General features: G+C 33.5%; 61 protein-coding genes (1 of these 61 only partly in view). 41 read left to right on the top strand and 20 right to left on the bottom strand.

What is annotated here, in order from left to right; translation table 11 throughout:
* The 3 genes from K5R64_RS06355 to K5R64_RS06345 all read left to right on the top strand — a co-directional run.
* Positions 1-499, top strand: partial view of a hypothetical protein gene (locus K5R64_RS06355; protein WP_220761928.1) — the end only. 539 nt of this gene lie to the left of the window's left edge; the window shows 499 of its 1038 coding nt (coding positions 540-1038); its start codon lies beyond the left edge, outside the window; the stop codon is at positions 497-499.
* Positions 500-669: 170 nt separating this feature from the next.
* Positions 670-1443, top strand: a complete 774-nt coding sequence (locus tag K5R64_RS06350; RefSeq protein ID WP_220761926.1) for a membrane metalloprotease — start codon at positions 670-672, stop codon at positions 1441-1443.
* 34 nt (positions 1444-1477) lie between these two features.
* Positions 1478-2062, top strand: a complete 585-nt coding sequence (locus K5R64_RS06345) for a porin family protein (protein WP_220761924.1) — start codon at positions 1478-1480, stop codon at positions 2060-2062.
* Between the two features lie 123 nt (positions 2063-2185).
* Here the strand turns inward: K5R64_RS06345 and K5R64_RS06340 are convergent, their stop codons facing one another.
* Together K5R64_RS06340 and K5R64_RS06335 are read right to left on the bottom strand one after the other, a co-directional pair.
* Positions 2186-3148 carry a sodium-dependent bicarbonate transport family permease gene (locus K5R64_RS06340; protein ID WP_220761922.1) on the bottom strand — a complete coding sequence of 321 codons (963 nt, stop codon included), beginning with the start codon at positions 3146-3148 and terminating at the stop codon, positions 2186-2188.
* 53 nt (positions 3149-3201) lie between these two features.
* Complete coding sequence (locus tag K5R64_RS06335; protein ID WP_220761920.1) at positions 3202-3480, bottom strand: hypothetical protein; 279 nt, start codon at positions 3478-3480, stop codon at positions 3202-3204.
* 100 nt (positions 3481-3580) lie between these two features.
* Between K5R64_RS06335 and K5R64_RS06330 the strand changes: the two genes are divergently transcribed.
* From K5R64_RS06330 to K5R64_RS06305, 6 genes are all read left to right on the top strand, one after another.
* A complete protein-coding gene (locus tag K5R64_RS06330; protein WP_220761918.1) occupies positions 3581-4504 on the top strand; it encodes a LysR family transcriptional regulator in 924 nt (307 codons plus the stop codon).
* 190 nt (positions 4505-4694) lie between these two features.
* Positions 4695-5297 carry a SatD family protein gene (locus tag K5R64_RS06325; protein ID WP_220761916.1) on the top strand — a complete coding sequence of 201 codons (603 nt, stop codon included), beginning with the start codon at positions 4695-4697 and terminating at the stop codon, positions 5295-5297.
* Positions 5291-5995: a DUF3307 domain-containing protein gene (locus tag K5R64_RS06320; protein ID WP_220761914.1), complete on the top strand. Its 705-nt coding sequence runs from the start codon at positions 5291-5293 to the stop codon at positions 5993-5995. Before K5R64_RS06325 ends, K5R64_RS06320 begins: the two co-directional genes overlap by 7 nt.
* A gap of 9 nt (positions 5996-6004) precedes the next feature.
* Positions 6005-6952 (top strand): peptidoglycan DD-metalloendopeptidase family protein, encoded by a 948-nt coding sequence (locus tag K5R64_RS06315; protein ID WP_220761912.1) that lies wholly within the window; start codon positions 6005-6007, stop codon positions 6950-6952.
* 194 nt (positions 6953-7146) lie between these two features.
* A complete protein-coding gene (locus K5R64_RS06310; RefSeq protein WP_220761910.1) occupies positions 7147-7584 on the top strand; it encodes a CBS domain-containing protein in 438 nt (145 codons plus the stop codon).
* An 18-nt stretch (positions 7585-7602) separates the two neighbouring features.
* Positions 7603-7791, top strand: coding sequence for a membrane or secreted protein (locus K5R64_RS06305; protein WP_220761908.1), 189 nt, complete (start codon positions 7603-7605; stop codon positions 7789-7791).
* On the opposite strand, the gene K5R64_RS06300 is transcribed toward K5R64_RS06305, so the two are convergent.
* The 11 genes from K5R64_RS06300 to K5R64_RS06250 form a co-directional block, all read right to left on the bottom strand.
* Positions 7788-8795: an FAD:protein FMN transferase gene (locus K5R64_RS06300; RefSeq protein ID WP_220761905.1), complete on the bottom strand. Its 1008-nt coding sequence runs from the start codon at positions 8793-8795 to the stop codon at positions 7788-7790. The two genes, K5R64_RS06305 and K5R64_RS06300, sit on opposite strands and share 4 nt — an antisense overlap.
* Positions 8796-8852: 57 nt before the next feature.
* A complete protein-coding gene (gene nqrF / locus K5R64_RS06295; RefSeq protein ID WP_220761903.1) occupies positions 8853-10118 on the bottom strand; it encodes an NADH:ubiquinone reductase (Na(+)-transporting) subunit F in 1266 nt (421 codons plus the stop codon).
* 19 nt (positions 10119-10137) lie between these two features.
* Positions 10138-10752 carry an NADH:ubiquinone reductase (Na(+)-transporting) subunit E gene (gene nqrE / locus K5R64_RS06290; RefSeq protein WP_220761901.1) on the bottom strand — a complete coding sequence of 205 codons (615 nt, stop codon included), beginning with the start codon at positions 10750-10752 and terminating at the stop codon, positions 10138-10140.
* A 52-nt stretch (positions 10753-10804) separates the two neighbouring features.
* Positions 10805-11485: an NADH:ubiquinone reductase (Na(+)-transporting) subunit D gene (locus K5R64_RS06285; protein WP_220761899.1), complete on the bottom strand. Its 681-nt coding sequence runs from the start codon at positions 11483-11485 to the stop codon at positions 10805-10807.
* 11 nt (positions 11486-11496) lie between these two features.
* Positions 11497-12228, bottom strand: coding sequence for an NADH:ubiquinone reductase (Na(+)-transporting) subunit C (nqrC, locus tag K5R64_RS06280; RefSeq protein WP_220761897.1), 732 nt, complete (start codon positions 12226-12228; stop codon positions 11497-11499).
* Entirely contained in the window at positions 12221-13402 is a 1182-nt protein-coding gene (locus K5R64_RS06275) for an NADH:ubiquinone reductase (Na(+)-transporting) subunit B (protein ID WP_220761895.1), read from the bottom strand. The genes nqrC and K5R64_RS06275 overlap by 8 nt, the downstream gene beginning before the upstream one ends.
* 94 nt (positions 13403-13496) lie before the next feature.
* Positions 13497-14852: a Na(+)-translocating NADH-quinone reductase subunit A gene (locus tag K5R64_RS06270; protein ID WP_220761893.1), complete on the bottom strand. Its 1356-nt coding sequence runs from the start codon at positions 14850-14852 to the stop codon at positions 13497-13499.
* Between the two features lie 330 nt (positions 14853-15182).
* Positions 15183-16583, bottom strand: coding sequence for an efflux transporter outer membrane subunit (locus K5R64_RS06265; protein WP_220761891.1), 1401 nt, complete (start codon positions 16581-16583; stop codon positions 15183-15185).
* Positions 16573-19737 carry an efflux RND transporter permease subunit gene (locus K5R64_RS06260; RefSeq protein WP_220761889.1) on the bottom strand — a complete coding sequence of 1055 codons (3165 nt, stop codon included), beginning with the start codon at positions 19735-19737 and terminating at the stop codon, positions 16573-16575. The genes K5R64_RS06265 and K5R64_RS06260 overlap by 11 nt, the downstream gene beginning before the upstream one ends.
* An 18-nt stretch (positions 19738-19755) precedes the next feature.
* Positions 19756-20865, bottom strand: coding sequence for an efflux RND transporter periplasmic adaptor subunit (locus K5R64_RS06255; RefSeq protein WP_220761887.1), 1110 nt, complete (start codon positions 20863-20865; stop codon positions 19756-19758).
* Between the two features lie 8 nt (positions 20866-20873).
* Positions 20874-21365, bottom strand: a complete 492-nt coding sequence (locus K5R64_RS06250) for a GbsR/MarR family transcriptional regulator (protein WP_220761885.1) — start codon at positions 21363-21365, stop codon at positions 20874-20876.
* Between the two features lie 187 nt (positions 21366-21552).
* Between K5R64_RS06250 and K5R64_RS06245 the strand changes: the two genes are divergently transcribed.
* The 12 genes from K5R64_RS06245 (at position 21553) to K5R64_RS06190 (ending at position 33803) form a co-directional block, all read left to right on the top strand.
* Positions 21553-22794, top strand: coding sequence for an HD domain-containing protein (locus K5R64_RS06245; RefSeq protein ID WP_220761883.1), 1242 nt, complete (start codon positions 21553-21555; stop codon positions 22792-22794).
* Positions 22795-22902: 108 nt separating this feature from the next.
* On the top strand, positions 22903-23946 hold the full coding sequence (lpxD, locus tag K5R64_RS06240; RefSeq protein ID WP_220761881.1) for a UDP-3-O-(3-hydroxymyristoyl)glucosamine N-acyltransferase: 1044 nt from the start codon (positions 22903-22905) through the stop codon (positions 23944-23946).
* Positions 23939-25327 carry a bifunctional UDP-3-O-[3-hydroxymyristoyl] N-acetylglucosamine deacetylase/3-hydroxyacyl-ACP dehydratase gene (locus tag K5R64_RS06235; protein WP_220761879.1) on the top strand — a complete coding sequence of 463 codons (1389 nt, stop codon included), beginning with the start codon at positions 23939-23941 and terminating at the stop codon, positions 25325-25327. The genes lpxD and K5R64_RS06235 overlap by 8 nt, the downstream gene beginning before the upstream one ends.
* 86 nt (positions 25328-25413) lie before the next feature.
* Positions 25414-26199, top strand: a complete 786-nt coding sequence (lpxA, locus tag K5R64_RS06230) for an acyl-ACP--UDP-N-acetylglucosamine O-acyltransferase (RefSeq protein ID WP_220761877.1) — start codon at positions 25414-25416, stop codon at positions 26197-26199.
* Positions 26200-26288: 89 nt separating this feature from the next.
* Positions 26289-26855 (top strand): elongation factor P, encoded by a 567-nt coding sequence (gene efp / locus K5R64_RS06225; RefSeq protein WP_220761875.1) that lies wholly within the window; start codon positions 26289-26291, stop codon positions 26853-26855.
* 87 nt (positions 26856-26942) lie between these two features.
* The gene (locus K5R64_RS06220) at positions 26943-27872 is read left to right on the top strand and encodes a UDP-3-O-(3-hydroxymyristoyl)glucosamine N-acyltransferase (RefSeq protein WP_220761874.1); all 930 of its coding nucleotides are present in this window, start codon (positions 26943-26945) and stop codon (positions 27870-27872) included.
* Positions 27873-27875: 3 nt separating this feature from the next.
* On the top strand, positions 27876-28238 hold the full coding sequence (locus K5R64_RS06215) for a nuclear transport factor 2 family protein (protein ID WP_220761871.1): 363 nt from the start codon (positions 27876-27878) through the stop codon (positions 28236-28238).
* A gap of 96 nt (positions 28239-28334) precedes the next feature.
* On the top strand, positions 28335-29207 hold the full coding sequence (gene sucD / locus K5R64_RS06210; RefSeq protein WP_220761869.1) for a succinate--CoA ligase subunit alpha: 873 nt from the start codon (positions 28335-28337) through the stop codon (positions 29205-29207).
* Positions 29208-29412: 205 nt separating this feature from the next.
* A complete protein-coding gene (locus tag K5R64_RS06205; RefSeq protein ID WP_220761867.1) occupies positions 29413-29835 on the top strand; it encodes a hypothetical protein in 423 nt (140 codons plus the stop codon).
* Positions 29836-29955: 120 nt separating this feature from the next.
* Positions 29956-30702: a 3-oxoacyl-[acyl-carrier-protein] reductase gene (fabG, locus tag K5R64_RS06200; protein ID WP_220761865.1), complete on the top strand. Its 747-nt coding sequence runs from the start codon at positions 29956-29958 to the stop codon at positions 30700-30702.
* Between the two features lie 71 nt (positions 30703-30773).
* Complete coding sequence (locus tag K5R64_RS06195; protein WP_220761863.1) at positions 30774-32801, top strand: hypothetical protein; 2028 nt, start codon at positions 30774-30776, stop codon at positions 32799-32801.
* 108 nt (positions 32802-32909) lie between these two features.
* Complete coding sequence (locus K5R64_RS06190) at positions 32910-33803, top strand: YeiH family protein (protein ID WP_308443154.1); 894 nt, start codon at positions 32910-32912, stop codon at positions 33801-33803.
* Here K5R64_RS06190 and K5R64_RS06185 read toward each other — a convergent pair.
* Together K5R64_RS06185 and K5R64_RS06180 are read right to left on the bottom strand one after the other, a co-directional pair.
* Positions 33796-34392, bottom strand: coding sequence for an exonuclease domain-containing protein (locus tag K5R64_RS06185; RefSeq protein ID WP_220761859.1), 597 nt, complete (start codon positions 34390-34392; stop codon positions 33796-33798). The two genes, K5R64_RS06190 and K5R64_RS06185, sit on opposite strands and share 8 nt — an antisense overlap.
* A gap of 2 nt (positions 34393-34394) precedes the next feature.
* Positions 34395-36311: a DUF294 nucleotidyltransferase-like domain-containing protein gene (locus tag K5R64_RS06180; protein WP_220761857.1), complete on the bottom strand. Its 1917-nt coding sequence runs from the start codon at positions 36309-36311 to the stop codon at positions 34395-34397.
* A gap of 279 nt (positions 36312-36590) precedes the next feature.
* Here K5R64_RS06180 and K5R64_RS06175 point away from each other — a divergent pair, with 279 nt between their 5' ends.
* The 17 genes from K5R64_RS06175 to K5R64_RS06100 all read left to right on the top strand — a co-directional run bounded on the left by K5R64_RS06175 (position 36591) and on the right by K5R64_RS06100 (position 48189).
* Positions 36591-37718: a hypothetical protein gene (locus K5R64_RS06175; protein WP_220761855.1), complete on the top strand. Its 1128-nt coding sequence runs from the start codon at positions 36591-36593 to the stop codon at positions 37716-37718.
* A 4-nt stretch (positions 37719-37722) separates the two neighbouring features.
* Complete coding sequence (locus K5R64_RS06170; RefSeq protein WP_220761853.1) at positions 37723-37968, top strand: hypothetical protein; 246 nt, start codon at positions 37723-37725, stop codon at positions 37966-37968.
* Positions 37969-38033: 65 nt separating this feature from the next.
* Complete coding sequence (locus K5R64_RS06165) at positions 38034-38210, top strand: hypothetical protein (RefSeq protein ID WP_220761851.1); 177 nt, start codon at positions 38034-38036, stop codon at positions 38208-38210.
* Between the two features lie 64 nt (positions 38211-38274).
* A complete protein-coding gene (locus tag K5R64_RS06160; protein ID WP_220761849.1) occupies positions 38275-38511 on the top strand; it encodes a hypothetical protein in 237 nt (78 codons plus the stop codon).
* Positions 38512-38932: 421 nt separating this feature from the next.
* A complete protein-coding gene (locus tag K5R64_RS06155; RefSeq protein ID WP_220761847.1) occupies positions 38933-39679 on the top strand; it encodes a hypothetical protein in 747 nt (248 codons plus the stop codon).
* A gap of 24 nt (positions 39680-39703) precedes the next feature.
* Positions 39704-40252 (top strand): hypothetical protein, encoded by a 549-nt coding sequence (locus tag K5R64_RS06150; RefSeq protein WP_220761845.1) that lies wholly within the window; start codon positions 39704-39706, stop codon positions 40250-40252.
* 109 nt (positions 40253-40361) lie between these two features.
* Complete coding sequence (locus K5R64_RS06145) at positions 40362-40592, top strand: hypothetical protein (RefSeq protein WP_220761843.1); 231 nt, start codon at positions 40362-40364, stop codon at positions 40590-40592.
* Positions 40593-40721: 129 nt separating this feature from the next.
* A complete protein-coding gene (locus K5R64_RS06140) occupies positions 40722-40868 on the top strand; it encodes a hypothetical protein (RefSeq protein WP_220761841.1) in 147 nt (48 codons plus the stop codon).
* Positions 40861-41490, top strand: a complete 630-nt coding sequence (locus K5R64_RS06135) for a lytic transglycosylase domain-containing protein (RefSeq protein ID WP_220761839.1) — start codon at positions 40861-40863, stop codon at positions 41488-41490. Before K5R64_RS06140 ends, K5R64_RS06135 begins: the two co-directional genes overlap by 8 nt.
* 36 nt (positions 41491-41526) lie before the next feature.
* Entirely contained in the window at positions 41527-41649 is a 123-nt protein-coding gene (locus K5R64_RS17155) for a hypothetical protein (protein ID WP_255580312.1), read from the top strand.
* A 25-nt stretch (positions 41650-41674) separates the two neighbouring features.
* A complete protein-coding gene (locus K5R64_RS06130; RefSeq protein ID WP_220761838.1) occupies positions 41675-42166 on the top strand; it encodes a hypothetical protein in 492 nt (163 codons plus the stop codon).
* On the top strand, positions 42160-42501 hold the full coding sequence (locus K5R64_RS06125) for a hypothetical protein (RefSeq protein ID WP_220761837.1): 342 nt from the start codon (positions 42160-42162) through the stop codon (positions 42499-42501). Before K5R64_RS06130 ends, K5R64_RS06125 begins: the two co-directional genes overlap by 7 nt.
* 6 nt (positions 42502-42507) lie before the next feature.
* On the top strand, positions 42508-42960 hold the full coding sequence (locus K5R64_RS06120; RefSeq protein ID WP_220761836.1) for a hypothetical protein: 453 nt from the start codon (positions 42508-42510) through the stop codon (positions 42958-42960).
* 686 nt (positions 42961-43646) lie between these two features.
* Complete coding sequence (gene hxpB / locus K5R64_RS06115) at positions 43647-44297, top strand: hexitol phosphatase HxpB (RefSeq protein WP_220761835.1); 651 nt, start codon at positions 43647-43649, stop codon at positions 44295-44297.
* A 95-nt stretch (positions 44298-44392) separates the two neighbouring features.
* Positions 44393-44893: a nuclear transport factor 2 family protein gene (locus K5R64_RS06110; RefSeq protein ID WP_220761834.1), complete on the top strand. Its 501-nt coding sequence runs from the start codon at positions 44393-44395 to the stop codon at positions 44891-44893.
* A 115-nt stretch (positions 44894-45008) separates the two neighbouring features.
* A complete protein-coding gene (locus tag K5R64_RS06105; RefSeq protein ID WP_220761833.1) occupies positions 45009-46751 on the top strand; it encodes an APC family permease in 1743 nt (580 codons plus the stop codon).
* A gap of 280 nt (positions 46752-47031) precedes the next feature.
* On the top strand, positions 47032-48189 hold the full coding sequence (locus K5R64_RS06100; protein WP_220761832.1) for an MFS transporter: 1158 nt from the start codon (positions 47032-47034) through the stop codon (positions 48187-48189).
* A 29-nt stretch (positions 48190-48218) separates the two neighbouring features.
* On the opposite strand, the gene K5R64_RS06095 is transcribed toward K5R64_RS06100, so the two are convergent.
* On the bottom strand, positions 48219-48989 hold the full coding sequence (locus K5R64_RS06095; protein ID WP_220761831.1) for a TSUP family transporter: 771 nt from the start codon (positions 48987-48989) through the stop codon (positions 48219-48221).
* A 110-nt stretch (positions 48990-49099) separates the two neighbouring features.
* On the opposite strand from K5R64_RS06095, the gene K5R64_RS06090 reads away from it, so the two are divergent.
* Positions 49100-49621, top strand: a complete 522-nt coding sequence (locus K5R64_RS06090) for a hypothetical protein (RefSeq protein WP_220761830.1) — start codon at positions 49100-49102, stop codon at positions 49619-49621.
* Here K5R64_RS06090 and K5R64_RS06085 read toward each other — a convergent pair.
* Positions 49618-51705 carry a M1 family metallopeptidase gene (locus K5R64_RS06085; RefSeq protein ID WP_220761829.1) on the bottom strand — a complete coding sequence of 696 codons (2088 nt, stop codon included), beginning with the start codon at positions 51703-51705 and terminating at the stop codon, positions 49618-49620. The two genes, K5R64_RS06090 and K5R64_RS06085, sit on opposite strands and share 4 nt — an antisense overlap.
* A gap of 101 nt (positions 51706-51806) precedes the next feature.
* Here K5R64_RS06085 and K5R64_RS06080 point away from each other — a divergent pair, with 101 nt between their 5' ends.
* A complete protein-coding gene (locus K5R64_RS06080; protein ID WP_220761828.1) occupies positions 51807-52541 on the top strand; it encodes a diphthine--ammonia ligase in 735 nt (244 codons plus the stop codon).
* Between the two features lies 1 nt (position 52542).
* On the opposite strand, the gene K5R64_RS06075 is transcribed toward K5R64_RS06080, so the two are convergent.
* Together K5R64_RS06075 and K5R64_RS06070 are read right to left on the bottom strand one after the other, a co-directional pair.
* On the bottom strand, positions 52543-53091 hold the full coding sequence (locus tag K5R64_RS06075; RefSeq protein WP_220761827.1) for a DUF1697 domain-containing protein: 549 nt from the start codon (positions 53089-53091) through the stop codon (positions 52543-52545).
* A 68-nt stretch (positions 53092-53159) separates the two neighbouring features.
* Positions 53160-53609, bottom strand: coding sequence for a DUF2059 domain-containing protein (locus tag K5R64_RS06070; protein ID WP_220761826.1), 450 nt, complete (start codon positions 53607-53609; stop codon positions 53160-53162).
* A 233-nt stretch (positions 53610-53842) separates the two neighbouring features.
* Here K5R64_RS06070 and recG point away from each other — a divergent pair, with 233 nt between their 5' ends.
* The gene (gene recG / locus K5R64_RS06065; protein ID WP_220761825.1) at positions 53843-55948 is read left to right on the top strand and encodes an ATP-dependent DNA helicase RecG; all 2106 of its coding nucleotides are present in this window, start codon (positions 53843-53845) and stop codon (positions 55946-55948) included.
* Between the two features lie 137 nt (positions 55949-56085).
* Here recG and K5R64_RS06060 read toward each other — a convergent pair whose 3' ends face one another.
* On the bottom strand, positions 56086-57621 hold the full coding sequence (locus K5R64_RS06060) for a YifB family Mg chelatase-like AAA ATPase (RefSeq protein WP_220761823.1): 1536 nt from the start codon (positions 57619-57621) through the stop codon (positions 56086-56088).
* Positions 57622-57671: the final 50 nt, after the last annotated feature.

Below are 57671 nucleotides of genomic sequence, written 5' to 3'. Positions count from 1 at the left end.
GTATATGAGTAATGCAAATAACGATGAATTATTTGCAATAAAATACCCTATTTCAATCACTTTCAGTGACAACACCACGATTTCAATTAATAGTGATGCTGAATTGCAATCCAGTATCAACGAATGTAGAGCTACTGAAAACGTTATGGATGAAGCTGAGGCTAATGCTGTTAAATTGCAAAAGATTATGGTTGATGGGGCTTTTAAAGTGCAGTCGTTTATTAGTTTAGGGGTGGATAAAGCCAATGATTATAAAGATTATACAGTTGATTTTACTAATGACTTTAAAATTAAAGCTACCAATGCATTGATTTCAACAGTAAATGGTACGTATGCTGTAACAACAACTACTGATGTGTATTTGGAAATGAATTTTTCTGGAAATGCTAACTTTAATTTATTCAACAATAAATGGAAAGTGACCAGTATGACAACCTCAGCAATTACTTTACAAAGTACTACAAATGCTGCAGTGACGTTGGTTTTGAAACAAATTTAATCTAATGTAAAAAAGAGGACTGAAAATAACCATTCTGTTTTTTTTACTAACTTAACTAGGTATTAGTATTTCAAATAATAGAGTATTTATCCTAATAGTTAGAAATGAAAATTAAATAATTGGTATTCGCTTTTCAGTCCTTTTTTATTAATTGATATCAAATCATCATCATGAAAAAAGAAATTATAGTTGCCTTCTTGTTTTTATTTCTGTTTTTCTCTTGTTCTCAAGATGATACAGGCGGAGAAATGGTAAATGGATATCCAGTTGCTAATAATAGAAAAAGCACGGGTAGTTCTTCCAAAGACTTACTGTCGGATGCTGTTTTTAAAAGTATGGTTTTGGAGGTGGTTTATGTCTCAGGAAATGAACCCTCGGCTACAGCAATAGCAAATCTAGTCGCTTTCTTAAACGAAAGAACCTATAAACCAGGTGGTATTCGAGTTGTAAAAAGAAGCATTGCTTCTCCTCAAAAAACGACTTTTACCAATCAAGAAGTAATTGCCTTTGAAAATGCTAATAGAACCTTGTACAATACAGATAGTGAAATAGCAGTCTGGGCTTTTTTTGCAGATGGTGAATCAGCCAATAACACCTCAGATCGTGTAGTAATGGGAACTGCATATCGCAATACTTCATTTGTGATTTATCAAAAAACCATTCAACGACTATCAGGAGGAGCTTTTCAGCCCAATCGAAGCCTACTGGAAACGACGGTAATCGAACATGAATTTGGACATTTGTTAGGATTGACTAATTTTGGCGCCCCACTTCAAAGCAATCACGAAGATACTGAGCATGAAAAACATTGTAATGTAGAAAGTTGTTTGATGTATTGGGCAACTGAAACTGGTGGAGGTGTGGGGTCAATGATTTCGGGTGGTTCTGTTCCTAAATTGGATTCTCAATGTCTAGCTGATTTAAAAGCGAATGGAGGAAAATAACTATTGTAAAAACGTTTAATTAAAAATAATAATTATGAAAACAACACATTTCATTTTAGCCTTATGTTTTGTAAATTTTAGTGCCCTTTTTGCCCAAGAAAACACTTCAGATAAATCACGTGTAGGAATTAAAGGAGGATATAATTTGGCTGCTGTAAGCTTTGATGGTGATGGTGAAACTGATCAACGTCATGGGTTTCATATTGGATTGTACGGAGAATCATTTGTGAGTGATAACTTTGCGATTCAGCCTGAGATTATGTTTTCTCAACAAGGATACGTGATTAACAATGGAAATTCTAAATTCACTCAAAAATTAAATTATATCAATATTCCCTTAATGTTCAAAGCGTATCCTGCAGATAATTTTTTCTTTGAAATAGGCCCGCAAGCTGGTTTTGCCGTAACACATAAAGAAGAATACAGTGGGACTTTTTTCAATAGTTCAGAAGAATATGATCCGAAAAAATTTGATTGGGGAATGAACTTTGGAGCAGGGTTAAAATCTAATTCAGGTATCAGTATCGGAGTGCGTTACCATTTAGGTTTAGGTGATTTGTATGAAGAAAATAAAACCTTTAACAGAGTATGGCAATTTTCTCTAGGGATTGATTTCTAGTAATTTTTGTTGTAAAATTCCTGATGTAAGGATGTTTAAAAAGTTCGCACTTTTGCCCTAATTAGAGGACAATTCAAGCAGCTTTTTAAACATCCTTTTTTAGTAACTAGTGTGGTATTGTTTCTAAAAAGATTGTATTATCAAGAAATAGATTGGCATTCCTATAGTGATATTGATTGGAAAGGTTATTGCGAGCGCCATGGGTAAAAACAATCCTGGATTTGCTTTTGGAACAGTAATTTTCATCGCGGCAGGAACTGCTATGTATGAAGCACTGGCTGCTAGGATGGCAAAGATAAATCGATTAGCAACGTCATCGGTCACAAGTGAACTAGCTATTGCAAATATACCCCCATTAACCAAGGGAATTACTAGTGCAAATAGGAATGGAAACCAACCAAAGGAGAAAAAAGATTTTAATTTTTTACCGCTGGTAATTCCCATATCCAAAAGGAAAATGGCCAGAAAACCTTTGAATAAATCATTCGTAAAAGGTTTTATGCCTTCAGCTTGATGCGCATTTGCCATATAACCTATTAATAAGCTTCCTAGAATCAATAAGACACTTCCATTGGTTAGTGAATGTTTGAGTACCATACGCTTTTTAACAGTATTAGATTCTTTTTTATTGAAAAGTGTAATTAATACTAAACCGATAATGATGGCAGGGCTCTCCATTAATGCCATTATGGCAACCATGTGACCATGAAGAACTAAGTTTTGTGCTTCCAGATAAGAAACCGCTGTTACAAAGGTTACGGCACTCACCGAACCATAGGCGGCTGCAATGGCACCTGAGTCAAACACGTTTAGTTTTCTTTTTAAAATAAAAAATGTATAAAGTGGTATGCTCAGTGAAATAACTATTCCAAATAAAATTGACAGCGCAATTTCACTAGTAAAGGCTTCGTGGGATAATTCTTGTCCACCTTTGAAACCTATGGCAAATAGTAAGTATAAGGAAATGAATTTTGAAGAATTTTGTGGTATTTCTAAATCACTTTTTAAATAAGCTGCAATAATTCCTAGAACAAAAAAGAGTAAAGCAGGATTTGTCAAATTTTCAGTAAGAAGATTAAAATTCATTGATTATGTTTTTTCTTTGTATGGTGATTTTTATTTTTTAAAAAGTCTTTTGCTTAAGAACTAAGTTCAATTTGAAGTACTGATTTTACAGTTAGTTTTTGATTGTATTTTTTTGCTTCTGCAATGATTCCCTTAATTGTTTTTATATCAGCCTGTAGTTCTGGGATTCGTTCCACTGAATTCAAATCTGATTTTCCCTTGCATATTTGCGTGCTGAATTCCTGTAAAACATGAAAGCTTATTTTTTTATCATATAAGTTCAGTAAAATAGCTGTTGCCTCTTCAGGTAAGTAAGTTCCATTGATTAATTTTAAGTCGTGTGTTTTTTGCATGTTCAATTTTTTTTAAAGTTGTTTTTTTACACAGCAAAATTGAAGAAAGTAATTCATAAATTTTTATTTATATTCGTAATCAAAAACATAAATATATTTTATGAATTATACTCTTAATCAATTACAGATATTTTTAAAAATTGTACAAACCAAAAGTGTCACCAAAGCAGCTGATGAATTGCATTTGACTCAACCTGCGGTTTCTATTCAGCTTAGAAATTTTCAGGACCAGTTTGAAATTCCGCTTACAGAAGTCATTGGAAGAAAAATTTACATTACGGATTTTGGTCACGAAATTGCCGAAGCAGCCGAGAATATCATCAATCAGGTACAGGCAATTGATTATAAAACGATGGCTTATAAAGGACATTTGGCAGGTAAATTAAAACTCTCTATTGTTTCTACAGGAAAATATGTGATGCCTTATTTTTTGGCTGATTTTATGAAAAAACACTCTGGAATCGAGCTTCAGATGGATGTGACAAATAAAAGTAAAGTCATTGATAGTTTGAAGAATAACGATGTTGACTTTGCTTTGGTTTCCATTATTCCTACTAATCTAGAAATTGAACAACTGGATTTATTACAAAATAAATTGTACTTAGTAGGCAATACCGAAACGAGTTATAATGGTGAGAAAAACATTAAGAAGATTTTTGAAAACCTACCTTTAATCTTTAGAGAAGAAGGTTCGGGGACACGACAAACTATGGAAAAGTTTATTGCACGACATGACATTTCGGTCCTTAAAAAAATGGAATTAACCTCTAATGAAGCAGTCAAACAAGCACTTATTGCGGGTCTTGGTTATTCTATTATGCCTTTAATTGGTATCAAAAATGAACTCTATAGGAAGGAATTGCAAATTATTCCTGTAAAAGGACTTCCTATTAAAACAAATTGGAGTTTGATATGGCTTAAAGGAAAAAAACATTCCCTGATTTCGAATGCATTGCTTGATTACATCAAGTTAGAAAAGCAAACCATTGTAGAACAAAAGTTTCATTGGTACGAAGAACATTAATTTTTAATAAATCGAAAGTCAATTATTATTTGCTTTAAAAATTTACTTACTTTTATTCTAATTTGAATTATCTGTAAATCTTTATAGGATTAAAATATCTGTTAATTGAAAGATAATTTAAAATATATGCTTTTTTGTAGATATTTTATAATATCTTCTTTTAAATAGATATCTTTACAAGAAAAAAGTTATGGTAGCAGTAATCACTGGAGATATCATCCAGTCACGACAAAAAGAGGCATCGTTATGGCTAACGGCTTTAAAAGAGGTCCTAAATCAATACGGAACCAATCCTAAGGAATGGGAAATTTTTAGAGGAGATAGTTTTCAATTGATTGTAACTCCAGAACAAGCCTTGCACATAAGTTTTGTTATCAAATCTTTTTTAAAAAGCAAAGATATCAATGTACGAATGGCAATAGGAATAGGCGAGGTAGAATACCAAACAGATAAAGTAACAGAATCAAATGGAACAGCCTTTTTAAATTCAGGGACTTGTTTCGATGGACTGAGCAAACAAACTTTGGCATTACAATCACCTTGGCAAGATTGGGATATAACCTTAAACACCATGTTGCAATTGGCCTCTTTGACAATGGATAAATGGACTCCAAAAACAGCCGAAGTAGTCTTATGGAAACTTCAAAATCCTTTGATGAGTCAAAAAGAAATTGCAGAAAGTCTTCCTAAAAAAAGACAAGGAAATATTAGTGAGGCTTTGAAACGAGGGGGATATGATGAACTCCATCAATTACTGGTTTATTATCAAAAAACGATTGTAGCATTATGTTAACATTACTGATTCCTTTTTTATTAGCACATATTATAGGAGATTTTTTATTGCAACCTGACAAATGGGTACAGGCCAGACTAACGCATAAACAGCATACAAAATACCTTAGTTATCATATTGGTGTTCATGGCGTGGTACTATTGATAGCGTTACAATTTCAATTTAGATACTGGTTAGGCATTTTAACGGTACTCGTAACGCATTATATCATTGATAGATGTAAAGCTATTTACCAAAATAAAAAGAATACAATTTCTTTATTTTTTTTAGACCAATTGGCACATTTACTAGTTATCGTATTGGTTGTTTACCAATATGAACCTTATTATTTTAAAGCAGAACCACTTTTGGTTTCGAAAATGTTACTACTCTTAATGGCGTTCATCATGCAAACTCAGGTTGCCGCCGTGGTGATTAAAATTTTGCTCTCCAAATGGAAAATGAAAGAACAAAACCCTAATCAAGCGGGTAAATTCATCGGTATGCTGGAACGACTTTTTATTTTTTTATTTATAACAATGAATTATTGGGAAGGAGTGGGGTTCTTACTAGGAGCTAAATCTATTTTTCGTTTTGGAGATTTGAATAATGCCAATGATAGAAATCTCACTGAATATGTATTAGTAGGGACGTTACTTAGTTTTGGACTCGCTATATCAATCTCTCTAACCTATCAATTTATCAATCAACTATTATAAAACTACTTTATGAAATTAAAATTACCCTTTATCATTGGGATAACTTTGGTTTGTCTTGGTACAAGCATCAAAACATTAGCGCAACAAAATGTGATTGAAGTAACTTCTGTGCGAAATAACGACAACACCGTGGATATTAAGTATATTAAAAAAATGCCTGGGAGTTATGTTGTAAAATTAAAATTCACGAATTTTAATAACACTTATGTTAGTGATTTTGAAAAAGTATTAAAATACGATCAAGGGGATTTGATTAGACTTAACCCAGAAAATAAAGAGGCGCCGATTAATTTTGCTTATTCCGTTTCGTATTCTCTAGGAAATAACGAACCTAAAGTGGATAGCCTTTTTCAATATATACTCCCATTTAAGAAAAGGAAAAAAATTACAGTTCAAGAAAGCAACAATGTAAACGAAAAATACTATGGAGCAGAAAAAATTGAGTCATGGAAATCCTATAGTGTGAGTAGTAAAACTCCAGATAGTGTTTATGCAATGAGAAAAGGAATTGTTGTTCAAATTAAAAATGAATACCAAATGGATACTTTATCACGTGTCATTTTTACAAGTAAAACCAATTCAGTTTTAATTGAGCATGAAGATGGAACCTATGCCATTTACAAAGGTTTTAAAAAAGACAGTTTTAAAGTAAAATTAGGCGATGTAGTTTATCCAGAGACCATGTTGGGGGTATTGAGTAAATTTGATAACAGCCGCCATGTTTTGCATTTTAATATTTATTATTACGATCAAAATAGAAAAGTTGATAATACCAATGCGACATTTAAAACAGCAAAAAGTCCGTATGCCTATCTAACGCCTTATTTTTATACAAAAGAAGGGGTAATCAAGATTGTACCCAAAGACAGTTACACAGCTGAATCCAATGCTACTTTAATCACCAAAGAAATGTCCAAACGGGAAATGAAACAGCATTTGAAAAGCAAATCCATTTGATAAATAGGCTAAAAGTGAATCAAAAGCTTTTTAAAAAAAATTTGAAAAACTCAAGAAAGAAAATTGGTTCTACTTGAGTTTTTTTATGTCATAATATTGGTATTCAGAATAATATAAAGAAATAATTAACTATTTTTTACGAGTTTGAACTGTATTTTTTATTAAATTTAAGGATAACATAAAAACCATCAATTATGACTGTAAATCAAATACTCACCGAAAAAGGATACGATATCCATTCCATCCCATCCAACATTACCGTTTATGAAGCATTAAGAATCATGGGAGAAAGAAATATAGGAGCTGTTTTAGTCATCGAAGATAATCTTTTGAAAGGGATTTTATCGGAGAGAGATTATGCCCGAAAAGTAGTTCTGAAAAATAAAGCTTCCAAAGAAACTTTTGTTCATGAAATTATGGATGAGGAAATCATCAGCGTACATCCCAATGATGACATTTATTATTGCATGGATTTGATCACAAATAAAAGAGTAAGACATTTACCTGTTGTGGAGGATAGCAACGTAGTAGGTATTGTCTCTATTGGAGATGTTGTAAAATCAATTATTGAATTACAAAAAAACACCATTGATCATTTGGATTCGTATATTCACGGAACAAAAGCCAAATAATTATTCAAAAACAATACTATGATTACTATTATTCTTGCTGTTTTGTTTTTAGGTCTGGCGATAATGGGACTTGCCATCAAACTTTTAATTAAAAAAAACGGACGCTTTTCAGGTACATGTAGCAGTAACAATCCGTTAGTGCAAAGTGAAGAAGGGGAGGTGTGTAGTATCTGTGGGGCTAAACCACAAGAAAAATGTAAATCTTAATCGGCTTTTTGAATACGTGTTTTAAGACTTTCAGAAGCATACGTTTTCCAGTTGCCCTTTTCGTCATAAATAAAATAAGCTTCAAGATGTAAGTGTTTGTTTTTTTCAATAAAAGCAATCGACTTAGAGAGTCCCATCACCATAAAGGCAGTGGCATAAGCATCAGCGGTAGTGGCGTCATCAGCGATTACGGTAGTGCTTAATAAATTATGTTTGGCTGGATATCCTGTTTTCGGATTAATGATGTGTGAAAATTTTTGATTGCCCTCAACATAGAATTTTCGATAATTTCCTGAAGTAGCCAACGCTTTGTTTTCTAAAGTTATTATGGCCTCTAAATTTCTTTGTGAATCAGGATTGTCAATGGGCTGTTCTATGCCTACTTTCCAATTATTTTTTCCTTTTTTTCCTTTGGTTTTGATTTCGCCGCCTATTTCAATCAAATAATTTTTTATTCCTTGACGCTCTAAAAAATCAGCTAAAATATCTACCGAAAAGCCTTGGGCAATAGCATTAAAATCGATTTTAATTTCGGGTTTTTCTTTGATTATTTTATTGTTTCTGAGCGTTATTTTTCGATAATTAACAAGCTGTAATAAACTATCTACCTTTGTTTTATCAAGCGTTTTTTTTGTAGTAGAACCAAAGCCATAAGCATTAACTAAAGGACCAATAGTACAATCAAAGGCACCTTCTGTGGCTTCTGAAATAACAACAGATTGGGTGTAAACCCTTCTAAAATAATCATCAATTACCACAGTGGTATCATTGTCATTTATTCTAGAAATAATTGAATTGGGTTCCCAAGTGGACATCGAAGCATCAATATTCTTAAGTATAGCGTCTATTTCTTTTTGAAATGCTTTTCCATTTGGAGACAAATAAGTGATATGGTAAGTGGTTCCTTGTGTTTTGCCACTCAGAAAAATGGTTGTATCGTTTGGAGAAGTACAACTACCCAAAAGACAGGTGCAACAAATAATACCCCATAACGTTTTTATCATCTGATTGTTTTGAAACAGGTTTAATTAAGAAATATTTTTATTTGGTTATCTAAATGATTATCCTCCAAAATCATCAAAAGCAATATTTTCAGGAGGAACTCCTAGTTCGTCTAACATTTTAAAGACGGCTGCATTCATCAAGGGAGGCCCACAAATATAATATTCGATATCTTCTGGTGACTCATGATTTTTTAAATAATTCTCAAATAATACATTGTGGATAAAACCCGTAAAACCTGTCCAATTGTCTTCAGGTAAGGGTTCGGATAAGGCTATATTGTATTCGAAATTAGGAAATTCAGCTTCAATTTTTCTAAAATCATCAGTATAAAACACTTCTTTAGAGGATCTTCCGCCATACCAAAAACTTATTTTTCGATTTTTTTCTTTTAATGTATGAAACAAATGAAATAGGTGCGAACGCAACGGGGCCATTCCTGCACCACCACCTATATAAACCATTTCTCTTTGTGTAGGTTTGATATGAAAATCACCAAACGGACCTGCGATAGCCACTTTATCACCTGGTTTTAACGAAAAAACATAAGAAGACGAAACACCAGGATTGACCTTCATAAATCCACCCGCTTTACGGTCAAATGGAGGAGTAGCAAGACGGATATTGAGCATGATAATATTTCCTTCGGCAGGATGATTTGCCATAGAATAAGCTCTAAAAATAGGCTCTGGATTTTTCATGATTAAATCCCAAATCCCGAATTTATCATAATCAGATTTGAAACGATCGTCAATTTTATAAAGATCAGTTTTGAAATCTATTTCACATTCAGGAACATCTAATTGAATATAAGAACCGGGTTGAAAATCTAAAAATTCACCTTTAGGCAATTGCACTACGAGTTCTTTTATATAGGTTGCAACATTGTTATTTGAAACCACTTCGCATTCCCATTTTTTAATTCCCATGACACTTGTAGGAACTACAATTTCCATGTTTTGTTTAACCTTAACTTGACAACCCAATCGCCAGTTGTCTTGTTGTTCTTTTCTAGAAAAATAAGGCGTTTCTGTTGGTAATATAGCACCACCTCCTGATAATACTTGGCATCTACACATGCCACAAGTGCCACCACCGCCGCAAGCTGAAGGTAAAAATATTTTTTTATTCGAAAGTGTGGCAAGTAGTGAAGCTCCTGCTTCTGTTTCCAATTCGTCTTCTTTGTTTATCACAATTTTCACAAGACCAGATGGCGTCAATTTGGATTTAGCATACAAAATGATATATACCAAAAGCGAATTGAATAATAAAAAAACAATTATGCTAGAAATGATTGTGGTTGTATCAATACTAAATAGAATCATTTTCAATTGGATTAAAGATTTATAATGATATGCCCATAAAGCTCATAAAGGCAATAGCCATTAAGCCTGTTAAAATAAATGTTATACCTAAACCTCTTAAAGGGGCAGGAACATTGGAATAGCGTAATTTTTCTCGTATAGCTGCTAAAGCAATAATAGCCAATAACCATCCTATACCCGAACCTAAAGCAAATGCAGTTGCTTCGCCTAAGGAGGCATATTCTCTTTCTTGCATAAACAAAGCTCCTCCTAAAATGGAGCAATTCACGGCAATTAAGGGTAAAAATATCCCCAAGGAACTATACAATGCAGGCGCAAATTTTTCAATAATCATTTCGACTAATTGTACAATTGAAGCTATGGTTGCAATAAACATGATAAAACTTAAAAAACTAAGATCAACGGTTTCATATTCGGTTGAAATCCATCGCAAAGCTCCTGCCTTTAAAATGTATTTTTCCAAAAGATAACAGACAGGCACCGAAATAAATAAGACAAAAGTTACCGCTAATCCTAATCCCAAAGCACTTTTGACGGTTTTGGAAATAGCTAAGTAGGAACACATGCCCAAAAAATAAGCAAATATCATGTTCTCAATAAAAATGGCTTTTATAAAAATATTGATATGCTCCATGATGAAAAGTTTAATTTATTTTTGTGAATTACTAAGCATTAAAATAGCTTGATTATTTAGATTCGATGAGTTTTTGATTGCGACTTCTTTGTATCCAAATAAGAATGCCAACTATAATTAACGCCATAGGAGGCATAATTGCCAAGCTATTATTAAAATATCCCATTTCGTAAATAACATCAGGAACTACACGATACCCTAACAATTCGCCTGAACCAAACAATTCTCGAATCATCGAAACGATAATTAAAATTGCTCCATATCCAAAACCGTTTCCAATACCATCTAGTAACGAAGGCCAAGGTTTATTGGACATAGCAAAGGCTTCTAATCGTCCCATAATAATGCAATTTGTAATTATTAAGCCCACAAAAACAGAAAGTTGCTTGCTTACATCAAACAAAAAAGCTTTTAAAAATTGATCTACTAGAATGACCATCGTAGCAACTACTGTTAGCTGTACTATAATGCGAATGCGATTTGGAATTATATTTCGAATTAATGAAATAATAAAATTAGAACACATACATACGACTATCACTGCAAGTGCCATTACGATTGAAGGCTTCATCTTCACCGTAACAGCAAGCGCTGAACAGATGCCTAAAACCTGAACTGTAATCGGATTATTATCATTCAGAGGGTCGTACAAAAGCCTTTTGTTTTTGGGAGACAACAAAGGCTCTTTTGTCTTTTTTACTTTTGCAGGAACTGCTACATTTTCTTTGCTCATATCCTGTTATTTTAATTGTTATTTGCTACTTCTTGTTCTTTATCAAAATACAGAATGTAATTTTGAAGCGTATTTCGTATCATATCACTAACACCGATACTTGTTATAGTCGCTCCTGAAATTGCATCTACACCGTGATGGTTAGTGACACCCGCTCCTCCTTTGATTACACTGACTGAGATAAATTCACCTGAATCATTTCGTATTTTTTTTCCTTTAAATTGCTCTTGAAAAGAAACAGTCTCAATTTCGGCTCCTAAACCGGGTGTTTCACTTTTATGACCAAAACTCACCCCATAAACGGTGTTTTTGTCGCTTTCAAGTGCAATGTAGCCCCATATAGGTCCCCACAAACCTTTGCCTCGGATAGGTATGATGTAGAATTTTTCATTGTTTTTTGTACAAATGAAAAGAGGATACAATCGCTCATCCGACTTTCCTGATTTAATTTTGTCCATTTCTTTTTTTAAATCTACATCAAAGGCAGCTGTACTTCCACTTAGTGCCTCGCCCTTGTTATTCAATACAATTTGTTGTGTAATGTATTGTTTAAAAGTAGTTTCTATCTGACTATCTTTAGGAGTAATTGAAACACTGTTGAGAATGTTTTTCATTTTTTCAATGTTACTATTCCTTTCTTGATAAGGTGCCAAACTGATAGCTGTTACTGAAAGTAGTATAGCAATTACCACTACCATAACAGAGGAAAAAATAAAAGTTGTTTTGTTACTGTCTTTATCCATTTTGTTTCTGTATTGACTTTACTCGCTTTAATCTTCTTTTAATATTGGCTTCTAATACATAATGATCAATCAATGGAGCCATCACATTCATAAATAGTATAGCTAACATCATTCCTTCGGGATAGGCAGGGTTAAATACTCTAAAAAGAATGGCTAATACTCCTATCAAAAAACCATAGATGTATTTTCCTGTATTGGTTTGTGTGGCGCTTACGGGGTCAGTTGCCATAAAAATAGCACCAAAAGCAAAACCACCTAAAACTAAATGATGCAACGGTGAAAGCTGCATTAAAGTATTACTACCAAAAGCATTAAAGAGCCAAGCCATTAAAAAACCTCCTATAAAAACCGAAGTCATAATGCGCCAGCTTCCAATTCCGGTATAGAGTAATATGGCAGCACCTAACAAGCAGGCAAGGGTAGAGGTTTCTCCAACAGAACCAGGAATAATTCCAATGAAAGCATCCATAATACTCGGAATTTTATCGACATAACCTGCTGCGGCATCACCCAAAGCTGTTGCGCCTGTGTAAGCATCAACTAGAGATTGTCCGTTTGTTGTGGTGGTATCAATCCAAATTTCGTTCCCAGACATTTTACTAGGATACGCAAAAAAAAGAAAAGCTCTAGCGGTAAGTGCTGGATTTAAGATGTTCATACCTGTTCCGCCAAACACTTCTTTTCCTATAATAACTGAAAATATAGTAGCAACAGCCAACATCCATAGCGGAATATCAATAGGCATAATCAACGGAATTAACATTCCTGAAACTAAAAAACCTTCATTAATTGTATGTTTTCTGATGATGGCAAAAACAAATTCAGTAGTAAGTCCTGCTCCATAAGAAACTAAGATTAAAGGTAGTACTTTGATGCCACCATATATAAAATTGTCTAGTAATGGAACCTGATGGATTCCTATCGCTTTGTGGTGTTGGTATCCGATATTCCAGATACCAAATAACAAACAAGGAAGCAATGACAATACCACTAAAATCATAGTGCGCTTTAAATCTATTGCGTCCCGCACGTGCGTTCCCTTACTTTGTGTTGTATGGTTAGGAACAAATAAAAAAGTTTCAAATGCGTCAAAGGCAGGATAAAACGTTTCTAATTTTCCTCCTTTTTCAAAATTAGGCTTGAGTTTATTCAATAATTTTCTAAGTGATTCCAAATCATTCTGTTTTTAATAGTAAATCAAAAGGCCAACTAGTGAAAAATTTTGTAGCCACTCCTAACTCGGTTATTCTGTTTCAATAGAGATAGTGTTAACTAAACTCTTTTCTTATGATATCTAGTCCTCGACGGATGATATCTTGAGATTTAATTTTAGAGGTACAAACTAACTCACAAAGCGCAAAATCTTCTTCTGCTACTTCATAAATACCCAATTTTTCCATCATATCGATATCTTCTATTAGTATTGATTTTAATAATTGAACGGGATAAATATCCATTGGAAAAACTTTTTCATATTGTCCCGTCATAACAAATGGACGTTCTTCACCATGTAAATTAGTATTCAAATCATGCTTCTTATTGGGTGTTAACCAAGAGAAAAAGGTACGTGACATACTGAATTTTCCAAAACCTGGAGCCAACCAACCCATAAATTCATGTTCGTTTCCTTCTGGGATTACAGTAATTTGAGAATCATAAAACCCCAAAAAACCATCGGCAGCAATTTGACTTCCTGATAAAACAGAGCCACTGATGATTCGGGTATCTCCTTTTTTGACTCCTGCGTGAGCAAGAATGGTTTTTATGGAAGTACCCATCATGGTTTTGTAATACTGAGGCGTTTGGACTTGAGATCCTGTAACAGCGATAATTTTTGAAGCATCAAATAATCCCTTATCAAATAGTTTTCCAATTACCACCACATCCTGTGGAGAAACAAACCAAATTATTTCTCCTTTATTCAAAGGGTCAATATGATGAATTTGCACCCCAATATTTCCTGCGGGATGTGGTCCGCTAATGGTGTTAATTTGAACATTTTTAGCCTGAGAAAAGACATTAGCTGTAGGACTATTTGCAGCAATGTTTAAGTGAATTGCTCCTGTTGTTAGTTTTTTTAAAACATTAAGTCCTGTTTGAAAATGCGCTTCATTTTTTGAGAAAATAAAATTGTAATCAGGAGCCAACGGATTGGTGTCAAATGCTGAAATAAAAATCGCTTTTGGTGTGTCTTGTGGATTAGCAATAATTCCGTAAGGTCGTTGCCGAATAAAAGGCCAAACACCACTTTGTAAAAGTTGTGTTATAATTTTATTTTTTGAAAGTTCCTCGGGTGAAGCCACAGGAAAGGAAACATAATTGGTTTCTCTATCAGGAAGGATTTTTATTTCTAGTAGTGCTCTTTTGGCCCCTCGTACAATTTCAATAATTTCACCACTTACCGGAGAGCAAAAGAGAATTTCTTCGCTATTTTTATCATAGAAAAGAGGTGTTCCTGCAGCAACATTTGTACCTACTTTTACCAATAGTTTGGCGGTGACTCCTATAAAATCAGTGGGTTTAATAGCAACAATTTCGGGTACAGGCATATCTAAGACTGTTTTAGCAGCTTCTCCAATCAATTTGAGATTCAATCCCCGTTTAATTTTAATATATTCACTCATACATTAATTGATTTTTTATTGGGTATTTCTTTTGATTTTTTAGATTCTATGGACCTTAAATAGTTAGGCTATAAATTTAGAGTATTCGTTATTTTTGTTAAAAATGAAAAAGTGTAATGCACTAATTTAGTGATTTTGTGTGAAATAACAAATAGAAAAAAAATAAAAATGTAAAGAGTGGTACTTCTTTTTGAGAAAAATATAATATTAAATAAAAAACAATACTCTTTTTTAAGGTTTGGTATGAGGTATAAAAAAACCACTAAGTATAAAACTTAGTGGCTTCTAACATAACCAACCAATTATAATTCCTAACCAAGAAACTATTTTTTATTGCCATCCACCTCCCAAGGCTCTATACAATTGTATGATGGCTTTATGTTGTTGAAATTTATTATCTACAAGTCCTAATTGCGCATTAAGAGCGTCGTTTTTAGCCGTTAACACTTCAAGATAGTTTGCTAAACCATAGGTCAATAATTCGTCTGAATAATTTGAAGCTTTTGTAAGTGCTTGTACCTGCTTTTCTCTAACGGAAATTTTGTATGATTCATTTTTGTATTGTGCCAAAGCATCAGAGACTTCTTTTCCTGCTGTCAATAAGGATTGTTCAAATTGTAAATAAGCTTTTTCTTGATTAGCTTTTGCAATTTCAAATCTTGTTTTTATTTGTCTTTGATTGAAAATAGGTTGAGTAAGTCCTGTAATAACACTAGCAAAAATTGAATTGGCACTCAGCCATTGTTTAATATCAATACTCTGAAGTCCAGCTGTAGCAGTTACTTTTAAGCTAGGATAAAAACTGCTTTTAGCTACATTTGTCATTTCAAAATTGGTAATCAAGTTGTACTCTGCCGCTATTACATCTGGTCGGTTTCGTAATAGGCTTGCGGGTACACCAAGAGTAATCTCAGGAAATTGTTGAGCCGTTGTAAAGCTAGCGCGTGCTATTGCACCAGGTGCTTGACCTAATAAGACACTTAAAGTGTTCTCAAGTAAAACCGTACTGTTTTTTAAATCGGCTAAGATTAATTCAGTAGCATATTTTTGAGCTTCGGTTTGTTTAACGCCCACTTCGGTTACTAATCCTGCTTTTTTTAATTCCAAAATAGTTTCGATACTTTTATCTCTATTGACTAAAGTATTTTCGGTAATTTTGATTTGCTCATCGATGGTAATTAATTGATAATAAGTAGCAGCTATAGTTGCAATAAGTTGTGTTTTTATTGCTTGATTGGCAGCTTGCGTTTGTAAGAAAGCAGCCTGAACTCCTCTTTTATTACTTCTTATTTTACCCCAAATATCAGCTTCCCAACTCATGCTTCCTGAGAGTTGAAATTGGTCCACACTACGATCTCTTACAATTGCTCCAAACTGGCTGTTTCTTGACAACTCTTGATGGGTCCAATCACTGGAAATGCTCAGTGTAGGCAGATAACCTGCTTTTCCTTGTTTCATGGTTGCCTCAGCAGCTACTAAATTTTGCATTGCAATACGAATATCCAGATTATTTTCTAATCCTTTTTGAATATAACCTTGTAAAATGGGATCTGTAAAGATTTTGTCCCAGCTCATACTAGCTAAAGATAAAGAGTCTGTGGAGGTTTTTTCTGAACGATACAGTTTTTCCGTTTTCACATCTGGTCGTTGATAATCTTTGGCAACAAAACAAGATTGGAATAGGGAAGTAGCAACCAAAACAATAGCTAGTTTATATATTTTATTTTTCATTTTCTTCGGCTAATGATTGAACATCTGTTTCTTGTGTTATAGGTAACGGTTTAATCGAAATTTTTTCTTGTAACGTTTGAAAAACGATAAACAAAATAGGAATTACAAATACTCCTAAAACAGTACCTATAAGCATTCCGCCTATGGCACCCGTACCAATAGCTTTGTTTCCAACAGCTCCTGCACCTTGCGCTAACATCAATGGTAATAATCCTAAAATAAAGGCAAACGATGTCATAAGGATAGGGCGTAATCGCGCTACTGAACCAGTAATGGCCGCCTGTGTAATACTTAACCCTTTTCTACGGGCATCAGCAGCAAATTCGACAATCAAAATGGCGTTTTTAGCTAATAACCCAATGAGCATAATCAAAGTAATCTGTAGGTAAATATTATTACTTAAATTGAAAAAATAAGCAAAAATATATGTACCCGCTAAACCTATTGGAAGCGAAATTAATACTGCAAATGGCAATATGTAACTTTCATATTGAGCGGCTAATAAGAAATAAACAAAAACCAAGCACAATAAGAAAATAAATAAAGTTTGACTGCCTGCGCTAATTTCCTCACGCGTCATACCTGAATACTCATAACCATATCCTAATGGCAACAACTGACTTGAAACTTCCTCGATAGCTTGAATGGCATCTCCAGTACTATAACCTGCATTAGGTGCTCCAGTAACCTTAACTGAAGTAAACAAATTAAAGCGGTCAATAGCTTGGGGACCAAACACTTTTTCTAATGTTACAAATTGTGAAATTGGTGCCATTTGGCCATTATTATTTCGAACCATCACTTTATTTAAAGATTCAGGATCACTCCTAAATTGAGGTTCTGATTGATACATCACACGGTATTGTTTTCCAAATTTATTAAAGTTGGAAGCATAGACTCCACCATAATAACCTTGCATCGTTCCTAAAATATCCGTTACACTCAATCCTGATTTTTTAATTGCAGGAACATTTAAATCTATGCGATATTGAGGAAAATTTGGTGAAAACGAAGTGGCTGCATATTTAATTTCAGGACGACTATTCAAAGCGTCAAGAAATTTAGTTTTAACCTCATTTAATTCTTGAATAGTACCTCCTTTTTGATCTTGTAACTGGAATTCGAATCCATTTGAATATCCAAAACCAGTTAAAGTAGGTCGTGCAAAAAACAACACTTTAGCATCTTTAACACTTGCGGTACGCTTAAATAATTCTTGTACTACAGCTGTTATTTCTTGATTATCTCCTTTGCGTTCTGCCCAAGGTTTTAATTTTAAAATTACCATACCATAGTTACTTCCTGTACCACTAATCAAACTTCGGCCAGAAATACGTAATACTTCTTTGACTTCAGGAAGGTCTTTTACTTTATCTTGAACTTGAACTAAGATTTCCTCAGTTCTTTTCAAGGAAGTTCCAGGAGCTAAAGAGATGTCTGAAAGAATAGCTCCGGTATCTTCACTTGGTACAAACGCCTTTGGTGTAGTGGAAAGCAACAAAATAAATATACCAACGAATACCGCTACTCCTAAAAATGCTAACCATTTGCGTTTGGTTAAAAATTCAACTGATCTTTTGTATTTTGCAGTGGTTGCATCAAAGCCTGTGTTGAATGCACTATAAAAACGGTCTAAAAATCCCTTGTGATTCTTTTCTCCGTGATTTTTTAAGAAAATAGCACATAAAGCAGGGGACAGCGTTAAGGCGTTAATTGCTGAAAGTACAATTGCTATGGCTAAGGTTAAACCAAATTGTTTATAGAAAACTCCTGCGGAACCACTAATAAACGAAACAGGGATAAACACCGCTGACATCACAAGTGTGATTGAGATAATAGCGCTACTAATATCACTCATAGCGCTATGAGCCGCTTTTCGTGGGTCGTGTTCTCCTGCTTCCATTTTTGCGTGTACAGCTTCAACCACAACAATAGCATCATCAACCACAATCCCTACCGCAAGCACCAGTGCAAATAGAGTCAATAAGTTAATCGTAAAACCAAACAAGCTTAGAAAAAAGAAGGTTCCAATGATTGCTACTGGTACTGAAATAGCTGGTATCAAGGTGGAACGCCAGTCTTGCAAGAAAATGAAAACTACTATAAATACAAGCAAGAAGGCTTCTATTAATGTATGTACCACTTTGGTAATGGATTCTTCTAAGAAGTCATTTGCATTAATTAGGGTAGTGTATTTTACACCTTTTGGGAAATTTATTGAGGATTTCTCCATTACTTTCAAAGAACCTTCAATAACTTCTTGTGCATTTGATCCAGCCGTTTGTGCTATAGCAATAGCAATGGATTGATTTCCGTTAGTGTACGAATTACTGGCGTAATTTACAGCACCTAATTCAATTCTAGCAATATCACTTAATTTAAGCACTTCACCATTTGGTGTTGAACGTACAATGATATTTTCAAATTCTTTGGTATCTTGTAAACGTCCTTTGTATTTTAAAGTATATTGAAAAGATTGGTCGCTGCTTTCACCTAATTGACCTGGGGCAGCTTCAATGTTTTGTTCGGCCAATAATGCTGTAATATCTGAAGGAACCAAACCATAAGCCCCCATGACATCAGGTTTTAACCAAATACGTAACGAATAATCTCGTTGTCCAAAAATAACCGCATCTCCAACTCCCGCTACACGTTTAATTTTAGGAAGAAGATTGATGTTTGCATAATTTTGCAAGAAAGTAATATCGTATTCTGGATTCTCACTGTAAAGCGACAAAATTAAGATGTTATCGCTTTGTTTTTTTGAAGTGGTAACTCCAGCCTTGGTTACTTCTTGTGGCAATAATGAAGTGGCTCTTGCTACACGATTCTGAACATTTACAGCTGCTAAATCAGGGTTGGTACCCAGTTTGAAAAAAATATTAATCGAAGCCGAACCATCATTATTGGAAGTTGAAGTCATGTACGTCATGTCTTCAACACCATTGATTTGTTCTTCCAGCGGAATAACAACCGAATTCATAACAACTTCGGCACTTGCACCTTGGTAATTTGCTGAAACGGAAACGGTAGGAGGGGCTATTTCAGGGTATTGAGAAACAGGTAGAGCGATTAACCCTAATACTCCCAATATAACAATGATAATAGATATCACTGTTGACAACACAGGTCTGTCAATAAATTTTGAAAACATAATGTTAGATAATTAGGATTAATTAATTGCTTTAGTCTCTGGATTAATTATAGTTGCGTAACTCACTAATTGTGGCTTTATTTCTGTTCCTTCTGCAACAATTCCAACACCTTCTATCAAAATCTTATCCTTAATATTAAGTCCTTTATCAACTACAAAAAATTGACCGCCAGGTACAGCACGTACTTCAACAGGAATGGCTTTTACTTTATTTTCTTTGTCAGCAATTAAAACAATTCGTTTGTCTTGCAATTCCATTGTTGCATTTTGTGGAATCAAGATAACATCTTTTAAATTTGTTGGGATTTGAATTGTACCTGTTCCTCCTGAACGCAAGAGTTTATTGGTATTAGGAAAACGAGCTCTTACATTAAATGAACCTGTTTGTGTATTGGCTTGACCACTAAATGTTTCAATTTTACCTTTTTGTTCGTATTCCATTCCATTACTTAAAATCAAATTTACCATAGGCATTTTAGAAATTTTTTCTTGGAATGTTTTTCCTTCGGCATTCATCATGATGTCTAGTTGTTTTTTTTCATTAACCGAAAAATAAGCATAGATGGTGCTGATATCTGAAATACGGGTAAGTGGTTCTGCAGTTTGACTGCTTACATAGCTCCCCACTCTTAATGGTAAAGTCCCTACAATTCCACTTACGGGACTTTTTATAGAAGCATAATTTATTTTTTCAATAATACCTTGATAAGTACTCTTAGCACTAGCCAAATTAGCTTTAGCAGTTTCTAATTGTACGTCACTAATGATGTTACGCTCTACTAAGGGCTTAAGTCGGTTTACTTCTACCTGAGCTGCGGCTACTTTAGCTTTGGCTGCTTGCGCTTCTTGATTGGCTGTTTGTGTTTCTAATTTAAACAGTAACTGTCCTTTTTTGACTTCTTGCCCTTCTTTAACGTAGATTTTTTCAATATATCCGTCCACTTTTGCACGAATATCGATATCAGTAACCCCTTCAAGTGTAGTAGGATACTCGGCTAGCAATGTCGTGTTGGATGCAGCAATTTCAACTACTTTGTACGGCATAATCGGCGGTGCTTTTTGTTCTTCTTTTTTACCACAAGCAACTAAAAACACTAAGCTTATAATGGATAATGAAATTTTTTTCATCAGATGTATTATTTAGGGTTGTTATTATGTTCGATTTTTTTTAACTCATTTATTGTTTTGGTAAATACATTACCTACTTCAACGACATGTGATTTATAGGCTTTAATGTTTTCCAAATTGCACTTTTCTTCAGGACAGGCAGCTGTCATTTCGCGGTAAGTAGTCAATTTATCAATGATGACCATCTCCGAATTTATCAACTTGAGATAGTTGGCCAATCGCTCGTTTAATGCGGCTGGTTTAAAATATTTTTTGCGGTCACCTGTAATGGTGAAATACGTGATTTTTTCCATTTTGAGGAGGAGGTTCAAATTCGTTGAAATAGAACTTTTACTAGCTCCCATTTTTTCTACTAAAGAATCAAATGTTAACCCTGATTTACAACCATCTACAATTAAGGTACCTAATATGCGGGCACCCAAGGGTGGAATGTTGTATAATTTTTCAAAATGCACTCCAAACATTTCAATGATAATTTCTCTTTCTTTCGCAATATCCATTTTGAGTTTTTTTGCAAATTTACAATAGGTTCGTAATTTACCGAACTAATCGAACTTAAATTTATGTTAAACCTTTTTTGAGATTTTTTTTAACGAATAAAAAAAAGCGGAATTCAAAGGAATCCATTTTATCAAGGTAACTTGAAATCTAAATTTTATATATTTGTCCACCTAAATAAAAGCTGTAGTGAGTCAAATCAATAAACTAAAAATTTTTAATGACCCCATTTATGGATTTATCACAATCCCAAATGCGCTGATATACGATTTAATTCAGCATCCCTATTTTCAACGTTTGCGAAGAATCACACAGATGGGACTGTCCTATTTAGTCTATCCAGGCGCCAATCATACCCGTTTTCATCATGCTTTAGGTTGCATGCATTTGATGCAAAAAGCAGTAGATGTTTTGCGTTTCAAAGGGGTATCTATCAATGAGGAAGAGGAAAATGCATTATATATTGCCATTTTATTACACGATATTGGCCATGGACCTTTCTCACATACAATGGAAAAAAGCATTGTCGAGGAAGTACATCATGAAGAAATTTCGCTTCTTTTCATGCAACAATTAAATCTAAAATTTGAACATAAATTGGATTTAGCTATCAAAATTTTTAAAGGAGAATACCATCGAAAATTTATGTTGCAATTGATTTCTAGTCAATTGGATATGGATCGAATGGATTATTTAAAACGAGATAGTTTTTATTCTGGAGTAGCAGAAGGGAATGTAAATTCAGAACGACTTATTCAAATGATGAATGTGGTCGATGATGTGTTGGTCATTGAAGAAAAAGGCATTTATTCCGTTGAAAAGTTTTTAATGTCAAGAAGATTAATGTATTGGCAAGCTTATCTACATAAAACCAGTTTGGCCGCTGAACTCATGTTGACCAAAGTTTTAAAAAGAGCAAAAGAATTAACGAATAAAGGTGTTGTATTATGGTGTAGTGAGCCTTTGCTATTTTTTATGAAAAACAAAATCACTTTAGATACATTTGACGCTACAAACCTTGGTTTATTTGCTCAATTGGATGATTTCGATATCATTAGTGCTTTAAAAGCATGGCAGTATAATGAGGATTATATTTTATCCTCGCTAAGTCGAATGATTATTGACAGAGATTTACCTAAAATCGTATTATCTACTGAAAAAACCACTATTGACGATTTGGAATCATTAAAAGAAAAATGGGCACAACAAAACAATAGTAGTCTTCAAGATGCCAATTACTTTATTTTCAAAGGAAAAATTAAGAACCAAGCATACAGCAAGGAAGCCGAACCAATTAGAATATTAAAAAAGGATCGTTCTGTTGAAGATGTTTTTGAATCACCGGATCAGCTGAATTTAAAATCATTATCGAAATCAGTAACTAAATACTATATTTGTTTCCCAAAACAACTCGAACAAATAAAGAATTAACATCAATTTTTTTATATTTTTGTCGAAATGAAAAGGGCAATCATTTTTTTAGAAACTATTACGGCTTAAACAAAGCTTAATAGGATGTAAAAAAATAATTTATTTAAGATGAAATTTACAGCAGAACAAATAGCGGGTATTTTAGACGGAGAAGTAGTAGGTAATCCGAATGCTGAAGTATATCAATTAGCTAAAATTGAAGAAGGAAAAGAAGGTGCTTTGACTTTTTTATCTAATCCTAAGTACAACAATTATATATACACAACTGAAGCTTCCATCACAATTGTTAACAAAACTTTTGTTCCTGAAAACGAACTAAAAACCACCTTAATTAAAGTGGATGATGCTTATTTGTCCTTCACTAAATTATTGGAATTTTATGACCAAGTAAAAGGGCATAAAGAAGGTATTGAGCAACCATCAGTAATCTCAAATGGAGTAGTGCATGGTGACCATTTTTATTTAGGAAGCTTTAGTTATATAGGGGCCAATGTAAAAATTGGCGATAATGTAAAAATCTATCCAAATTGCTTTGTTGGTGACAATGTGACAATAGGAAATAACGTAACTATTTTTGCTGGCACCAAAATATATTCTGAAACCCAAATTGGAAATCAGTGCCGAATCCATTCGGGGACTATAATTGGATCAGATGGTTTTGGTTATGCACCAAATGCCGATGGTACTTTCAAAAAAATTCCACAAATTGGTAATGTAATAATTGAAGATGATGTAGAAATTGGGTCTTGTACCACAATTGATCGCGCCACTATGGGGTCAACCATTATTCGTAAAGGAGTAAAACTTGATAACCAGATTCAAGTTGCTCACAATGTAGAAATTGGTGAAAACACGGTAATAGCGGCTCAAACGGGTATTGCAGGTTCTACAAAAGTGGGCAAAAATGGAATGATAGGAGGACAGGTAGGTATTGCAGGGCATCTGACCATAGGAAATAATGTGCGCATTCAAGCACAATCAGGCGTGGGAAGAAATATTAAAGATAATGAAGTTTTGCAGGGAAGTCCTACTTTTGGATATAATGATTTTAGTAAATCGTATGTTCATTTTAAAAACTTGCCTAAAATAATCACTGAAATAGAAGAGTTAAAGAAACAAATATTAAACACAAAAAACGGAAACAATGGTTAAACAGAAGACCATCAAAACAGAAATCTCCCTAACTGGGGTTGGATTACACACAGGTAAAGAAGTGAAAATGACTTTTAAGCCTGCTCCAGTAAATAACGGTTTTACTTTTGTTAGAGTTGACCTAGAGGGACATCCTGTTGTTGAAGCAGATGCAAATTATGTTGTTAATACACAAAGAGGAACTAATTTAGAAAAATTAGGAGTAAAAATTCAAACCCCTGAACATGTTTTAGCTGCATTAGTAGGTTGTGATTTAGATAATGTTATCATTGAGCTAAACGCTTCAGAATTACCTATAATGGATGGATCTTCTAAATATTTTGTTGAAGCCCTTGAAAATGCTGGAATCGAAGAACAAGATGCCAAACGTAATGTGTATGTTGTTAAAGAAGTGATTTCTTTTACTGATGAAGAATCAGGAAGTGAAATTTTGGTTATGCCAAGTGATTCGTATAGTGTTACTACAATGGTAGATTTTGGAACTAAAATTTTAGGTACTCAAAACGCTACCCTTAAAAGTATTGAAGATTTTAAAACGGAGATTGCAAATTCAAGAACATTTAGTTTTTTACATGAATTAGAATCCTTGTTAGAAAATGGATTAATTAAAGGAGGTGATTTGAACAATGCAATTGTGTATGTTGATAAAGACATCTCTGATAATACCATGGCAAATTTAAAAGTTGCTTTTGGTAAAGATACATTGGCTGTAAAACCAAATGGAATTTTGGATAACCTCACCTTGCATTATCCAAATGAAGCAGCAAGACACAAACTATTAGATGTAGTAGGGGATTTGGCCTTAATTGGAACTAAAATTCAAGGAAAAATTATTGCCAATAAACCAGGTCATTTTGTAAATACCCAATTTGCAAAGAAAATGGCTAAAATTATCAAAATTGAGCAACGAAATTTTGTTCCTAGTTATGACTTGCACCAAGAACCATTAATGGATATTCATAAAATCATGTCGGTTTTACCACATAGACCTCCATTTTTGTTATTAGACAGAATTATTGAAATGTCTGAAAGCCATGTGGTAGGAATGAAAAATGTGACTATGAATGAAAGTTTCTTCGTAGGTCATTTCCCAGATGCTCCAGTTATGCCAGGTGTTTTAATTGTAGAAGCTATGGCGCAAACCGGAGGGATTTTGGTATTGAGTACTGTGCCAGATCCTGAAAATTATTTGACTTATTTCATGAAAATGGATAATGTTAAGTTCAAACACAAAGTTTTACCAGGTGATACGCTAATCTTTAAATGTGATTTGATTACCCCAATAAGAAGAGGAATTTGTCACATGCAAGCCAATGCCTATGCTAATGGAAAATTAGTGGCAGAAGCTGAGTTAATGGCCCAAATTGCTAAGAAACAATAATTTTGTTTACTCATTTAATCATTATTTGTTGCAAAGCACATAGAGATTATCCGATTAAACGATTAACCGAATAAACAAAATAATAGATGAATCAACCATTAGCTTACGTTCATCCAGGGGCTAAAATAGCCAAAAACGTAGTCATAGAACCTTTTACTACTATTCACAATAACGTGGTTATTGGGGATGGTACATGGATAGGATCTAATGTTACCATCATGGAAGGAGCTCGAATAGGTAAAAATTGTAATATCTTTCCAGGCGCTGTTATATCAGCTGTACCTCAAGATTTAAAATTTGGAGGAGAAGACTCTCTAGCAATTATAGGTGATAATTGTACCATTAGAGAATGTGTTACTATCAATAGAGGAACCATTGCTTCAGGACAAACTACTATAGGTAATAATTGCTTGATAATGGCCGCAGCTCATATTGCGCACGATTGTCACGTAGGCGATAATGCAATTATTGTTAATGGAGTTCTTCTTGGTGGGCATGTGACCGTAGGGAATTACGCAGTAATAGGAGGATTATCAGCTGTACATCAATTTATTAGTATTGGTGACCACGCAATGATTTCAGGAGGTTCTTTGTTAAGAAAAGATGTTCCTCCGTACACAAAGGCAGCTAAAGAACCTCTGTCTTACGTGGGAATTAATTCAGTTGGATTAAGAAGACGAGGGTTTACCACAGAGAAAATCAGAGAAATTCAAGATATTTACCGCATATTATATCAAAAAAATTACAATACAACTCAAGCTATAGGTATCATTGAAGCTGAAATGGAAGCGACACCTGAGCGTGACGAAATTTTAGACTTTATTCGAAATTCATCTCGTGGGGTAATGAAAGGATATACGGGGAATTATTAAATAAAAGTTTAATTGCTTAAATGTTTAATCCTTAGTCGAAAAACAAATAAGCAATTAAAGTATGAAACAAAATATTAAATAAAAAGACAATGGCATCTACAGCAGACATTAAAAACGGACTTTGTATCAAGCACAATCACGATATTTATAAAATTATCGAATTTCTTCATGTTAAACCTGGGAAAGGACCAGCTTTCGTAAGAACAAAATTAAAATCGTTGACAAACGGGAAAGTATTAGATAACACTTTTTCAGCGGGACATAAAATTGATGTTGTACGTGTTGAAACACATACTTTTCAATATTTGTATCCAGAAGGGGATCAGTTTCACTTTATGAATGCTGAGACATTCGAACAAATTACCTTAAATAGAAATGTTTTGGATTCTCCAGACTTACTAAAAGAAGGGGAAAACGTAATGATTCAAATCAATACTGAAACAGATATGCCATTATCTGTAGATATGGCTCCATCAGTAGTTTTAGAAGTTACTTATACAGAGCCTGGAGTGAAAGGTAATACGGCAACTAATGCTACAAAACCGGCAACTGTGGAAACAGGTGCTACAATCAATGTGCCTTTGTTTATCAATGAAGGAGATAAAATCAAAATTGACACTGCTTCAGGTTCTTATATGGAGCGTGTAAAAGAGTAGTTTTTATAAGTTTCGGTTTTCAGTCTCTATGTGTTTTGAATAAGATTGAAAACTGAGATTGAAAACTGAAACTAAAAACGAAATACTATGAAATTTCCAAAAGTTAGTACTTTACAAGAAATTGCCAATTTGCTTCAATGCGAATTTGTAGGGGAAAGTGATTTTCCTATATTAGGTATGAACGAGATTCATGTGGTAGAACCTGGTGATATTGTCTTTGTTGATCACCCTAAATATTATGACAAAGCATTGCAATCTGCGGCTACCGTTGTATTAATCAATAAAAAAGTAGATTGTCCAGTAGGCAAAGCCTTGTTGATTTCTGATGATCCTTTTAGAGATTTTAATAAATTGACGCATCATTTTAAACCTTTCCAATTGGCTTCATTGGCCATTTCTCCTTCGGCTACAATTGGAGCGGGCACTATCATTCAACCCAATGTTTTTATAGGGAACCACGTTACCATCGGAGAAAATTGTTTGATTCATTCTAATGTTTCTATTTATGACCACACGGTTATTGGTAATAATGTTATTATACATGCGGGTACAATTTTAGGAGCTGATGCTTTTTACTATAAAAAAAGAGAATCAGGATTTGACCAATTGATTTCAGGAGGTAGAGTAGTTGTGCAAGATAATGTAGGTATTGGGGCTTTGTGTACCATTGATAAAGGAGTGACAGGAGATACAACTATTGGAGAAGGAACTAAAATAGACAATCAAGTTCATGTAGGTCATGATACCGTGATAGGAAAAAAATGTTTGATTGCTTCACAAACAGGAATTGCTGGTTGTGTAATTGTTGAAGATGAAGTCACGCTTTGGGGGCAAGTAGGAACCACAAGCGGGATAACTATTGGAAGCAAAGCCGTCATTATGGGGCAAACTGGGGTTACTAAATCAGTTGAAGGAGGTAAATCTTATTTTGGAACTCCTATACAAGAATCTAGAGAACAACTCAAACAACTTGCAAATCTTAAAAAAATACCTGAAATTTTAACCAAACTTCAATAGTATATGACTGCAAAAGAATTAGTTATTGATTTTTATAAATCAGATGCTTTAATTAATAGTGATTTGTTAAAAGAATACATTCATCCAGAAATTGTATTTGATTGGAATAGCAGTACAGGTTTTGTACAAATGAATTACGAATCGATAACCAATTTTACTAAGGAATTAAGTAAAACCTATATTCGCTCCAAAGTAAAAATCAGTCACATCATAGCCGAAGAGAATTTGGTTTCAGTACATTATACCCATGCCGTAAAGATTATAGAGAATCCTAGAGAAGAAATTGTATTAGGTTATTTCATGACATTTTGGGAGATTAAAGACAATAAATTATTCCGCGGGTTTCAAATCAGTCAAAAAGCCTGAATTTTGTGTTAAAAAATCGGATTTTCGAGACAGATTACTCCTTGCAATTTTATATTTTTGCAACACAAAATTTAAAAACTACATAAAATATATATCATGAGTGTTTTAGTTAATAAAGATTCCAAAATAATTGTTCAAGGATTTACAGGAAGTGAAGGAACATTCCATGCTTCTCAAATGATTGAGTATGGTTCTAACGTGGTAGGAGGAGTAACCCCAGGTAAAGGTGGTTCAACTCATTTAGACCGTCCTGTTTTTAACACCGTAAAAGATGCTGTTGATCAAGCAGGTGCTGATACTTCTATTATATTTGTTCCACCAGCTTTTGCTGCTGATGCAATTATGGAAGCTGCAGACGCAGGTATCAAAGTAATTATTGCGATTACTGAAGGTATTCCTGTTGCTGATATGATTAAAGCTAACAGTTATGTAAAAGAAAGAAACGCAAGATTAATTGGTCCTAACTGTCCAGGAGTGATTACTCCAGGAGAAGCTAAAGTAGGTATCATGCCAGGTTTTGTATTCAAAAAAGGAACTATTGGTATCGTTTCTAAATCTGGTACTTTAACTTATGAAGCAGCTGACCAAGTGGTAAAACAAGGTTTAGGAATTACTACTGCGATTGGTATTGGTGGAGACCCAATTATTGGTACAACTACTAAAGAAGCAGTTGAATTATTAATGAATGACCCAGAAACAGAAGCAATTATCATGATTGGTGAAATTGGAGGTCAATTAGAGGCTGATGCTGCTAAATGGATTAAAGCTGATGGTAACCGCAAACCAGTTATTGGTTTTATCGCTGGAGAAACAGCTCCTGCAGGTAGAACTATGGGCCATGCAGGTGCTATCGTAGGTGGTTCTGATGATACTGCTGCTGCTAAGAAACAAATTATGAGAGACAACGGAATCCACGTTGTTGATTCACCAGCTGAAATTGGTAAAAAAGTAAAAGAAGTTTTGGGTTAGTCTTCAAAACCACATTTAAATAGATTTAGCCTCACATTTGTGGGGCTTTTTTAGTATAAAACAGAATTAAAGAAATACATTTGCACCCAATTAAAATCGGCAGAACGGATTTGATTGAAAACAAATAAACATTTAATAATTGATTTCAATAAACCTCATTTTTGGATGAAGTCATTTTTGAAATAACAATTCAAAAGAAAATAGTATGTATAAGGAATTAGAAGGATTCAAAGTAACCAATCAGTTTTCATTAACAATCGAAGATAATCTAGAAGATGCATGTAATGCCTCTGAAGGTTCAGGTGTTTTTTTGGTTTATGATGTAACCGATGAAAAAGAATTGATAATGGTGGGTTCTACAGGAACAGTACAAAACAATGGTAGTTTGAAAACTAAAAATGGAGGATTGTATGATAAAATTGTAAATGGCCATCAATTTGCTAAAACAGGAAGAAAATACTCTTGGCCAGCACAAATGAAAAAAGAAAATATCAGTCGTTTAGAAGTGGTTTGGTATGAAACATTTAACAACGAAATCAAAGTAATTCCAACTTACGTGGAAGCGCAGGTTTTACAAAATTTCTTAAATGAAAATTCCAAATTGCCAAGATGGAATGTGGCTTTCTAATAACCAAGATAAAATACCTAAAAAGCTTTACTTCGGTAAGGCTTTTTTTATGCTTCAAATTTCATAAAATAACTAAATAATCTATATTTGTAACTCGATAAAAAAAACGGATATCTTAATATGAAATTACTAGAAGGAAAAGTTGCCATTATAACAGGCGCAAGTCGTGGAATTGGTAGAGGAGTTGCAGAAGTTTTTGCAAAACATGGAGCAAATGTAGCTTTTACATACAGTTCATCTGCTGCATCTGCATTAGAATTAGAAAATGAATTAAATGCTTTAGGTGTAAAAGCAAAAGGGTATCAATCTAATGCTGCAGATTTCAACGAAGCACAAACTTTAGTGGACAAAGTTTTAGAAGATTTTGGAACAATTGATATTTTGATTAATAATGCTGGAATCACTAAAGATAATTTATTAATGCGTATTTCAGAAGCTGATTTTGATGATGTTATTGCAGTAAATTTAAAGTCTGTATTTAATATGACTAAAGCGGTTCAAAAAACCTTTTTGAAAAAACGTGCTGGTTCTATCATCAACATGAGTAGTGTGGTGGGAGTGCAAGGAAATGCTGGTCAAACCAATTATGCTGCTTCAAAAGCAGGCGTTATTGGGTTTACTAAATCAGTTGCATTAGAATTAGGTTCTCGTAATATTCGTTGCAACGCTATTGCACCCGGATTTATCGAAACTGAAATGACAGCAAAATTAAGTGAAGATGTAGTTCAAGGATGGAGAGATGGTATTCCGTTGAAACGTGGTGGAACTACAGAAGATGTTGCTAATGCTTGTCTTTTCTTAGCTTCAGACATGAGTGCGTATGTAACTGGGCAAACATTGAATGTTTGTGGAGGAATGCTTACTTAAAAATGGTTTTGTTTTATGGTTTGTAATTTTACAAGTATAAACCACTAACAAAAAACTATAAATAATAAAAAATGACAACAAGTACCGTTCTATTGATTATTTTATCTTTAATTGTAGCAGGTGGTTTGTCTTTTTTTCAATACCTTTTTAAAGCCAAAAGCAAATCAAAATTGAATTTGTTTTTGGCTTTATTGCGTTTTTTAGCGGTATTTGGAATATTACTTTTGCTAATAAACCCAATTATCACAAAGAATACTCTCGAAGTAGTCAAACCGCCACTTGCTATTGTGGTTGATAATTCTAGTTCGATTAACCATTTGAAAGCAACACAAGCCACTTCGAATGTTTATCAATTTTTAGCAAATAATAAAGCAATCGTTGAAAAATTCAATGTTCAGACCTATCGTTTTGATGCTGATTTTCAAGTCTCAAATCTTTTCGATTTTAAAGGAAAGCAAACTAAGTTTGACCTCATTCCTAATCAGCTTAAAAATTACCACCGAAACCAAACCTTTCCTACAGTAATAATAACAGATGGAAATCAAACCTCTGGTAATGATTACAATTATTCATTTGATAGCAATAACAAAATTTTTCCAGTCGTAGTAGGGGATACCACTGAGGTGCTGGATTTAAAAATTGAGCAATTGAATGTAAATAAATATGCTTTTTACAAGAACCAATTTCCTGTGGAAGTTTTTGTGAATTATTCAGGTGACAAAAATGTCAAAGCTGAATTAACTATCGCAACAAAAAATTCAATTACACATAAGCAAAAAATTATTTTTTCACCCACCAAAAGAAACGAAACAGTATCAGTTCTATTGCCTGCTAATAGAGTAGGGGTTCAGGTTTTTAAAGCAACGATCTCTTCAGTTGAGAAAGAGAAAAACACCTATAATAACACCAAGAATTTTGCAGTTGAAGTATTGAATCAACAAACTAAAATCCTAATAGTTTCGGATGTTTCACATCCTGATATTGCAGCTTTAAAACGTGCAATAGAGTCTAACAAACAACGTAAGGTAAGCATTGCTAGGCCAAAAGAAATCAGCAAAATAGAAGAGTATGCTGTTTGTATTTTGTATCAGCCCAATGCCTCATTTGCGGCTGTTCTAAATCAAATTAAAAAAGCCGGAATCAATACTTTTACGATTACAGGAATGGATACCGATTTTAGTTTTTTAAACCAAAATCAATCTTTTTTTGAATTTAAAATGAGCGGGCAACCTGAAGATTTTACAACTAGTTTCAACCCTCAATTTAATCTCTTTGCGATGGAAGATATCGGTTTTGAAAATTTTCCTCCTTTAGAGAATCCTTTTGGGAAAATAATCCCAAAAACTGCTGTTTCCGTATTGTTATCTGCTAAGATAAGAGGTATTGAAACAGATGCGCCCTTATTGTGTTTTATTGAAAACTTTGGAAAAAGAACTGCTTTCTTATTTGGAGAAAACAGTTGGAAATGGCGTATGCAGTCAGCCATTGACCAACAATCTTTTGATAAATATGATGTTTTTATTGATAAAATAATACAATATTTGGCAACAAATAGTACAAAAAAAGCCTTAGTGGTCCAACACGAGCGATTTTATAATTCAGGCGAATCTATTATGTTGAATGCTCAGTTTTTTAATAAAAATTATGAGTTTGACGAAAAAGCACATTTGACCATTAGCGTACAAAATACCATTACCAAAGAACGTAAAAATTATGATTTATTAAAATCGAATGCTTCGTATAAAGTAAATTTAGACGGTCTAGTTGCGGGACATTATTCTTTTGTCATCAAAGAATTAAATACGAATACCAGTTATTCTAGTGCTTTTGAAATTTTAGATTTTGATATCGAAAAACAATTTGTAAATGCTAATGCTGTTAAATTAGGGTATCTGGCACAGCGTACAGGAGGAAAACTATTTTATCCTAATCAAATGCAACAACTGGTGGACATGCTGTTAAATGACGAAGCCTACCCATCAATACAGAAAAAAAACACCACACGTTCTCCGTTAATAGAATGGTATTGGTTATTGATTCTAATTGTTGGTTTTCTTTCAACAGAATGGTTTGTTAGAAAATATAATGGTTTGTTATAACGATTTGCTGTTTGAAAATCATTTTTTGGAAAATAAAAATAAAAAGACAAGATGACCAAAATACGATTTTTTAAAAACGAGGCTCTCTTACAAAAGGTTGTTTTTGTCATGCTCTTAATAACTTGTCTTAGTACAGCAGTTACTCCTCCAATTGCACTGTTGTTGGGTTTGATAGTAGCCAATGTTTCAGGACATCCATTTTTACCTTTTAATCATATTGCTATTCGGTATTTACTGCAATTATCAGTGGTAGGATTAGGATTTGGTATGAATGCTTTACAAGCTGTAGCTATTGGTTCTACCAGTTTTTTGTTTACATTGATATCCATCATAAGTACACTTCTTATTGGGTTATGGTTGGGCAAATTTTTTTTAATCGAAAAAAAGACCTCTCATTTAATTTCTTGTGGAACTGCAATTTGTGGAGGAAGTGCGATTGCGGCTATAGCACCCATTATCAAGTCAGATGAAAAGCAAACCTCGGTAGCATTAGGTGTTATTTTTATACTCAATTCATTAGCTCTTTTTGTATTTCCGTTTATAGGACACGAACTAGGAATGTCACAAGAAAAATTTGGATTGTGGTGTGCAATTGCTATTCACGATACGAGTTCCGTAGTTGGAGCGGCTAATAAATTTGGAACCGAAGCTTTAGCTATTGCGACCACTGTGAAACTAGCCCGAGCCTTATGGATTATACCAATTGCTCTGTTTACATCAGTATTGTTCAAGAATAAATCGAGTAAAATTAAGGTACCTTACTTTATCGTTTTTTTTGTAATCGCCATGCTTTTGAATACTTATATTACAGGTGTCGCTGATTTTTCTCCTAAAATTGTTAGTGTAGCCAAAATAGGATTAACCGTAACCTTGTTTTTGATAGGTTCAGGTTTAAATAGTTCCATTTTACTCTCTGTAGGAATCAAACCATTGTTACATGGAGTTCTTTTATGGCTCTTTATAACAGTATTGTCTTTATTATCTATACAGTATTTTATTTGAGTCCTAACCTAGATTTTAATTTTAAAAACAACAAGGCTGTTTTATAAGCAAGATTTGGAGACGAAACATTTTCGTCAACTGGAATTTTATATGCTTCTAATAATTCGTTTAGGCTGAAATCATAATCGGTAATTTCAACTAATTTTTGATGCATAATATTAACATCCAAAGCTTCATTTTTCAAGTGGCCACATTCTAATCGTTCCAGTGCAACATTAATCATGTCAACACTAAAATTGATATTGTGTCCTACCAAAATGGCATTTCCTAAATAGTCAATAAAAGCTCTTATAGCGTCAGGTTCTCCCATTTTTTTAAGCTTGCTCTCTACGATAAAATCAAAGGGAAGCTTGTTGTCATGAAAATACTTGTATTGCATCAAAACGGTTTCAAAACTATCACCTACATGAATGCTATCATCAATAACTGAGAAAGCTCCAATAGTCAAAATTACATCGGCGTGTAAACTTTCACCAGTGGTTTCAGTAGCCAAAATTACATATCGTTTGGATTTTTTATTAAAGGTTGATAGGTAATTTTTCCAGAAATCAGGATATACTTTATTTATACTTTTTAACCAATCTAGCATAATTAAGAAAATTGAGTTAATTGAAATTTGTGTTTAATTAAATCTTCTAATTCCTTCATTGGTAAGAGCGCATTTTTTAGTTTTTCTCTATCTATTTTAGTCAGCTCTTCAATATTGATGAATTGTCCTGAATCGTCATTTTTTATTCCTTCTAAAGTTCTAAACTTTAAAAGAGTTAAAAAAGCATCGGCACAATCCAAATAAATTTCAGAATGCTTAGGGTCGGATATAGCTAATTGTTTAAATCGAACATAAGTGTTATTAATTCCTTTGATTCCAAGACTTAGCGTGAATAATCGAGCGGCATCAATTAAAGGTAAAAGGGCACGCGTCTTGATGTCAAATTTGTTTTTATGAGGTCCTTCTTCTTCAACAATAAATTTTTTGAAAAAGGTAAGAGAGGAATTTTTGCGTAAAGCATCATTTCCTAGAAAATCATAAAACGAGATACTATCCACTGCGTTCTCAAAAACGATGGTATTGATAGCTTCTTCAATTCTTTGGTCACCAAAAATAATTTCGTAATCAAAAAACAAACTGCTCAATTCATTGTTGTTTTCTCCTGGATTACGCATCCAATTGTCAAATTGTTTTAACCAATCCGACAATGATTTACACCAAATCATATTACTAGCCAAATGGCCATTAGGACAAAGTGAATAGCCAACTTTTTCTAACTTCAAGGTAGCCTTTTTGGCTAGATTAAGAAAATAATCTTTTACATCGCGATACTTTTCAGGTGCAACATCTTCAAAAACCAAAAAGTTATCTTGATCGGTAAGCAATAATTGCTCTTTTCTGGCCTGACTACCAATACTAAACCAAGCAAAACGAGCAGGAGGGGAGCCTAATTCCAAAATAGACTGTTCAACCGCTCTTTTTAATAAGGCAAAATTAACCTCGCTGGCGATATTGGTAATGTGCGTTAGCGGAATGTTTTTTTGGATGGAGGATTGGATGATATCTGCTAGGCGAGAGCGAATTTGTTTTAATTCACTAGCAGTTTGAGAGCGTTTTATTTCTTTTATTAAAATTCCAGGGTTATTCGCTTGAGCTAAAATTAAATCATGTTCTGTAATGACACCTTTAATTTCGGTTTTATCAGAGCCATCAATGGTTACACACAAATGAGTCACATTGTTTTTTAACATTAACAATTGCGCTTCAGCTAAAGAAACATTTTCTGAAACTGTAATCACAGGCCATGTCATGATAGTATCCACAGTACTTGTAATGGGATGACGTCCAGTAGCAATTTTATAAGTTAAATCAATATCTGTAACAATACCTACGGGTAAGTTATTCTCGGCTACAATCGCATTGTTTAATCGTGTTTCAGCCATTAATTGCGCGACATCTTGGACGATGCTATTGCCTTGAGTAATTAATGGGGAAGTATTGAACGTTAAATTTTGAAAAAACTGCATTCCAGACTGTTGGCCAGTAAAAAAGGCGTTTTCTGAAATAAGATTACTTTCATAATTGGATTTATCCTTGGTGTTGCGTTTGTCAACAGCAAAATTTTCAAGTAGTAAATTCAAAACTTCTGAATTACTAGCAACAAAGGGTCTAAAAACCGCAATAGGTATAGCATAGACAACGCTTTCCTCACGCGCTTTTGCGGTCATCATATAATTGTTTTTGGCGAAAAAGGGGCGCAAACCAAAAATAGTTCCTTGATGGCATTTGTCCAAAATAGTTTCTTCAGCATCCATAATCACATAAAGATTGATGAGCCCTGAAGCCACTACATAAAAACAATCATGTAAAGGGTCATTAACTTTGAATATTGTTTTATTTTTTTCTAAATTGATTACTCGGATACTGGAAGCAATTTCTGATAATTCTTGAAGAGTCAGATGATTAAAAGGTGCATAATCTTTTAAAAAATCAGCAATTTGAGTAGCAATTGTATTCATAGTTATCTTTGATTGAATGCTGCAAATTTACTAAATTAAATAGTCATAAACAGGCATGTTTTGTACGATTATAATTCTTTTATTGAATATATAATTTTCAGTACTTTTTATCAAATTTATTCAAAATATTGTGTTTAAAAATAGGAGTTAGCTGTTATCATCGTAATTTGTCTTTTTAATAATTAATTCTTTGAGTAAAGTTGTTATTAAAATTTTCTATTTTACATAATATAAATTATGGTTCAAATATGTTTGTAGTAATCTTAAAATCAATTTGTTATGATTATAAAAGATATTCCTATAAACATTCCATTAACAGATTCGTTAAGTCTAAAAATACCATTTTCAGAATGCAGAATTTTAGACGAACGTTTAACATCTCAAACAGCAATCTATTATGAAAGTTTGGACGCTGTAGATTGTGAGTTATTTCCCCCGAAACCAATAACAATAGTTCGTAATGGAATTACTGTAAGAATTGGTTTGGCTGAAATTCCAATTTTTAATAACGAAACTAAAGAAAAAAAACAAACAAAATTTATAAACCTTACAGTTTCAACTAAGTTATTGAAACATAGGTATTTTGAGGGGATTAATAAAGAGACAGTAAAACAATTATACTATGAATTTATTGGCTTTAATGTCTTTTATTGCTCATTTACAACCTTTTTGCAGGGATATTTATCCGATGTTGATATATGTATTAACCGTTATGCGGATACTCCTGCAATCTTTTTAGATGCTTTAAATACTTTGTACAATCAAACAGGAACAAAACAAAAGCATTTGCATTTAGTAAATGAAGTTCAAAATATTGGTTTATCGTTCAACAAAAGACAACACGCAAAACCATCTTTACCATTTATTAAGCTTTATCATAAAGAAATGGAATTGTATAGTAAATCAGCGGAATTTTATAACACTTACTTATTTCCACATTATGGACAGCAAGTAAAAAATTTAACTCGTATTGAGGTCACTATAAAAAATTATGCTCATAAGGAAAGACTTAAGAAATTTAAAATTTTACCACAATTTAAAACCCTAGAGGAATATCTAGAATTTACCGAAAAGGATTTATATAATGTTGTTGTTTTTTCAATCAATAGTTATATCGAAAATGCAGTAAGGCAAAAAGCCCCGAATTTAAGCCCTACAGACCATTTAATCTACGAGTTAATTCAAAACTGTGTAATCAAAGGTTATGACCATAAAACACTACTTACAATAGTAGAAAGTTTTAAAGGAACAACAACAGAAAGTACATCAGTAGCACACTCCCGAATGAGAAAAAAAATTACTGATTTGTTTGATTTATTGATACATAAAGATGTCAAAATAGAATCAAAAGCAAGGTATAACGCCCACGTATTAGAATACTTAAAATTTTTAAACTTTAAATTATAGATATATGAATATAGATTTAAGAAACATTAGCCCTGATTTTGAAAATGCGGTTAATGAAGTAAAAAAAGAGTTAATTGTAAATACTAACTCTAAAGCTGTAGAACATTGTGTAGTTAATTATCTTAAGATTAAAAAAGCAAATATTCAATTAAGAGTTGAATTAGAAAAAGAAAAGGAAAAATTTCGAACGCTGAAAAATGACGTTAAAAACTTTACTGATCTTTTTTCCAGGCTTAACGAAATAACGTGAAAACATTATTCTTCAGTTAAATTCCTGGCTTAAAAACAACGTGAATAAATCCCAAATCAAATATTATGAATCAACAACAAATTATCGAAAAACAAAGTGAATTAATCTGCTTAATGGAACAACGTTTTGAAATTATGGCAGGAGTACGAAAAACCGAAAATAAGGGCTTAGAAATGCTTCATTTGACTATGAGAATTCAAACCCTAAATGGTGAACTTTTTAAGCTTAAAAAAGTCGTTTAGCATTTTCGCAAAAGCCGACCTATGATAGTCGGCTATTTTTATCAAATATGTTAATTTAAGTAATATGAAAAAATATCAAAATGAGTGTCAAAATTGTTCTTTTTTTGACAATGAAAGGCATAAAAATGACAATAGAACAAATCATGCAGGAATATGTAAAAACTGGTGTGAAATAACATTTATAAATGATTCCTGCAATCAATTTTTATCAAAACACAATCCTGAAATTTTAGAACCTTTAAAACCAATAAAAAATGAAAATTTTACACCTATTCAAACATCTTTGTTTTTTCCCATTTAGGAGCATTACAATATTATTATTGCTTTTCCTGATAGTGTTAAAAGCTGGGTTATTTAAGTCCCAAAAAACAATAAGTGAGTTAATGATATTTTTATTAAAAAAATAGGAGGGTTGCCCCCCTCCTATCTAAAAACCCTAATGCAATGGCTGACACCAATAATTACACCGAGTTACAAAAATTATCTTACAAAGATATAGAATGTCTTTTAATCGTTTCCGAAGCTACTGCCAAACGTTACTATAATGATATAAAGACAACATACAATTTACGTGCCGTTCTTTATAAACACTTTTTACAGTATTTTAAATGTTAAATAGTATCAAATCGTATCAAATCGTATCAATAATAGAAAAGCCTTAAATAAGGCTTTTTTTTATACCAAATTTTGTTTCAGTATTAATATTAACAAAATTTAAGTATATGAAAATTTGGCAAAGTTCAGAAAACCAAACTGAAAGTCCGGAAATCCCTTTAAATAAGGGAATTACTGCTTTAATCTTAGGTTCTGCATTAGCGCACCACAATTTAACTACTGAGGTTATCAGCATTTGGGTTGAAAAAGCGGGCAAAAACATTGATATCGCAAAAGAGATACTTCTTAAAGATTTAGTTTCTTTAGGAACTTTCGCAGAAGATATCATACAAAGTGATGGTACACTTTTAACCATTGCAAACATCGACCTTACAAAGGACGGCGGTTATATTGTTTTGCAGGAGTCCGAAACTATTAAATTCAAGTTAAGAAACTTAGACGGTACAAAAAACTATGAGTTACATGGTTTAGAGGGATTCTATCCAACTAATACGATTATCATGTATGAGCGTAAAAGTATGGGTTCAGAAGATGTAAGTAGAGATTTTGATGTAAAAGGGTATGATTTAGGAAGTTTACAAACTGACGGCTCTATTACTGAAATTTCATTCACACACGAAAACGGTAGCGTCACAAAAATGTCACCATTTGAGTTAAAAGTTATGAGTCGTACAATTGACTCAGCAAATTACATAGAGGGTTCTGTTATCAAAGTTTCACAAGCAAACCGCATTGTTTTTCCTTTGAAACAAATTGTAAATGTAAACATCAGAAAAGAACCAGGTGTTAGGCTAGACTTCTCTTTGCGTATTGATGAGTCTGACTACATCCGTTACCAAATGCCAACAAAATAATATTAACTACTTAAAATTAATATTATGGGATTCTTTAAAAAAATTGGTGCGGGCATCAAAAAGGTGTCAAAAAAAATCAGCTTTAACAATGCAATTAAGCTTGCTTCAAGTTTCGACCCTACGGGCATTTCAAGGGGTTTAATTGATTCAGTAGAAGCAAAAAAAGCAGAAAAAAAAGCGATTGAGGAACAAAACAGAGCTCAAGCCGAATATGATAAACAAATTGCAGAAAATAACGCAATTGAAGCCGAAAAACAAAAACAATTAATCCGTGAAGCAATGGACAAAGCAGAATATAGCCGTCAAGTTCAAGCCTTGAACACGCAAGCAGTAGGCGGTAAAATTGGTTTAGCTATTGGTTCAATAGGCGGGCAAATTACGCAAAATGTTGTCGAGACAGCAACCGAAAATATAAACAAGGATTTACAAACTGGTTTAGCAAAAGCGGGCGCAAACATTGCAAATCAAACTTTTAACGAATGGTTAAAAATTCATTGGTGGAAAGTTTTATTGGCTGTTCTTGGACTTGGTTTAGTTCTTCGCCTAATGTTACGAGGTGATAAAAGGCGATAAAATACAAAATCGTATCTATTTAATCATTTTCATAATAGATACGATTGTCTTAATCTTAAAAAGGTTTAACGAAATTAAAACATTAATAATCAACTTAATAAATTAAAAAATGGCTCAAAACGATAGATTTGGAAATCCGCAGGTTGTTGTCGGTTTAAAAGATAAAAAGGGTACTGGATACCCAAAAGGTTACTTCGAAGTAGGTAACCAATTATTTAAGGTTACCACATCACCATCTAACAAAGAAGGTGTTCACGAATGGGTAACCATTACCAAGGTTACAAAAAACCAAGGTGGTAGAGGTTTTGGGAACAATGGAAACCAAAAAAGAGGTTTCTAATGTTTCGCTTACTGCTTAAATATTCTTTAAAATTACTTCCGTTAGTTCTCCATGAAATAGCGGATTTAATTAAAGAAAAGCAAAGGCAAAAAAAAGAAACTGAAATTATAACTTCAAAAATTCAAGAAAATGAAAACAATCAATAGTATCACCACTGTATTAAAGTTAGTTATCAAATATGGTGCTTTAATTGCCGTAGGTGTCAAAGTTTTACAATTTGCACTTGATGAAATAGAAGCTTTGAAGCTTGATAACAAAAATCAAGACAATGAGTAATATTATAAGCGAAGTCTTTAAAAAACACCTATCCGAATCGAAACAATTAAAAATTATTGAGGTTGCAACAAAATTACAGATTAATCCAAATTGGTTACTGGCTGTAATCTATTTCGAAACTGCAAAAACGTTTTCACCCTCAAAAGTTAATTCCATCGGTTCGGTCGGTTTAATCCAGTTTACAAGGGATAAAGCGGGAGTAGGTTATAAGACTATAAACGGCAAAAAATACGTTCTTACAGATATTGCAAAAATGAGCTTTGAAAAGCAATTAGATTTAGTTTTAGAGTATTTTAAAGAAGTTAAAAAAACAACTGGTAAAAGTCTTAATTCCTTTATGGATGTTTACTTTGCTGTTTTCTTCCCAAAGGCTCTGAACCAGTCAAGCAATTACGTATTGCAAACATCAAGCTTAACAGCTTCGTTAATTGCAAAACAAAATCCGATTTTTGATATTAACAAAGACGGTAAAATCACAAAGTCCGAAATAGAAAACTTTTTTAGTAGCTATTTTACAAAAAATGGTTTTGACTTTGATGCAGATATCAACCAAAAAAAGGCTTTAAAGTGGTTTATCCCGCTAGTGGTTTTTTTTTACTCTGTGCTTACTATTTCAATCTAAAAAACAATAAGTATAAATATTAAATTCTTTTAAATAATGGAAAAAATTAAAGAGGTGTTAAACTCACCAGTTGGTAAAATCGCTTTAGTGGCGGTAGGTTTTGGAATTGGCTTTTTTATAGCTAAAAAACAAAAATCGGGCAGATATGCAAGGCGTTAGATATAACAAAAGAAACCATTCACAAATGAATGGTTTTTTTAATTGGCTCAAAACTAATTGGTTTTTTGTTTTAGCAATTTTGTTGGTTCTTCCTTTAGTTTATAGATATCTCAAAGACCAGATACAACTAAATAAACTTCAAAATGAAGAGATAAAAGGCGAAAATCAGTTAGTAGATAATGTCAACCCTATTGTTAGAACTCAAAACGCAAATCAAATAACCCTTGACAAAGGCGTACAAAATGCAGCCGCAGACTTAGCGCACCACTTAGGGGTTAAATATAGCGATGCTGGTCATTGGTACGACTTTCTTAATCCAAGGGGATGGACTGAAAATGATGCTGAAGTATTGCGTATTTTAAAATATCAGGTACGTAACTATCACTTAGTAGAGCGTTTATACTACGAGGTTTACACCAAAAGGCGAAACCTTAAGGATGATGTAAACAAGCTCCTAGACAGTAAAGAATTGTCAGAATTAAAAAATTATTACAAACAATATAATAAAGTATGGTAGAACAAAATTTTGTACTGTATGTAAACGAAAAAAAACTTTTAAATTATGTTCCAATCTCTGTTACTGAGATTGGAACAAATTACAATTTTTCGTTTTCGATAACTGAAAAGCATTTAATATGCGGTTTAATTATCAAAGGAGTTCCAATAAAAGGTGATCGCCTAAAAGACTTTCCTTTTAAGGCAATTGAAAAGTATTTATTTGAATTTTCAAACATTCATTTCCTAATTAAAGATAATGAGTATAATGTTGAGAATTCAGATTATAATTTTAATATTCCTAAAGAACCACTTACAGGAATATTTTCAAATGAGTTTAACGAACTTTTTAATTAAAAATATATGTCATTAAATAGTAAAATTTTAGAAATACAACAAGGGATTGATTTCATTGCACAAGCTAACCAACCCAATCAAATAACAAATATTATTGTTTCAGATTTATTGCAACAAATATTTGATTTAAACAAACCCAACTATGAGGAAATAATTATTGCATTTAGACAGGGAGCTAATGACACTGTAATAGTTGAGGAATTTAAAAAACCAAATGACTTAACATTTACATTTGAAAAGGTTTTCACTGGTATAGTTAAAATTACATGTAATCAGCCTATTTTTGGTTTAAGACACCCAATAGTTATACAAAATACTGATACAGACCCGCCCACGTATATAAGATATACTAATGAAAATAGTTATAGTATTTTTGTTATATGTAAAAAAATTGATGACCATACAGAAAATGACGGTCTAACAAATTGTACAATACAAATGAAAAGATTTTTAACATAAGATTAAAAAATATGTATATTTGCGTAAACTTCGAAATGAGATAAAGGGTCTGCAAACCCTCTTGTTTGAAATAAATCAAATATCATGAAAACAATAAAACACTATATAAATAGTATGCTCATTAATTTGGGTATGCTATTTTTTTTTTATCTCTTACCCCTATTTCCTTGGTTATTTTTTTTTATCTCTTACCCCTTTTAGATTATGGATATAGAATTTAAAAAGAAAAATGATTACAGCGTAACAGTATATTTAAACGGTCAAAAAAGGCTATTTACTGAATATGTTCATAGTATATACAGTTACACCCAATGGTTACAAAAACAGTCTATTGAATGGGATTTTATTCTAATCTACGTAAGAAGGTCCAGAAAAGTACTTTGTTATTATGAAAAAAATGATTTTATAGACCCGTTCCCGAATTATAGCAATAGAGGGCGAATTAAAGAAAATTGGTAAAATTATAAACAAAAAAAAGAGGCTCAAACGGTACTGCAATACCTCGCCTCTTATTCGAAATAAATCTATGGCAAATATAATAAAAACTTCGAACTTACATTATTTTTCATACTATAAATTATAGTTCAATATAATTAACCCCGAAATAGTGGTTTTACGTTGATTTTTCTTTTAATTTTTTGTTTAACGAAGTATCATTAGCTTTGTAGAAACTTAATATAGCTATTTTGAAAAGAAACATATTCATATTTGACATGGACGGCGTTATCATTGATTCTGAACCGTTGTGGCGTGAAGCCCAAATAAAAGTTCTTGCGGAACAAAATATTTCAATTACCATTGAAGATTGTATCAAACATACTATGGGCAAACGCATTGATGATGTTGCTCAAAAATGGTGTGATTTATTTGGATTAAAAATAAATCCTAAAATTTTAGAAAATAAAATCATCGAATCTGTTGTGCGGCTTATTCACGCCAAAGGTTCTGCTAAGTTGGGACTTTATGAACTTTTGGATTTTTTGAAACAAAATAATTATACAATTGCGTTGGCAACCTCTTCAAGCATGCCAATTATCAACGCTGTTTTTGAAAAGCTTTCTATAGCTCCCTATTTTGAAGTAATTAATAGCGCTGATGATGAAGCTTATGGAAAACCACACCCAGCGGTATATTTGAGAGTAATTCAAAAATTACAAGCTGCAGTTGCTGATTGCATTGTTTTAGAAGATAGCGTTACTGGTATGATTGCTGCCAAAGCCGCTTCTATGAAAACTTTTGTTATTCCTGAAAACCCTGATGATCCAAGATTTACGCTTGCCGATGCTGTTTTTCCTTCCATGATGGCGCTACTGTATCATTTGCAAAAACAGCATTAACTCTAATAATTGTCATCTAAGTAGTAATAAAAATTAGTTTAGTTCTTTTTTAATTGAAAAAAAAGAGTAATTTTATCTACATACATTTACCCCAAATGACAACAAACGAACCTATAATTCACCAATTTTTTAATGGATTATCAAAAGCTGATGTACTATCTGTTGTGAGCTGTTATGATACCAATATTAAATTTAGAGATCCCATTTTTGGATTATTAACAGGCAAAGATGTAACGGCTATGTGGTCTATGCTGTTAGAAAACAACAAAGAAAATATTAAAATTGAAATAGTCAACAGTAAAAGTGACGCTTATCTTGGGACCGCACAATGGATTGCTAGCTATACTTTTAAACCAAGTAACAAAACCATAGTAAATCACATAACAACTCATTTTCATTTTAAAGAGGGTTTGATAATCAAGCAAACGGATGATTTTGATATTTGGAAATGGTCTCGTCAGGCATTGGGTTGCAAAGGATTTTTATTTGGATGGACAGGTTATATGCAGCAAAAAATTCATGAAAAAGCAATTCAGTCACTACAAAAATATAAAAAGAGTATTAGCGATACCCCCTACTCAAATTCAAGGATTTAGATGTTATGCGATGTAAATTGCCTAGATGTTAAGTTTCTGAACTTTTTCATTATTTAAATTTGGAAATAATTTGCAAACTATTACCTTGCAGGCTCCACATCTTTATTATGAAATAATGAAAAAAGAATTACACACTAAGTTAAATGAATTACAAGCCACTGCAATTTGTGGTAATGATATTAGCTCGTCTTGTTTGTATGTGTCAGCGTTAACCATTATGTATGCGGGTCAATATGCATGGATTTCTTTGTTATTGGTAGCGGTTGTATTGTTTTTATTCCGAAAAATATATGGTGAAGTTGTTGGTGCTTTGCCATTAAATGGTGGAGCCTACAATGTACTTTTAAATACCTCTTCTAAAAGATTGGCTTCCATTGCAGCTACTTTGACTGTATTATCGTATATGGCTACTGCAGTTATATCAGCCTCAGAAGGAATGCATTATTTACATAACATTGCACCTGAAATCAATATCACTATTTCAACTATTGTTATTTTACTTTTATTTACTGGTTTAGCGATTTTAGGTATTGGAGAGTCTGCTATCGTTGCAGTAATTATTTTTATTACCCATCTTACGACTCTAACCTTGTTAGTTTTAGCTTCGGTATGGTTTATATCGATGCACGGTTTGGATATTTTTAATATGAATTGGAACCTTCCTATCACTTCAGGTGGTATTGCTAATGCCTTATTTTTAGGCTTCTCTGCTGCAATGCTAGGGATATCTGGTTTTGAGAGTTCTGCTAATTTTGTGGAAGAACAAGAACAGGGAGTTTTCCCTAAAACCCTTCGCAATATGTGGGCAATCGTAAGCTTTTTCAACCCTGTTATTGCACTATTACTTATTTGTATTATCCCTTTGGCTCATGTGGGGGATCATCAAGAATCACTTTTAGCACATCTGGGGGCTACTACTGGAGGTTCATGGCTAGCTTATTTAATTTCAATTGATGCCGTATTGGTTTTATGTGGTGCTGTTTTAACATCTTTTGTAGGTGTATCAGGATTGTTAAATCGTATGACATTAGACCGAATTTTGCCAAATTACTTTTTAAAACAAAACAAAAGAGGTTCTAATTACCGAATCATCATAAGTTTTTTAATTTTATGTATTTCAGTTTTATTAGTTACCAAAGGTGATATTGTGGCTTTAGCAGGTGTTTATACCTTTTCATTTTTGGCTGTAATGGGCTTGTTTGGAATAGGAAATTTATTGTTGAAATTTAAACGAAAAAAACTTCCTCGTCCTGAAAAAGCCAAAGGAGCTGCCGTTGTTTTAGCAGTTTCTTTGATTATTACAGCATTTATTGGAAATATAAAACTCAATGTTAGTTCGTTTTACACTTTCATTGAATATTTTATACCTGCTTTTGGTTTTGTAGCAATAATGTTGAATCGTTCGTTTTTGATAAAAGTATTAATCGAAGCATTAGAATATTTCTACAAACCTCTGCGAAAAATGGTTATCTTCAGTAACCGTTATTTGTTGAAAATGAATCTAAAAATAAAATCGCAAGAGTTTGTGTTTTTTACCAAAGGGGATGATGTGGCTATAATCAATAAGGTAATGCAATATGTTCAAAACAACGAATCGACGAAGAAATTAAAAATTGTCAATATCAATAAAGATAACGAAAACAATGAATTATTGATTTCAGATCTTAAAGTTTTGGACCGTGCTTATCCCGAAATTGACATCGAGTTTATTGAATTAGAAGGTGTTTTTGGGCCTGAAATCATTGATAAATTATCTACCGAATGGAATATTCCTAAAAACTTCATGTTTATTGGTTCTCCTGGAGATCGTTTTTCTTACCGAGTATCAGAATTAGGTGGTGTGCGATTAATCATGTAATCCGAAAACAATTTAAATAAAGCAAACTAGCCAGAATTAAATCAAAAAAGTATTTAGTTCTGGCAGTTTTTATTTTTACTTCTTTATAATTGTCTTGTATTCAATATAACTAGACAGGAACTAGTTAAAATAATATTCATTGTCAGGATAAATCATTTCTACGTCCATTAAATTCATTGCTCGTATAATTTTTTCAAGCATTGCTCGTATAATTTTTTCAAGCACAAAGCCGTTGGATTCTATTTGACAATTATATAAAAATTAGAACTGTTTCTATTTGATGAAAAAAATACTATTCCTTATTATCCTGGGGCAATTTCTGTGTACCTCTCTTTGGTTTGCAGGAAACGCTATTTTACCTGACTTGATTCTTAAACTAGGTGTTACAGATGCTTTTTTGGCTCATAGTACAAGTACTATTCAGCTCGGTTTCATCACGGGGACTTTGTGTTTTGCCATCTTGTCTATTGCTGACCGGTACTCCCCCTCTTTGGTTTTTCTTATCAGTGCTTTTGTTGGAGCTTTTTTTAATTTGGGGATCACCCTTCCCTATCTAACACCTACTTTAGTATTGACCTGTCGATTTTTGACTGGTTTTTTTCTTGCAGGTATTTATCCCGTTGGAATCAAAATTGCAGCTGATTATTACAAAGAAGAATTAGGAAAATCATTAGGTTATTTGGTTGGAGCCTTAGTCTTAGGAACCGCTTTCCCTCATTTGCTAAAAAGTTTTAGTTTTCATTTTACTTGGCAGTATGTGGTATTTATCACATCTTTTTTGGCCTGTGTAGGCGGGTTTTTAGTGTATGCATGGGTGCCAGATGGTCCTTACCGAACAAAGAGTACTAGTTTTCAAGTAAAAGCCATTTTTTCAGCTTTTCAAAATAAAGAATTATCCGCTGCTGCTGTGGGTTACTTTGGTCATATGTGGGAGTTGTATGCCTTTTGGACCTTTGTACCTGTTATGATTCATAATTACAATTCAATTCATTCTACAATTATAAATGCGACTTCTTTATTAAGTTTTTTAGTTATAGCGAGTGGTAGTCTGGCTTGTGCTATAAGTGGTCATTTGTCTCACTATATTGGAACTAAAAAATTATCTCAAATTATTTTATTCTTGTCAGCTACCTGTTGTGTTATTTCTCCCCTTTTTTTACAAATGGATTCTTCAAAATGGTTTTTGGCTTTTTTATTTTTTTGGTCTTTTGTCGTTATTGCTGATTCTCCTCTTTTTTCGACATTAATTGCTCAAAAAGCCCCTCCAGATATTAAAGGGTCGGTAGTTACACTCGTTAATTGTATTGGTTTTTTCATTACAATTGTAAGCATTCAATTGCTTAGTTATTTTCTTAATTCGAGTAATCAAAACTATCTTTTTACGATATTGGCGATAGGACCATTCATTGGATTGTATTTTCTTAAAGGAAAAGGATAAAAGCAGTATAAAACAACTGTTTTAGGGAATCATTTTTTCCAAAATACATCATACGCAAACCGAATCAAAGTACCAACCACTACAATTAAAAAGAAGACCCGAATAAAACTATTTCCTTTATTAATTGCCAACTTTGCTCCTGCCCAACCACCAAGGGCATTGCTGACTGCCATAGGAATAGCAATCAACCAAATGATTTTTCCCTTAAGCATAAACAATACTATGGAACCAAAATTAGTCGCTAGATTAACCATTTTGGCATTAGCAGAAGCATGTAAAAAATCAAACCCCATCAAAGCAATGAAGGCCACTACAAAAAAACTACCTGTCCCTGGGCCTATAAAACCATCATAAAATCCCACGATGAAACTAATGAGGATGGCATTGATGATTTGGGTTCTCTTCGACAAGTTTTTCGCAATATGTTGCCCAAAATTTTTCTTAGCATAAGTATATATGGCCAATAATGATAAAATAAACAACAACAAAGGTTTCATAAAATCATTGCTCATATAGGTTAAAAGTGTAGAGCCTGCAAATGCTGAAGGGATAGCTATTAACATCATCAAAAACAATAAACGCCAATTCATGGTTACTTTTTTCAAATACTGAATCGCTGCAAAAAAAGTTCCACTAAAAGCGGGGATTTTTAAGGTGCCAATTACCGTTGAAACGGGTAAATTAGGTAGTAAAATCAATCCCACAGGAGTTTGTACTAATCCGCCACCGCCTACAACAGCATCTATAAAACCCGCTGCAAAAGCCGCTACACACAATAAAACATAGATGTAAATTTCCATAATGGTGATTTGAGATCAATAACTTGGCAAAAATAACATTCCAAAATTGAATTCCTCTCTTTTAATCTCTCCAAAAAAACATATTTTTGTGACACAAATTTAAAGCAAACATGGATTCAACTCAATTAATACAACTTTTCTCTTATACTCTTCCATCATTAATTACGGGTGGAGTGGCCTATTATCTTTTTGATTCTTATTTTAAAGACCAACAGCATACCCGAAAATGGTTGTTGCAAAAAGAAACCAAACCTGCCATTATGCCTTTACGTTTACAAGCGTATGAGCGTATGACTTTGTTGATGGAGCGCATAAACCCTGCACAATTATTAGTTCGCGTCCCTCCCATAGCGACCGACAAAAAAGCGTATCAAGATTATCTTATAGCTCAAATCGAACAGGAATTTGAACATAATTTGGCGCAGCAAATCTATATTTCAGCCAAATGTTGGGCAATTATTTTGACGGCAAAAAACGCTACTATCCAAATGATTCTTGTCAATCCTAAAAAAGACAATGTAGAAGATGCCAATGGTTTAAGAGAGTCCATTTTGAAAGAATTACTGGAAAAATCAGCCCCTAGTAATACTGCTATTGCTTTTATCAAGGACGAAGTAAGCGAATTATTTTAATTAAGTTCATTCAGTAAACGTTTCAGTTGAAATTGTTCTGCTTCGTTTAATTGGGGTAAAATATGCTCAAAGGAGGATTTCATATCAGCTTCTTTGAGCATTTTTCGTATGTTGTCTCGACCAAATTTTGAAAATTGCCACATATGATGTGTGGTTGCTTTTACTAAATTAATCAAGACATTATCATTAATGATTTTAAAACCTATTAATTTTTCCAATGCATTTTCTCTAGTAATGGCCTCGTATTCGGGACTTGAATAGTGTATTAATTCTTCAATCAAAGGTTCTTTGTTGCTTATATAATTTGGAGTGGATAACGCTAAAGACAGCCATAAGGTGCGCAAATTGTAATCGTTAAACCCAATCCAATTCTTAGATTGATTGAGGTATTCAAAACGTTTTTCGGGAAAATTTTTCCACAAATAGTACAGTGCTATTTCTTGCGTTTGATAGGATCTGTCGTTTAACAATGTTTCGTATTCTGATTGAAAATCGGTTGGAATTTTAGAGAGAGAGACTGCTATTTGTTGGCGCAAAGCAACATTTTGCGTTGCCATTGCAGTTTGAAACAAAGGCTTTTTGTCTTCCCATTTTTCCAACTTCAATTGGGTAATTATGGCTTTTTTAACCCAAAAAGATGTATCAGAATCCGCAAGGATATTTTTAAAAAACACCTCTTTTTCTTTTAATGTTTTTTGTTTCATTGCTTCTACTTCAAAAAGTAGTTGCATCATTTTATTCTTTACCAATAATTCATTGGCTTTATTGGTGTTAAATCGATAATCTTCAAGCCATACTTTACTAAAAGCATCCAAATCATAATCAGCTACTTTTTTGATTTCTTCAAAAAAATCAACTGTTGTAACCGACTTGTATTGGTGTTTTTTCAAGAAGGATTGCACTGCTTTATCAAAAGCTTTTTCACCAATTTCATTTTGTAAAACAAATAAAGCCCAAGCTCCTTTTTGATAAAAACTTAACGAACTCGCCTTGGGATGCAACACCGGAATAGTATCCGTACGAGAAGCATATTTTAATTGCTGTCCGTATTCGTGCATTTTTCCATAAAAATAATCATCCCCTTTTAATTCTTTTTCAGCCAATAGCGCATAATAAGTTGCAAAACCCTCCTGTAACCAATGGTGTTTTCCACTTTGAGCCGTTATTATATTTCCAAACCATTGGTGTGCTAATTCATGCGCATTGACATTGGTATAACTTCGGTCTTCAAAACCAATGGAGTCCACAACATACCGACTCGAAAAAATAGTCGAAGATGTATTTTCCATACCCGCATATAAAAAATCACGCACTGGAACTTGACGGTAGATTTTCCAAGGATAACCTACGCCTATTTTTTTCTCCAAAAAATCAAAAATCTGCTTAGAATCGCGATAAGTTGTTTCAAACTTTGCAACCTCATTTTTTTCCAGGTACATTTCCAACGGAATTCCGGTTGCTGATTTACTATGATACACTTCGTATTTACCTATAGCTAACATCAATAAATAGGAACTCATAGGTTGGTTCATTTTGTAATGCCAAACTACAGTGTTGTTTTCCTGTTTTTTTGATTTCAAAACCCCATTAGAAATTACTTGATAATCAGTGTCAAAAGCAATTTCAAGGTTAAAAACAAGCTTTTCGTTGACATCATCAAAACTAGGGAACCAATTACTGGTGAATCTCCCCTGCCCCTGTGTCCAAATTTGGGAAGGTATTTTCGAATTTCCTGTTTCATCAAAATTCCCCACAAAATACAATGCCTGTTTTGGAAAAGCTTTGTAGTCCAATTGTAATTGATAGGTGCCTTTTTTAAAGGGTGCTATCAATTGCAGTTGCTTGTCAGTATTTATAAAGGTGACTTTTTTGCCATTAACAAGGACGTTTTCAAAATGCATTTTTTGAGCATCAATGGCAATGGTATCGAGCGGTTTAATAACTTTAAACTGATACACCACTTTTCCCGAAATGGATTTTTTTTTTGTATTTAAAACCAATTTACCACAGGATTTTGTAAAATCAACCGATGCAATTTGTTGGCCAAAAGCGACATAGGAAAGAAAAAGAAATAGATATCTCATGGGAGTGTATGTTTTCTGAAAATCCAAAGTTACAAAAGCTTTTGTGAAGATTTCGCAACATATTTTGTAAGTTTACCTCTTAAACAATACCCTAAATTTCATTGAAAAAGAAAGCCTTATTTAACTGGAGTAGCGGAAAAGATTCTGCTTTAGCTTTGTACAAGATTTTACAAGACCCTGAATTCGAAATAAGTTGTTTACTCACAAGTGTCAATCAACAATACCAGCGCATTTCTATGCACGGTGTTCGAGAAACCTTATTACAACGACAAGCCAAGAGTATTGGATTGCCACTCGAAATCATGAAAATCCCCGAAATGCCTACGATGGAAGTGTATGAAAAGGTGATGAGCGAAACCTTAGACAAACTCAAAAAGCAAGGGATTACCCATTCGGTTTTTGGAGATATTTTTTTAGAAGATTTACGCAAATACCGTGAAGACAAGCTAGCTACAATGGGTTTTACAGGTGTTTTTCCTATTTGGAAAATCCCAACCACCCAATTAATTCATGAATTTATTGCTTTAGGATTCAAAACCATAGTGGTCTGTGTGAATGAAAAATACCTTGATGAACGTTTTGTAGGCCGAATCATAGACGAGGATTTTATCAAAGATTTACCTGAAAATGTAGATGTTTGTGGCGAAAATGGAGAGTTTCACACTTTTACTTTTGATGGTCCTATTTTTTCAGAACCCATAGCTTTTGATATTGGTGAAATCGTTTATCGAAAATACGAAAAGCCTAAAGCATCAAAACCTTCCAATACAGCTTGTGATACTGATGATACTGCTTATGATTACGGATTTTGGTATTGCGATTTAGTCGAAAAATAAATTAGTGACGTTCATCATACATTTTAAGCAATTGTGTTACGGTATTCCAATTACGTATGGTAGCCGTAACATTCAATTTTTTCTCAATATATTTTTGGTCTAATCGTGTTTTTCCTGCCCCTATAGCATATTTAATAAAGATTCTATTATTATCAATTCGGGCTTCATCGGGTTTGAATTGACTTATTTTTAAATCATTAATGCTTTCTGGACGTAAATTAGCAGATACAAAAGCGACATACAACTTTTTGGTATCTAATTCTTTTTCTTTCAAAAAAGGGTTATTAGTCAAACAGGCTTTCAAATCCGATTGATTAATGACAATGACTGGTACTTCATGCCCAAAAACTTTGAAAATTTCCTGTCTAATGGTAAAACCTACTTTGGCAGGATTGTCCTCGTCAGCATCTACAAAAACATTTCCTGACTGGATGTAAGTAACCACGTTTTGAAATCCAATGGCTTCCAAACAAGTTTTCAAAGCCTCCATTTTAATCATGTTATGTCCTGAAACATTGATGCCACGAAGTAAAGCGAGATGTGTAGTCATTATTGGTGTTTTTCTAAAATTATATAACAAGTCCGAAATTCAAATTTTTAGCGAAGCTAAATTTCAGTTTATTTTTTTTCTTCTATTATAAGTTTTTTGTCTTTTAGTTGTTGGTAAATTTTAAAAGAAATCTGCATTCCCCATTTTCTTCCCGCTTCCATAGATTCATTCATGATGTTAGGCATGGTTGCTATTACTTTTTTCCCTAAAGTACTTTGGTAAAAAGCAATCAGTCCGTTGATTTCACTTTCAGTATAGTTAGATTCATAAATTGGGATGAGTAATTCAATCAAATTTTCAGCATTAAATTCCTTTTGTGCTTCATTCCAAAATTCTTCCGGCACATTAGGTTGGCTTTTTTTAAAGTTGGTTAGAATCGTTTGCCCTAGTTGCACGCCTATCTTTGCTGAACCCGTAAGCTCCAATAGTTCTTTGATAGCAGCTGTTTTTGTTTTAGAGGTTTGGGAAAAGCCAATAGTAAAAAGAAAAAGAAAGAGTACTGTGTATATTTTTGTCATGGTGGATTGCAATTTAAAAAGGGCAATAGCTTTATTTAGAGGATAATATTTTTCAAAAATATCGTTTCTTTCTAATAAATACATCTTTGAACCGCCATACTTCTCAACAAAATCAAAAAAGTTTTCATTTTTAAAATTACCAGTAAAAAACTATCTTCGTTTTTCAAATTATAAGCTTATCACCCAATTATCGAATAACTGAACTTCTAACTTCTTATAACTTCTTATTTCAAATGTCAAACCTCCTCCTCACTCCTATCGAATACCTCAAAGGTGTTGGTCCTAGTAGAGGCGAACTTTTAAGAAAGGAATTAGGAATTCACCAATATGGTGATTTGATTAATTTATATCCTAATCGGTACATTGACCGCACCCGGTATTATAAAATTAACGAACTTCATAATACCACTACTGAAGTACAAATCATTGGAAAAGTCATTCATATCAAAACAGTTGAATTTGGTAAAAACAAAAAGCGTTTAGTAGCCCATTTTGTGGACGATACGGGGCAAATGGAATTGGTTTGGTTTCAAGGACAAAAATGGATTAAGGAATCATTGAAACTCAATGAAATGATGGTGATTTTTGGAAAATGCACTGTTTTTAACGGACAGTTTAGCATGGCACATCCTGAAATTGAGTTACTAGCCGAGCATCAGCAAAGTTTGCGTTCGGCCATGCAGCCTGTGTATCCTTCGACTGAAAAATTAGGGAATCGAGGCATTACCAATCGGGTGATGAATAAAATGATGCAACAGCTTTTTGTGGAAACTCAAGCTTTATTTTCAGAGACATTACCAGATTATCTCATTCAAGACTTAAAGTTGATTTCGAAACGTGAAGCATTGTTTAACATTCATTTTCCTAAGAGCAATAACGCTTTGGCGAAAGCCCAATTTCGTTTAAAATTTGAAGAACTATTCTACATTCAGATTCAGTTAATCCTTAAAAATCTCATTCAGAAACATAAAATCAAAGGACATCCTTTTGCCAAAGTAGGTCATTTGTTCACTGAGTTTTATCAAAATCATTTGCCTTTTGAACTGACAACAGCTCAAAAAAGAGTGATTAAGGAAATTCGTATTGATATGGGAAGCAACGCCCAAATGAATCGTTTGCTACAAGGTGATGTAGGTTCGGGTAAAACCATAGTGGCCTTTATGAGCATTTTGCTGGCTTTAGACAATGGATTTCAGGCCTGTTTAATGGCGCCAACAGAAATCTTGGCTAACCAACATTTTTTAGGACTATCAGAATTAGCTAACAAACTGAATTTAAATATAAAACTGCTAACAGGTTCAACTAAAACTGCAGATAGAAAAATTATTCACGAAGAACTTGAAAATGGCAGTTTGCACATCTTGATTGGCACACATGCTTTGTTAGAAGATAAGGTACAATTTCAAAATTTGGGATTGGCTATTATTGATGAGCAACACCGCTTTGGGGTCGAACAACGTTCTAAGTTATGGAAAAAAAATGTCATTCCGCCCCATATTTTGGTGATGACAGCTACCCCTATCCCTCGAACGCTGGCTATGAGTTTGTATGGTGATTTGGATATTTCTGTTATAGATGAATTACCCCCTGGACGAAAACCTATTCAAACCGTTCATCGATTTGACAGTAATCGCTTAAAAGTATGGAAGTTTTTACGGGACGAGATTGCCAAAGGACGTCAAATTTATATAGTATATCCCTTAATTCAAGAGTCGGAGAAAATGGATTATAAGGATTTGATGGATGGTTATGAAAGTATCTCGCGTGATTTTCCGTTACCTCAATACGCCATATCGATTATTCATGGAAAAATGAAACCTGCTGATAAAGAAGCTGAAATGAAACGTTTTGCGGAAGGTAAAACCAATATTATGGTAGCAACAACGGTGATTGAAGTAGGTGTCAATGTTCCTAATGCCAGCGTAATGATTATTGAAAGTGCAGAACGTTTTGGACTTTCGCAGTTACACCAGTTGCGAGGCCGAGTAGGACGTGGTGCTGAACAAAGTTATTGCATCTTGATGACAGGACACAAACTGAGTACCGAAAGTAAAATCCGTATGGAAACCATGGTGAACACCAATGATGGTTTTGAAATTGCTGAAGTTGATTTAAAACTGCGAGGTCCAGGAGACCTGATGGGAACCCAACAAAGTGGCGTTTTGAATCTTCAAATTGCGGATATCGTTAAGGATAAAGAAATATTAGGCTTCGCACGCAACTATGCACAACGCATCCTTGCAGCAGATACCCCACTAGAAAAGCCTGAAAACGCTATCATCAAAAACATTTATCTCGAATTAACCAAAAAGAAAAATATTTGGAATTACATTAGTTGAATTCAAATTCCGCAGTAGAAATATCTACTCAACTTTATTTCTATTCAAATTCAGGCACTTACTCCATTTTTAATCATTGCCCTAGCGCTTTACTCGAAACTGGCGAAGCAACTAGGTTGTTATAGATACTTCAAAATTTAACCTAACCACCCTTCTCTATCCAAACTTCGATATTGAATCGCTTCGGATATGTGTGCTGGACCTATGGCGGGAGAAGCTTCTAAATCTGCAATTGTTCTTGCTACTTTCAAAATTCGGTCATAAGCTCGGGCAGAAAGATTAAGGCGTTCCATGGCTGTTTTTAATAATTGTTTCGAGGTTTCGTCCAAAGCGCAAAACGCTCTAATCAACTTCGTATTCATCTGAGCATTGTAATGTACATTTTCCATTTCCTGAAAACGCACTGATTGCAGCTCTCTAGCAGCAGTAACGCGTTTCCGAATTTCGGTACTAGATTCTGCCTTTTGGTCATCTGATAATTTTTCAAATGGTACGGGAGTAACTTCTATATGAATGTCAATTCGATCCAATAACGGTCCAGAAATTTTACTCATATACCGTTGCATTTCATGAGGTGAAGAAGTTTGTGGCGCATCGGGATCATTAAAAAAACCACTCGGACTCGGGTTCATACTAGCAACTAACATGAATGAAGAGGGATAAGTAACGGTAAACTTGGCTCTTGAAATGGTTACTTCTCGGTCTTCCAGCGGTTGACGCATTACTTCGAGTACATCCCGTTTGAATTCGGGTAACTCGTCTAAAAATAATACACCATTATGAGCCATCGAGATTTCTCCTGGTTGAGGATAGCTTCCTCCTCCTACTAACGCCACATTCGAAATGGTATGATGTGGACTTCTAAATGGTCGTTGATTCATTAATCCTACTTCTTTAAGCTTTCCAGCCACACTATGAATTTTAGTTGTTTCGAGTGCCTCACGCAAAGTCATGGGCGGTAAAATACTAGGTAAGCGTTTAGCAAGCATTGTTTTTCCCGCTCCTGGGGGGCCAATCAATATAATGTTATGACCTCCTGCCGCAGCGATTTCCATACATCTTTTGATGGATTCCTGTCCTTTTACATCAGAAAAATCAAATTCTGGAAAATCCAAACTTTTATAAAATTCTGCTCGAGTATCAATTTTTGTGGGTTCCAATGTGCCTTTACCTTCAAAAAAGTTAATAACTTCAACCACATTTTCAACACCATACACATCTAAACCAGCTACAATTGCCGCTTCTTTGACGTTTTGTTTAGGTAAAAAGAAGCCTTTAAAGCCTTCCTCTTTTGCTTTAATGGCGATTGGTAAAGCCCCTTTGATGGGTTGCAAGCTACCATCAAGCGACATTTCACCCATTATGATGTAACGATCTACGTCGGTGGCTTTGATTTGTCCTGAGGCCACCAAAATCCCAATAGCCAGTGTTAAATCATAAGCCGAACCTTCTTTGCGTAAATCTGCTGGTGCCATATTGATTATAATCTTTTTGCCCGGCAGGTAATATCCATTGTTTTTAAGTGCTGCTGCTATGCGATAACTACTTTCTTTGATTGCATTATCTGGCAACCCTACTAAATGGTATCCAATTCCTTGATCAATATTGACTTCAACTGTTATTGAGGTGGCTTCAACACCAAAAACGGCACTTCCAAAAACTTTAACTAACATAACAGGCTTTTTTTTACTTAAAATTAAAAGTTAAAAATATGGAATTATCT

It is taken from the genome of Flavobacterium sp. UMI-01, assembly GCF_019656315.1.
In the GTDB taxonomy this organism is placed as follows: domain Bacteria; phylum Bacteroidota; class Bacteroidia; order Flavobacteriales; family Flavobacteriaceae; genus Flavobacterium.
The sequence above is the reverse complement of the archived record's forward strand: the minus strand, read 5'-3'. Positions and strand labels throughout refer to the sequence as shown.

Coding starts and splice junctions, on each gene's coding strand:
- K5R64_RS06350 (WP_220761926.1), top strand. CDS start 670: ATGAAAAAAGAAATTATAGTTGCCTTCTTGTTTTTATTTCTGTTTTTC.
- K5R64_RS06345 (WP_220761924.1), top strand. CDS start 1,478: ATGAAAACAACACATTTCATTTTAGCCTTATGTTTTGTAAATTTTAGT.
- K5R64_RS06340 (WP_220761922.1), bottom strand. CDS start 3,148: ATGAATTTTAATCTTCTTACTGAAAATTTGACAAATCCTGCTTTACTC.
- K5R64_RS06335 (WP_220761920.1), bottom strand. CDS start 3,480: ATGCAAAAAACACACGACTTAAAATTAATCAATGGAACTTACTTACCT.
- K5R64_RS06330 (WP_220761918.1), top strand. CDS start 3,581: ATGAATTATACTCTTAATCAATTACAGATATTTTTAAAAATTGTACAA.
- K5R64_RS06325 (WP_220761916.1), top strand. CDS start 4,695: ATGGTAGCAGTAATCACTGGAGATATCATCCAGTCACGACAAAAAGAG.
- K5R64_RS06320 (WP_220761914.1), top strand. CDS start 5,291: ATGTTAACATTACTGATTCCTTTTTTATTAGCACATATTATAGGAGAT.
- K5R64_RS06315 (WP_220761912.1), top strand. CDS start 6,005: ATGAAATTAAAATTACCCTTTATCATTGGGATAACTTTGGTTTGTCTT.
- K5R64_RS06310 (WP_220761910.1), top strand. CDS start 7,147: ATGACTGTAAATCAAATACTCACCGAAAAAGGATACGATATCCATTCC.
- K5R64_RS06305 (WP_220761908.1), top strand. CDS start 7,603: ATGATTACTATTATTCTTGCTGTTTTGTTTTTAGGTCTGGCGATAATG.
- K5R64_RS06300 (WP_220761905.1), bottom strand. CDS start 8,795: ATGATAAAAACGTTATGGGGTATTATTTGTTGCACCTGTCTTTTGGGT.
- nqrF (WP_220761903.1), bottom strand. CDS start 10,118: ATGATTCTATTTAGTATTGATACAACCACAATCATTTCTAGCATAATT.
- nqrE (WP_220761901.1), bottom strand. CDS start 10,752: ATGGAGCATATCAATATTTTTATAAAAGCCATTTTTATTGAGAACATG.
- K5R64_RS06285 (WP_220761899.1), bottom strand. CDS start 11,485: ATGAGCAAAGAAAATGTAGCAGTTCCTGCAAAAGTAAAAAAGACAAAA.
- nqrC (WP_220761897.1), bottom strand. CDS start 12,228: ATGGATAAAGACAGTAACAAAACAACTTTTATTTTTTCCTCTGTTATG.
- K5R64_RS06270 (WP_220761893.1), bottom strand. CDS start 14,852: ATGAGTGAATATATTAAAATTAAACGGGGATTGAATCTCAAATTGATT.
- K5R64_RS06265 (WP_220761891.1), bottom strand. CDS start 16,583: ATGAAAAATAAAATATATAAACTAGCTATTGTTTTGGTTGCTACTTCC.
- K5R64_RS06260 (WP_220761889.1), bottom strand. CDS start 19,737: ATGTTTTCAAAATTTATTGACAGACCTGTGTTGTCAACAGTGATATCT.
- K5R64_RS06255 (WP_220761887.1), bottom strand. CDS start 20,865: ATGAAAAAAATTTCATTATCCATTATAAGCTTAGTGTTTTTAGTTGCT.
- K5R64_RS06250 (WP_220761885.1), bottom strand. CDS start 21,365: ATGGATATTGCGAAAGAAAGAGAAATTATCATTGAAATGTTTGGAGTG.
- lpxD (WP_220761881.1), top strand. CDS start 22,903: ATGAAATTTACAGCAGAACAAATAGCGGGTATTTTAGACGGAGAAGTA.
- K5R64_RS06235 (WP_220761879.1), top strand. CDS start 23,939: ATGGTTAAACAGAAGACCATCAAAACAGAAATCTCCCTAACTGGGGTT.
- lpxA (WP_220761877.1), top strand. CDS start 25,414: ATGAATCAACCATTAGCTTACGTTCATCCAGGGGCTAAAATAGCCAAA.
- efp (WP_220761875.1), top strand. CDS start 26,289: ATGGCATCTACAGCAGACATTAAAAACGGACTTTGTATCAAGCACAAT.
- K5R64_RS06220 (WP_220761874.1), top strand. CDS start 26,943: ATGAAATTTCCAAAAGTTAGTACTTTACAAGAAATTGCCAATTTGCTT.
- K5R64_RS06215 (WP_220761871.1), top strand. CDS start 27,876: ATGACTGCAAAAGAATTAGTTATTGATTTTTATAAATCAGATGCTTTA.
- sucD (WP_220761869.1), top strand. CDS start 28,335: ATGAGTGTTTTAGTTAATAAAGATTCCAAAATAATTGTTCAAGGATTT.
- K5R64_RS06205 (WP_220761867.1), top strand. CDS start 29,413: ATGTATAAGGAATTAGAAGGATTCAAAGTAACCAATCAGTTTTCATTA.
- fabG (WP_220761865.1), top strand. CDS start 29,956: ATGAAATTACTAGAAGGAAAAGTTGCCATTATAACAGGCGCAAGTCGT.
- K5R64_RS06195 (WP_220761863.1), top strand. CDS start 30,774: ATGACAACAAGTACCGTTCTATTGATTATTTTATCTTTAATTGTAGCA.
- K5R64_RS06190 (WP_308443154.1), top strand. CDS start 32,910: ATGCTCTTAATAACTTGTCTTAGTACAGCAGTTACTCCTCCAATTGCA.
- K5R64_RS06185 (WP_220761859.1), bottom strand. CDS start 34,392: ATGCTAGATTGGTTAAAAAGTATAAATAAAGTATATCCTGATTTCTGG.
- K5R64_RS06180 (WP_220761857.1), bottom strand. CDS start 36,311: ATGAATACAATTGCTACTCAAATTGCTGATTTTTTAAAAGATTATGCA.
- K5R64_RS06175 (WP_220761855.1), top strand. CDS start 36,591: ATGATTATAAAAGATATTCCTATAAACATTCCATTAACAGATTCGTTA.
- K5R64_RS06170 (WP_220761853.1), top strand. CDS start 37,723: ATGAATATAGATTTAAGAAACATTAGCCCTGATTTTGAAAATGCGGTT.
- K5R64_RS06165 (WP_220761851.1), top strand. CDS start 38,034: ATGAATCAACAACAAATTATCGAAAAACAAAGTGAATTAATCTGCTTA.
- K5R64_RS06160 (WP_220761849.1), top strand. CDS start 38,275: ATGAAAAAATATCAAAATGAGTGTCAAAATTGTTCTTTTTTTGACAAT.
- K5R64_RS06155 (WP_220761847.1), top strand. CDS start 38,933: ATGAAAATTTGGCAAAGTTCAGAAAACCAAACTGAAAGTCCGGAAATC.
- K5R64_RS06150 (WP_220761845.1), top strand. CDS start 39,704: ATGGGATTCTTTAAAAAAATTGGTGCGGGCATCAAAAAGGTGTCAAAA.
- K5R64_RS06145 (WP_220761843.1), top strand. CDS start 40,362: ATGGCTCAAAACGATAGATTTGGAAATCCGCAGGTTGTTGTCGGTTTA.
- K5R64_RS06140 (WP_220761841.1), top strand. CDS start 40,722: ATGAAAACAATCAATAGTATCACCACTGTATTAAAGTTAGTTATCAAA.
- K5R64_RS06135 (WP_220761839.1), top strand. CDS start 40,861: ATGAGTAATATTATAAGCGAAGTCTTTAAAAAACACCTATCCGAATCG.
- K5R64_RS17155 (WP_255580312.1), top strand. CDS start 41,527: ATGGAAAAAATTAAAGAGGTGTTAAACTCACCAGTTGGTAAAATCGCT.
- K5R64_RS06130 (WP_220761838.1), top strand. CDS start 41,675: ATGAATGGTTTTTTTAATTGGCTCAAAACTAATTGGTTTTTTGTTTTA.
- K5R64_RS06125 (WP_220761837.1), top strand. CDS start 42,160: ATGGTAGAACAAAATTTTGTACTGTATGTAAACGAAAAAAAACTTTTA.
- K5R64_RS06120 (WP_220761836.1), top strand. CDS start 42,508: ATGTCATTAAATAGTAAAATTTTAGAAATACAACAAGGGATTGATTTC.
- K5R64_RS06110 (WP_220761834.1), top strand. CDS start 44,393: ATGACAACAAACGAACCTATAATTCACCAATTTTTTAATGGATTATCA.
- K5R64_RS06105 (WP_220761833.1), top strand. CDS start 45,009: ATGAAAAAAGAATTACACACTAAGTTAAATGAATTACAAGCCACTGCA.
- K5R64_RS06100 (WP_220761832.1), top strand. CDS start 47,032: ATGAAAAAAATACTATTCCTTATTATCCTGGGGCAATTTCTGTGTACC.
- K5R64_RS06095 (WP_220761831.1), bottom strand. CDS start 48,989: ATGGAAATTTACATCTATGTTTTATTGTGTGTAGCGGCTTTTGCAGCG.
- K5R64_RS06090 (WP_220761830.1), top strand. CDS start 49,100: ATGGATTCAACTCAATTAATACAACTTTTCTCTTATACTCTTCCATCA.
- K5R64_RS06085 (WP_220761829.1), bottom strand. CDS start 51,705: ATGAGATATCTATTTCTTTTTCTTTCCTATGTCGCTTTTGGCCAACAA.
- K5R64_RS06075 (WP_220761827.1), bottom strand. CDS start 53,091: ATGACTACACATCTCGCTTTACTTCGTGGCATCAATGTTTCAGGACAT.
- K5R64_RS06070 (WP_220761826.1), bottom strand. CDS start 53,609: ATGACAAAAATATACACAGTACTCTTTCTTTTTCTTTTTACTATTGGC.
- recG (WP_220761825.1), top strand. CDS start 53,843: ATGTCAAACCTCCTCCTCACTCCTATCGAATACCTCAAAGGTGTTGGT.
- K5R64_RS06060 (WP_220761823.1), bottom strand. CDS start 57,621: ATGTTAGTTAAAGTTTTTGGAAGTGCCGTTTTTGGTGTTGAAGCCACC.